The 55,264-nt window shown below is 55.3% G+C and carries 62 protein-coding genes, 1 tRNA gene and 1 other RNA gene (2 of these 64 only partly in view); 43 read left to right on the top strand and 21 right to left on the bottom strand.

Going from position 1 to position 55,264, the window contains the following annotated elements:
- On the top strand, positions 1-712 hold the 3' portion of the coding sequence (locus AVO44_RS00265; RefSeq protein ID WP_068331109.1) for an Rne/Rng family ribonuclease. 2,099 nt of this gene lie to the left of the window's left edge; 712 of the gene's 2,811 nt are visible here — the last part of the coding sequence; the start codon falls outside the window, past its left edge; its stop codon occupies positions 710-712.
- 54 nt (positions 713-766) lie between these two features.
- Here the strand turns inward: AVO44_RS00265 and AVO44_RS00270 are convergent, their stop codons facing one another.
- Positions 767-1,000 carry a sulfurtransferase TusA family protein gene (locus AVO44_RS00270; protein ID WP_068331112.1) on the bottom strand — a complete coding sequence of 78 codons (234 nt, stop codon included), beginning with the start codon at positions 998-1,000 and terminating at the stop codon, positions 767-769.
- Positions 1,001-1,105: 105 nt separating this feature from the next.
- Between AVO44_RS00270 and AVO44_RS00275 the strand changes: the two genes are divergently transcribed.
- The 4 genes from AVO44_RS00275 to AVO44_RS00290 all read left to right on the top strand — a co-directional run bounded on the left by AVO44_RS00275 (position 1,106) and on the right by AVO44_RS00290 (position 5,440).
- The gene (locus AVO44_RS00275) at positions 1,106-1,858 is read left to right on the top strand and encodes a cytochrome c biogenesis CcdA family protein (RefSeq protein WP_068331114.1); all 753 of its coding nucleotides are present in this window, start codon (positions 1,106-1,108) and stop codon (positions 1,856-1,858) included.
- 63 nt (positions 1,859-1,921) lie between these two features.
- Positions 1,922-3,136 carry an alpha/beta hydrolase family protein gene (locus AVO44_RS00280; RefSeq protein ID WP_068331116.1) on the top strand — a complete coding sequence of 405 codons (1,215 nt, stop codon included), beginning with the start codon at positions 1,922-1,924 and terminating at the stop codon, positions 3,134-3,136.
- A complete protein-coding gene (locus tag AVO44_RS00285; protein ID WP_068331118.1) occupies positions 3,133-4,482 on the top strand; it encodes a cytochrome P450 in 1,350 nt (449 codons plus the stop codon). Before AVO44_RS00280 ends, AVO44_RS00285 begins: the two co-directional genes overlap by 4 nt.
- Positions 4,483-4,555: 73 nt before the next feature.
- On the top strand, positions 4,556-5,440 hold the full coding sequence (locus AVO44_RS00290; RefSeq protein WP_068332541.1) for a fructose bisphosphate aldolase: 885 nt from the start codon (positions 4,556-4,558) through the stop codon (positions 5,438-5,440).
- Between the two features lie 172 nt (positions 5,441-5,612).
- Here AVO44_RS00290 and AVO44_RS00295 read toward each other — a convergent pair whose 3' ends face one another.
- From AVO44_RS00295 to fumC, 3 genes are read right to left on the bottom strand one after another with little or no spacing between them, the layout of a single operon-like run.
- Positions 5,613-5,828, bottom strand: coding sequence for a ribbon-helix-helix domain-containing protein (locus tag AVO44_RS00295; protein WP_068331121.1), 216 nt, complete (start codon positions 5,826-5,828; stop codon positions 5,613-5,615).
- Complete coding sequence (locus tag AVO44_RS00300; protein WP_068331123.1) at positions 5,825-6,001, bottom strand: DUF4169 family protein; 177 nt, start codon at positions 5,999-6,001, stop codon at positions 5,825-5,827. Before AVO44_RS00300 ends, AVO44_RS00295 begins: the two co-directional genes overlap by 4 nt.
- Complete coding sequence (gene fumC / locus AVO44_RS00305; RefSeq protein WP_068331125.1) at positions 6,001-7,395, bottom strand: class II fumarate hydratase; 1,395 nt, start codon at positions 7,393-7,395, stop codon at positions 6,001-6,003. Before fumC ends, AVO44_RS00300 begins: the two co-directional genes overlap by 1 nt.
- Before the next feature lie 197 nt (positions 7,396-7,592).
- Between fumC and AVO44_RS00310 the strand changes: the two genes are divergently transcribed.
- Entirely contained in the window at positions 7,593-8,156 is a 564-nt protein-coding gene (locus AVO44_RS00310; protein WP_319003896.1) for a hypothetical protein, read from the top strand.
- Between the two features lie 13 nt (positions 8,157-8,169).
- Here the strand turns inward: AVO44_RS00310 and AVO44_RS00315 are convergent, their stop codons facing one another.
- From AVO44_RS00315 to AVO44_RS00340, 6 genes are all read right to left on the bottom strand, one after another.
- Entirely contained in the window at positions 8,170-8,631 is a 462-nt protein-coding gene (locus AVO44_RS00315) for an SspB family protein (RefSeq protein ID WP_068331130.1), read from the bottom strand.
- A 76-nt stretch (positions 8,632-8,707) separates the two neighbouring features.
- Positions 8,708-9,961, bottom strand: coding sequence for a chromate efflux transporter (gene chrA / locus AVO44_RS00320; RefSeq protein ID WP_068331132.1), 1,254 nt, complete (start codon positions 9,959-9,961; stop codon positions 8,708-8,710).
- A gap of 452 nt (positions 9,962-10,413) precedes the next feature.
- Positions 10,414-10,845, bottom strand: a complete 432-nt coding sequence (locus tag AVO44_RS00325) for an ester cyclase (protein ID WP_068331134.1) — start codon at positions 10,843-10,845, stop codon at positions 10,414-10,416.
- Positions 10,846-10,945: 100 nt separating this feature from the next.
- Positions 10,946-11,293, bottom strand: a transfer-messenger RNA (tmRNA) gene (gene ssrA, locus AVO44_RS00330).
- Between the two features lie 36 nt (positions 11,294-11,329).
- Complete coding sequence (locus tag AVO44_RS00335) at positions 11,330-11,692, bottom strand: DUF4345 family protein (RefSeq protein ID WP_068331136.1); 363 nt, start codon at positions 11,690-11,692, stop codon at positions 11,330-11,332.
- A 13-nt stretch (positions 11,693-11,705) separates the two neighbouring features.
- Entirely contained in the window at positions 11,706-12,434 is a 729-nt protein-coding gene (locus AVO44_RS00340; protein ID WP_068331138.1) for a FadR/GntR family transcriptional regulator, read from the bottom strand.
- 86 nt (positions 12,435-12,520) lie between these two features.
- Between AVO44_RS00340 and AVO44_RS00345 the strand changes: the two genes are divergently transcribed.
- From AVO44_RS00345 to AVO44_RS00420, 17 genes are all read left to right on the top strand, one after another.
- On the top strand, positions 12,521-13,312 hold the full coding sequence (locus tag AVO44_RS00345) for a DUF2182 domain-containing protein (RefSeq protein WP_068331139.1): 792 nt from the start codon (positions 12,521-12,523) through the stop codon (positions 13,310-13,312).
- Positions 13,313-13,316: 4 nt separating this feature from the next.
- The gene (locus AVO44_RS00350) at positions 13,317-14,021 is read left to right on the top strand and encodes a DUF1326 domain-containing protein (RefSeq protein ID WP_068331141.1); all 705 of its coding nucleotides are present in this window, start codon (positions 13,317-13,319) and stop codon (positions 14,019-14,021) included.
- 221 nt (positions 14,022-14,242) lie between these two features.
- Positions 14,243-15,346, top strand: coding sequence for a dimethylsulfoniopropionate demethylase (locus AVO44_RS00355; RefSeq protein WP_068331143.1), 1,104 nt, complete (start codon positions 14,243-14,245; stop codon positions 15,344-15,346).
- Positions 15,347-15,447: 101 nt separating this feature from the next.
- Positions 15,448-16,443 carry an acryloyl-CoA reductase gene (gene acuI / locus AVO44_RS00360; protein ID WP_068331146.1) on the top strand — a complete coding sequence of 332 codons (996 nt, stop codon included), beginning with the start codon at positions 15,448-15,450 and terminating at the stop codon, positions 16,441-16,443.
- Positions 16,444-16,628: 185 nt separating this feature from the next.
- A complete protein-coding gene (gene frr, locus AVO44_RS00365; RefSeq protein ID WP_068331148.1) occupies positions 16,629-17,192 on the top strand; it encodes a ribosome recycling factor in 564 nt (187 codons plus the stop codon).
- A gap of 9 nt (positions 17,193-17,201) precedes the next feature.
- On the top strand, positions 17,202-17,927 hold the full coding sequence (gene uppS / locus AVO44_RS00370) for a polyprenyl diphosphate synthase (RefSeq protein WP_068331151.1): 726 nt from the start codon (positions 17,202-17,204) through the stop codon (positions 17,925-17,927).
- Positions 17,924-18,706: a phosphatidate cytidylyltransferase gene (locus tag AVO44_RS00375; protein WP_068331153.1), complete on the top strand. Its 783-nt coding sequence runs from the start codon at positions 17,924-17,926 to the stop codon at positions 18,704-18,706. Before uppS ends, AVO44_RS00375 begins: the two co-directional genes overlap by 4 nt.
- A complete protein-coding gene (gene dxr / locus AVO44_RS00380) occupies positions 18,706-19,878 on the top strand; it encodes a 1-deoxy-D-xylulose-5-phosphate reductoisomerase (RefSeq protein WP_068331155.1) in 1,173 nt (390 codons plus the stop codon). Before AVO44_RS00375 ends, dxr begins: the two co-directional genes overlap by 1 nt.
- 4 nt (positions 19,879-19,882) lie before the next feature.
- Positions 19,883-21,235 (top strand): RIP metalloprotease RseP, encoded by a 1,353-nt coding sequence (rseP, locus tag AVO44_RS00385; protein ID WP_068331157.1) that lies wholly within the window; start codon positions 19,883-19,885, stop codon positions 21,233-21,235.
- A gap of 89 nt (positions 21,236-21,324) precedes the next feature.
- Entirely contained in the window at positions 21,325-21,453 is a 129-nt protein-coding gene (locus AVO44_RS21670; RefSeq protein WP_263618870.1) for a hypothetical protein, read from the top strand.
- A 127-nt stretch (positions 21,454-21,580) separates the two neighbouring features.
- Entirely contained in the window at positions 21,581-23,941 is a 2,361-nt protein-coding gene (bamA, locus tag AVO44_RS00390; RefSeq protein WP_068331158.1) for an outer membrane protein assembly factor BamA, read from the top strand.
- Between the two features lie 30 nt (positions 23,942-23,971).
- Positions 23,972-24,532, top strand: a complete 561-nt coding sequence (locus AVO44_RS00395; protein WP_068332543.1) for an OmpH/Skp family outer membrane protein — start codon at positions 23,972-23,974, stop codon at positions 24,530-24,532.
- Positions 24,533-24,604: 72 nt separating this feature from the next.
- Complete coding sequence (gene fabZ / locus AVO44_RS00400; RefSeq protein ID WP_068331160.1) at positions 24,605-25,078, top strand: 3-hydroxyacyl-ACP dehydratase FabZ; 474 nt, start codon at positions 24,605-24,607, stop codon at positions 25,076-25,078.
- Entirely contained in the window at positions 25,075-25,860 is a 786-nt protein-coding gene (gene lpxA, locus AVO44_RS00405) for an acyl-ACP--UDP-N-acetylglucosamine O-acyltransferase (RefSeq protein WP_068331162.1), read from the top strand. Before fabZ ends, lpxA begins: the two co-directional genes overlap by 4 nt.
- Positions 25,861-25,864: 4 nt before the next feature.
- On the top strand, positions 25,865-26,659 hold the full coding sequence (locus tag AVO44_RS00410; protein WP_068331165.1) for an LpxI family protein: 795 nt from the start codon (positions 25,865-25,867) through the stop codon (positions 26,657-26,659).
- On the top strand, positions 26,659-27,816 hold the full coding sequence (gene lpxB, locus AVO44_RS00415) for a lipid-A-disaccharide synthase (RefSeq protein WP_068331167.1): 1,158 nt from the start codon (positions 26,659-26,661) through the stop codon (positions 27,814-27,816). The genes AVO44_RS00410 and lpxB overlap by 1 nt, the downstream gene beginning before the upstream one ends.
- Positions 27,816-28,397: a cadmium resistance transporter gene (locus AVO44_RS00420; protein ID WP_068331169.1), complete on the top strand. Its 582-nt coding sequence runs from the start codon at positions 27,816-27,818 to the stop codon at positions 28,395-28,397. The genes lpxB and AVO44_RS00420 overlap by 1 nt, the downstream gene beginning before the upstream one ends.
- On the opposite strand, the gene mnmA is transcribed toward AVO44_RS00420, so the two are convergent.
- A complete protein-coding gene (gene mnmA, locus AVO44_RS00425; RefSeq protein ID WP_068331171.1) occupies positions 28,394-29,539 on the bottom strand; it encodes a tRNA 2-thiouridine(34) synthase MnmA in 1,146 nt (381 codons plus the stop codon). The genes AVO44_RS00420 and mnmA overlap by 4 nt on opposite strands.
- Before the next feature lie 129 nt (positions 29,540-29,668).
- Between mnmA and sciP the strand changes: the two genes are divergently transcribed.
- The 4 genes from sciP to recG all read left to right on the top strand — a co-directional run bounded on the left by sciP (position 29,669) and on the right by recG (position 35,095).
- The gene (sciP, locus tag AVO44_RS00430; RefSeq protein ID WP_068332545.1) at positions 29,669-29,962 is read left to right on the top strand and encodes a CtrA inhibitor SciP; all 294 of its coding nucleotides are present in this window, start codon (positions 29,669-29,671) and stop codon (positions 29,960-29,962) included.
- Positions 29,963-30,045: 83 nt separating this feature from the next.
- Positions 30,046-30,762, top strand: coding sequence for a response regulator transcription factor CtrA (gene ctrA / locus AVO44_RS00435; protein ID WP_068331173.1), 717 nt, complete (start codon positions 30,046-30,048; stop codon positions 30,760-30,762).
- Between the two features lie 119 nt (positions 30,763-30,881).
- On the top strand, positions 30,882-33,008 hold the full coding sequence (gene ligA, locus AVO44_RS00440; protein WP_068331175.1) for an NAD-dependent DNA ligase LigA: 2,127 nt from the start codon (positions 30,882-30,884) through the stop codon (positions 33,006-33,008).
- Entirely contained in the window at positions 33,005-35,095 is a 2,091-nt protein-coding gene (gene recG, locus AVO44_RS00445) for an ATP-dependent DNA helicase RecG (protein WP_068331176.1), read from the top strand. Before ligA ends, recG begins: the two co-directional genes overlap by 4 nt.
- A gap of 738 nt (positions 35,096-35,833) precedes the next feature.
- Here the strand turns inward: recG and AVO44_RS00450 are convergent.
- On the bottom strand, positions 35,834-36,286 hold the full coding sequence (locus AVO44_RS00450; protein ID WP_068331178.1) for an iron-sulfur cluster assembly scaffold protein: 453 nt from the start codon (positions 36,284-36,286) through the stop codon (positions 35,834-35,836).
- Between the two features lie 48 nt (positions 36,287-36,334).
- On the opposite strand from AVO44_RS00450, the gene hisI reads away from it, so the two are divergent.
- Positions 36,335-36,724 (top strand): phosphoribosyl-AMP cyclohydrolase, encoded by a 390-nt coding sequence (hisI, locus tag AVO44_RS00455; protein ID WP_068331180.1) that lies wholly within the window; start codon positions 36,335-36,337, stop codon positions 36,722-36,724.
- A gap of 5 nt (positions 36,725-36,729) precedes the next feature.
- Here hisI and gluQRS read toward each other — a convergent pair whose 3' ends face one another.
- The 4 genes from gluQRS to AVO44_RS00475 form a co-directional block, all read right to left on the bottom strand.
- Positions 36,730-37,623, bottom strand: coding sequence for a tRNA glutamyl-Q(34) synthetase GluQRS (gene gluQRS, locus AVO44_RS00460; RefSeq protein ID WP_068331183.1), 894 nt, complete (start codon positions 37,621-37,623; stop codon positions 36,730-36,732).
- The gene (locus tag AVO44_RS00465; protein WP_068331185.1) at positions 37,620-38,234 is read right to left on the bottom strand and encodes a class I SAM-dependent DNA methyltransferase; all 615 of its coding nucleotides are present in this window, start codon (positions 38,232-38,234) and stop codon (positions 37,620-37,622) included. Before AVO44_RS00465 ends, gluQRS begins: the two co-directional genes overlap by 4 nt.
- A gap of 37 nt (positions 38,235-38,271) precedes the next feature.
- Positions 38,272-39,612, bottom strand: a complete 1,341-nt coding sequence (gene trmFO, locus AVO44_RS00470; protein WP_068332547.1) for a methylenetetrahydrofolate--tRNA-(uracil(54)-C(5))-methyltransferase (FADH(2)-oxidizing) TrmFO — start codon at positions 39,610-39,612, stop codon at positions 38,272-38,274.
- Positions 39,613-39,864: 252 nt separating this feature from the next.
- Positions 39,865-40,650, bottom strand: a complete 786-nt coding sequence (locus tag AVO44_RS00475) for an enoyl-CoA hydratase (protein ID WP_068331187.1) — start codon at positions 40,648-40,650, stop codon at positions 39,865-39,867.
- 58 nt (positions 40,651-40,708) lie between these two features.
- Here AVO44_RS00475 and AVO44_RS00480 point away from each other — a divergent pair, with 58 nt between their 5' ends.
- Positions 40,709-41,152 carry a PaaI family thioesterase gene (locus tag AVO44_RS00480; protein WP_068331190.1) on the top strand — a complete coding sequence of 148 codons (444 nt, stop codon included), beginning with the start codon at positions 40,709-40,711 and terminating at the stop codon, positions 41,150-41,152.
- A 56-nt stretch (positions 41,153-41,208) separates the two neighbouring features.
- Here AVO44_RS00480 and AVO44_RS00485 read toward each other — a convergent pair whose 3' ends face one another.
- Positions 41,209-41,436, bottom strand: coding sequence for a DUF1127 domain-containing protein (locus AVO44_RS00485; RefSeq protein ID WP_068331192.1), 228 nt, complete (start codon positions 41,434-41,436; stop codon positions 41,209-41,211).
- A 100-nt stretch (positions 41,437-41,536) separates the two neighbouring features.
- On the opposite strand from AVO44_RS00485, the gene AVO44_RS00490 reads away from it, so the two are divergent.
- The 3 genes from AVO44_RS00490 to rpsI all read left to right on the top strand — a co-directional run bounded on the left by AVO44_RS00490 (position 41,537) and on the right by rpsI (position 44,054).
- Positions 41,537-42,940 carry an aminotransferase-like domain-containing protein gene (locus tag AVO44_RS00490; protein WP_068331194.1) on the top strand — a complete coding sequence of 468 codons (1,404 nt, stop codon included), beginning with the start codon at positions 41,537-41,539 and terminating at the stop codon, positions 42,938-42,940.
- Between the two features lie 163 nt (positions 42,941-43,103).
- Positions 43,104-43,562: a 50S ribosomal protein L13 gene (gene rplM, locus AVO44_RS00495; RefSeq protein WP_039536983.1), complete on the top strand. Its 459-nt coding sequence runs from the start codon at positions 43,104-43,106 to the stop codon at positions 43,560-43,562.
- Positions 43,563-43,568: 6 nt separating this feature from the next.
- Positions 43,569-44,054, top strand: a complete 486-nt coding sequence (rpsI, locus tag AVO44_RS00500; RefSeq protein WP_068331197.1) for a 30S ribosomal protein S9 — start codon at positions 43,569-43,571, stop codon at positions 44,052-44,054.
- Positions 44,055-44,204: 150 nt separating this feature from the next.
- Here rpsI and AVO44_RS00505 read toward each other — a convergent pair whose 3' ends face one another.
- The 3 genes from AVO44_RS00505 to AVO44_RS00515 form a co-directional block, all read right to left on the bottom strand.
- A complete protein-coding gene (locus tag AVO44_RS00505; protein ID WP_068331199.1) occupies positions 44,205-45,236 on the bottom strand; it encodes an alcohol dehydrogenase catalytic domain-containing protein in 1,032 nt (343 codons plus the stop codon).
- Positions 45,237-45,459: 223 nt separating this feature from the next.
- Positions 45,460-45,972, bottom strand: a complete 513-nt coding sequence (locus tag AVO44_RS00510; protein WP_068331200.1) for a hypothetical protein — start codon at positions 45,970-45,972, stop codon at positions 45,460-45,462.
- A 208-nt stretch (positions 45,973-46,180) separates the two neighbouring features.
- Positions 46,181-46,270 (bottom strand) — tRNA-Ser (locus AVO44_RS00515).
- Positions 46,271-46,393: 123 nt separating this feature from the next.
- Here AVO44_RS00515 and AVO44_RS00520 point away from each other — a divergent pair.
- The 8 genes from AVO44_RS00520 (at position 46,394) to AVO44_RS00555 (ending at position 53,396) form a co-directional block, all read left to right on the top strand.
- Entirely contained in the window at positions 46,394-47,236 is an 843-nt protein-coding gene (locus AVO44_RS00520; protein ID WP_068331202.1) for a DUF2059 domain-containing protein, read from the top strand.
- A complete protein-coding gene (locus tag AVO44_RS00525) occupies positions 47,236-48,036 on the top strand; it encodes a DUF2059 domain-containing protein (RefSeq protein WP_068331204.1) in 801 nt (266 codons plus the stop codon). Before AVO44_RS00520 ends, AVO44_RS00525 begins: the two co-directional genes overlap by 1 nt.
- Positions 48,037-48,243: 207 nt before the next feature.
- Positions 48,244-48,855, top strand: a complete 612-nt coding sequence (locus AVO44_RS00530; RefSeq protein ID WP_068331206.1) for a 50S ribosomal protein L21 — start codon at positions 48,244-48,246, stop codon at positions 48,853-48,855.
- Positions 48,856-48,866: 11 nt separating this feature from the next.
- Entirely contained in the window at positions 48,867-49,136 is a 270-nt protein-coding gene (gene rpmA, locus AVO44_RS00535) for a 50S ribosomal protein L27 (protein ID WP_010440093.1), read from the top strand.
- A gap of 248 nt (positions 49,137-49,384) precedes the next feature.
- Positions 49,385-49,921, top strand: coding sequence for a GNAT family N-acetyltransferase (locus AVO44_RS00540; RefSeq protein WP_068331208.1), 537 nt, complete (start codon positions 49,385-49,387; stop codon positions 49,919-49,921).
- A gap of 37 nt (positions 49,922-49,958) precedes the next feature.
- A complete protein-coding gene (gene obgE / locus AVO44_RS00545; RefSeq protein WP_068331210.1) occupies positions 49,959-50,993 on the top strand; it encodes a GTPase ObgE in 1,035 nt (344 codons plus the stop codon).
- Entirely contained in the window at positions 50,981-52,087 is a 1,107-nt protein-coding gene (proB, locus tag AVO44_RS00550) for a glutamate 5-kinase (RefSeq protein WP_068331217.1), read from the top strand. Before obgE ends, proB begins: the two co-directional genes overlap by 13 nt.
- A gap of 46 nt (positions 52,088-52,133) precedes the next feature.
- Positions 52,134-53,396: a glutamate-5-semialdehyde dehydrogenase gene (locus AVO44_RS00555; protein WP_068331219.1), complete on the top strand. Its 1,263-nt coding sequence runs from the start codon at positions 52,134-52,136 to the stop codon at positions 53,394-53,396.
- On the opposite strand, the gene AVO44_RS00560 is transcribed toward AVO44_RS00555, so the two are convergent.
- The gene (locus AVO44_RS00560) at positions 53,393-53,989 is read right to left on the bottom strand and encodes a histidine phosphotransferase family protein (RefSeq protein ID WP_068331221.1); all 597 of its coding nucleotides are present in this window, start codon (positions 53,987-53,989) and stop codon (positions 53,393-53,395) included. The genes AVO44_RS00555 and AVO44_RS00560 overlap by 4 nt on opposite strands.
- 42 nt (positions 53,990-54,031) lie before the next feature.
- Here AVO44_RS00560 and AVO44_RS00565 point away from each other — a divergent pair, with 42 nt between their 5' ends.
- The 3 genes from AVO44_RS00565 to olsA form a co-directional block, all read left to right on the top strand.
- Positions 54,032-54,214: a DUF3553 domain-containing protein gene (locus tag AVO44_RS00565; protein WP_010440107.1), complete on the top strand. Its 183-nt coding sequence runs from the start codon at positions 54,032-54,034 to the stop codon at positions 54,212-54,214.
- 98 nt (positions 54,215-54,312) lie between these two features.
- Positions 54,313-55,080, top strand: coding sequence for an L-ornithine N(alpha)-acyltransferase (olsB, locus tag AVO44_RS00570; protein WP_068331223.1), 768 nt, complete (start codon positions 54,313-54,315; stop codon positions 55,078-55,080).
- Positions 55,055-55,264: the beginning of a lyso-ornithine lipid O-acyltransferase gene (olsA, locus tag AVO44_RS00575; protein ID WP_068331225.1), read on the top strand. The gene runs 645 nt beyond the window's last position; 210 of the gene's 855 nt are visible here — the first part of the coding sequence; the start codon lies at positions 55,055-55,057; the stop codon falls past the right edge of the window. The genes olsB and olsA overlap by 26 nt, the downstream gene beginning before the upstream one ends.

Consider the following 55,264-nt stretch of genomic DNA (forward strand, 5'->3'; position numbering starts at 1 on the left):
TGTGTCCGTAGATGCATCGTTGATGGATGTGGTTGACTCGGAGGATGACGTAACCGCCGAGGAAGACGCGGTTCAGACCGAAGAGGACACCAAGCCCAAGCGCAAGCGCCGTCGGCGCCGCCGGAAGAAAAACAATGGTTCATCAGATACGCCTGACACCAGCGTAGAGGACGGAGAGACCGCTACAGAAGCTGCAGATGATGCAGTATCTGATGCCAAGGCAGAACAAGCCCCGTCAGATACCAAGGTTGAAGAAACGGACTCGGATAAGAAAGCGGAAAAGCCGAAGCGTCGCCGCGCTCCTCGCAGCCGCAAAAAAACTTCCGAGCAGGTGGACGTTTCTGAGGAAACCCCGGCTACGGATTCGCCTGAGCCTCAGGCTGATGAAGTCGCAGCGGAACCACTTGCAGAAGTCGGTGCTGAAGGTAGCACCGAGGAAGGCGAACAAGTCGCGGTAAGCGAACAGCCTGAACCAGCACAAGTTGTTGAGGACACTGTCGTGCAGTCAATCAGCACCGAGGTTGAAGAGGTGACACAAACCGCAGTCACCGAAGGTGTAGAACCGATCACCGACGATGTAGAAGTAGCGGAGGCCAACACGAAGCCGGAAGACTCGTCTGCTCCGGTGCTCGAAGTTGTTGCGGACGAGCCCGAACAGCCCGACGAACCCGCCAAACCGAAACGGCGCGGATGGTGGTCCTTGGGACAGTGACTAACAAAGGCGGGCTTTAGGGTCCGCCTTTTTTGATCAGATCGCTTCTGCGACCTAACCTGCTTTCTGTATTAGATAGACTTGGTGTCCATCGGCATCTTCTTGTGAAAGCAGTTGATGCCCGCTTTCTGCACAAAAATGCGGAACGTCCACAATAGCGGCCGGATCATCCGCAAGCACGCGTAAAACGGCCCCCGCAGGCAAGGATTTAAGGCGTTTTCTGGCTTTCAGGACGGGCAAAGGACACAAAAGGCCCAACGCGTCGAGTGTTTCGTTAGGATTAGACATATCACTCAGATATTTTCACTTTTACTTTGTGTCCAGCACGCAACCACGAGGATGTGACCGAATGGCCCGGTGACGCAGCGAATTTGATATCCTATGTGCTGAAACATGTTCGGAATAGATATCATAGACGCAGGCTTGCTTCCTGCCATGTTCATCGCGCTGCTTGGCGGCCTGATCAGCTTTTTGTCGCCCTGCGTTCTGCCCATTGTACCGCCGTACCTTGCGTATATGAGCGGCGTTTCAATCAACGAGATGAAGGACGAGGCGCAAGCGAGGCGCAAAGCAACTTTGACGGCATTGTTCTTTGTGCTTGGATTGTCGACCGTATTTCTGCTGCTTGGCTTTACCGCATCCGCCTTTGGGGCGTTTGTGTTGCAGAACCAGGTGCTGTTCGCCAAGCTTTCAGGCGCTGTGGTCATTGTCTTTGGTTTGCACTTCCTGAACGTCTTCCGCATCCCCTTCCTTGATCGCGAAGCGCGGATCGAGACCGGAGACTCGGGTGGTTCGGTGTTCGGTGCGTACATTCTCGGTCTGGCTTTTGCCTTTGGCTGGACGCCGTGCATTGGCCCTCAACTCGGTGCAATCCTATCTTTGGCGGCGTCCGAAGCATCGGTTGCGCGCGGTACATTGCTGTTGGGCGTATATGCTGCCGGTCTTGGTATTCCGTTTTTGCTGGCCGCAATGTTCCTGAACCGGTCGATGTCGGTGATGAACCGTATCAAGCCACACATGGCGACGATCGAAAAAGTCATGGGCGGGCTACTGCTGTTCGTTGGTATCATGCTGATTACGGGTCTGTTTACCGAGTTCAGCTGGTGGCTGCTTGAGACCTTCCCGGCATTGGCCAATTTCGGGTGATCTGCTGATCTGACTTACCTTGTCGGCAACGCTGCGCTAATCTGCGCAGCAGAAGGTAAGGCCATGAGCAGTCAAAACAATCAGCCGCAGGTGCGCAGGCGTCGGGTGTTCTACATTCCCGGCTACGATCCCATTCACCCGCGGCGATACCGAGAGTTGTACCGCAAAGAAAGTCAGATGCAGGCGAAGATCTCGAGGTACGAGATTTCGATTTCACCGAAGCCGAGCGACACGACTTACGGCTGGCATGTTCAATCGTCTCAGGACGGTTTTGAAGTTGAGGCGGACGTTCAGGTTTTGGTCTGGTCCGATATCGTGCGCGACAGCATGGCAACCTCGATCCCTGCAACATATATGCAGCTTTTTCGGACGGCATGGATTTATGTTGCCTCTGGTGCCCTAAAATCTCTGATGAGCCTTCGTAAGGGGCCGGTGATTGCAGCACTTTATCCCGTTGTCATGCTGATCGTGCAACTCGGGTTAGCACTCGCTTTGGCCTTTGGTGTCACGATGCTGCTCTGGCCCGTCATGGGCTCGCCAGGAATTGCTGTAGCGATCATCGCAGCATGGGCGCTGCTGTATTGGTTTCGCAAGAAGGACAACCGCCTTTTCGCCTACTACCTTATGCATGACTACGCCTATTCTGCGGCCTTGCGAGGTGCTGTTCCTGCCGAGCTAAAGCAGCGTCTTGTCGAATTCAAGGATCATATCAGAGCGGCGCTTGAGACCGATGTGGACGAAGTTCTGGTGGTTGGGCATTCTTCAGGGGCGCATCTTGGAGTGATCGCATTGGCAGAATTGATCCGCGACCGAGGTTTGCCGCCTGATGGGCCAAAGCTGTCGTTCCTGACGCTGGGACAGGTTGTTCCGATGGTCTCATTCCTTCCTGACGCTCAGGATCTGCGGACCGACTTGCAATTTCTTTCAATCCAACGCGCCCTGACATGGGTCGATATCTCAGCGCCCGGTGATGGATGCGCCTTTGCGTTGTGCGATCCGGTCAGTGTCAGTGGTGTGGCAACCGAACAGAAACGTTGGCCGTTGGTTCTATCCGCGGCTTTTACTCAGACGCTGTCGCCTGAACGTTGGCAGGAGCTGCGCTGGAGGTTTTTTCAGCTGCATTTCCAGTATCTTTGCGCGTTCGACCGACCGGGCGTTTATGACTATTTCCGCATCACCGCCGGGCCGCTCACTTTGGGCCAGCGATTCAGCGGGCGAAACCCGTCGAAGTCACGCATTGATCATGCCGTTTCGAAATACCGGTCGGTGCGCGGATGAGGCCACCAAAGCCGACATCGCGATCAGACAACGTCTCGCTCTGGCGCTATCTGAAGCTATTTCGCAAAGACTTGCTGTCGGCTCAACCTCAGCGCCTCTATCGCGCATGGATGGCCGAGTTTCGCACACCCTTCTTTCGGTCCTATCTGATTAACCAGCCCGAGCTTGTGGATACGGTCCTCAGACAGCGCCCAGACGATTTTCCCAAATCTGGGCGCATAAGCGAAGGGTTGCGCCCATTGCTTGGGGAGTCGGTCTTTTTAACCAACGGCGAGACATGGAAACGCCAGCGCCGGATTATCGATCCTGCGTTTGAAGGTGGGCGGTTGAAGGACACCTTTCCGGCCATGCTACAAGCGGCACAAGCTTGCGTCGCGCGCCTGAGAGGGCAGGGCGGCAAAGTGGTAGAATGCGAAGAAATCACTAGCCACGCTGCGGCGGACGTAATCTTCCGAACGCTTTTTTCCGTGCCTATCCAGCATCAAGTGGCTGCACAAGTCTTTGAAAAGTTCAGGGCGTATCAGCGGCAACAACCTTTGCTGAACCTGGCGGCCTTCATTCCCGTGCCGCGATGGATGCCAAGATTACACGCGCGCAATACCCGCCGAAACGCGCGTGAGATTAGGGCATTGATCAGCCGAATGACGTCCGAACGCGCAAAGCAAATCGCCGCAGGACAAGCACCGGATGATCTGGCCACAAAGATCATGACTACACCGGACCCGGAAACCGGGCGTTGCTTTGATACGAATGAGATGGTGGATCAGGTGGCCATCTTCTTTCTCGCCGGTCATGAGACAAGCGCATCCGCGCTGGCTTGGACACTGTACTTGATGGCGCTTTACCCTGAATGGCAGGAGCGTCTGTTTTCTGAGGCCGCCGTTTTGGACGATCCCAGCTTTGGCAGTCTGCCGAAACTTAAACTCAGCCGGGATGTTTTCCGTGAAGCTCTGCGGCTTTATCCACCGGTTCCGATGATGGTGCGAGAGGCGTCGTGCCCGGAACAGTTCCGGGGTCGGGAGGTCGCCAAAGGCTCGCAAATCATAATCAGCCCATGGCACCTGCACCGGCATGAGCGTTTGTGGGACCGACCTGATGACTTTGATCCCATCAGATGGGACACCGAAAACGGAAAAACCTGCCAGCGCAACGCTTACATCCCGTTTTCTACCGGCCCGCGTGTCTGCACTGGCGCTGGGTTTGCGATGGTCGAAGGGCCCTTGCTGCTTTCGATGCTCCTACGGAACTTTAGGTTCGAACTGGTTGAGGGGCGCACGCCGGTTCCGGTGGCGCATCTGACCGTGCGCTCGAAGGACGGAATTTGGTTGCGCTTGGTTGAGCGCTAACATCCTACCATCGCCCGTCACCTTGCTGTATGCGAATAAAAAACGCGGAATCATTGTTGAACAGGAAATGGTTATGTCCAAAGCAGAACAGCGCAAGCAGATGTCCAATGGCGCGGGTTTCATTGCAGCCCTGGATCAAAGCGGTGGATCGACACCCAAGGCGCTGGCTCTCTACGGGGTTGCGGCGTCTGATTACAACTCTGACGAAGAGATGTTTGATGAAATCCAGAAGATGCGTGCGCGTATCATTCTAGCTGACGACTTTACAAAGGACAAAGTCATCGGTGCCATCCTGTTCGAACGTACACTCGGAGAAGAGATTGAGGGCCGCAAGGTCGCCGACTACCTTTGGACGCAGAAGGGTATCGTTCCATTCCTCAAGATCGACAAAGGCTTGGAAGAACAAGCTAACGGTGTTCAGTTGATGAAACCGATACCGGGCCTGGCAGATACCCTTGCAAAGGCAAAGAATGTGTTCGGCACCAAGGAACGCTCGGTCATTCACGAAGCTAACGCTGAAGGTATCGCAGCAGTGGTTGCCCAGCAGTTCGACGTGGCCCGCGAGGTCGTTGCAGCCGGCATGGTTCCGATTATCGAGCCCGAAGTGAATATCAATTCTGCCACCAAGGCCGAAGCGGAAGACATCCTGAAAGCCGAAATTTTGAAGAATCTCGACCAACTGGAAGAAGGCCAAGAGGTCATGCTGAAGTTGACGCTCCCAAGCAAAGCCAACCTTTTTGATGAGGTGGCTGATCACCCGCGTGTGTTACGTGTCGTGGCACTTTCCGGCGGTTACTCAACGCAGCAAGCCTGTGACCTGCTGGGACAGAACAGCAAAATGATTGCCTCATTTTCACGTGCTTTGACCGAAGGTCTGTCGAAACAGCAATCGGATAGCGAATTCAACGCTGCGTTGGGGGGCAATATCGACAAGATATTCCGCGCTTCGGTCCAGTAGATTATGGGCATTTTTCGGTCTTTGTCTTTGCAACTTCGTTTGTTTACAGCATGTTACTGGCGAGTTTTCATCTCGAAATGAGCTGAGGATAAGCAAAGACCGTCAAACATCTAGCTGCGGCAGTTTGCGCCATCCTAAGGTTTTGAAAGATGCGGAATGTGAAGGACGCTGGCTAGGCGCGATACCAATTCAGGACAAACACGCGGATCGCGGATGCCAAGCCAATATTTGGATCACGCTTCACATCAATTTCAGCGGCCAAGGCATTGATTGCCATATTTTTTTGATCGGCGATTTCGCGGAATGCCTGCCAAAACTCGTCCTCAAGGGAAACAGAGGTGCGATGCCCTTTCAGGGTCAGTGAACGTTTGACCGGCCGACCGCTCATTCGTCCAGCTCATGATTGTCCAGATCGCGGCGCTGCTTGTTTTGATCGAATTCTTCCTCGACCCTTTGAACCTTGCTTCGCCCGAACTTGACAGCGTTTTGATCTGCGCGGGCTTTTTTCTGAGCCCGCGCTTTTTGTTTTCTGTACCGGTTCAGGTTGACCGGCTTTCCCATCAGTCTTTGGGACCGATCATATGTTCGGGGCGGACAACAGCGTCAAAAGTTGCTTCATCCACAAAACCCAGCGCGATGGCTTCTTCCTTGAGGGTCGTGCCGTTCTTATGCGCAGTTTTGGCGACCTTCGTAGCGTTGTCATAACCGATGGTCGGTGCCAGCGCAGTCACAAGCATCAGAGATTCTTTCATCAGCTTGTCGATGCGCGGTTCGTTGGCTTTGATGCCAATCAACATCCGCTCGGTAAAGCTGTCGGTGGCGTCGCCCAGCAATTGAATGGACTGCAACAGGTTGTAAGACATCATCGGGTTATAGACGTTCAACTGGAAGTGACCTTGCGAGCCGGCAAATTTTATCGCGGCGTCGTTGCCAATGACATGTGCGCCCACCTGCGTAAGCGCCTCAGCCTGCGTCGGATTTACCTTTCCGGGCATGATCGAAGAACCGGGCTCGTTTTCCGGCAAGATCAGCTCACCCAAACCCGAACGCGGACCCGAACCCAGCAACCGAATGTCGTTAGCGATCTTGTAGCAGGAACCAGCCACCGTCGCCAAAGCACCAGACAGGAACACCATGGCGTCATGCGCCGCAAGCGCCTCGAACTTGTTGGGGGCGGTGACGAAGGGCAGGTCGGTGATCTCAGCCATGTTATTGGCAACAGCTTCGTCCCAACCGTTGTGGGTATTAAGGCCAGTACCAACGGCTGTACCGCCTTGTGCCAATTCATAGATACCAGGCATACATGCCTTAACCCGGGCAATGCCTTGTCGGATTTGATGTGCATACCCGCCGAATTCCTGTTCAAGCGTCAGCGGCGTCGCATCCTGGGTGTGGGTCCGACCGATCTTGATGATGCCTGCAAACTCTTTTGCCTTGGCTTCCAGCGCCGAGGCGAATTTTTCGAGACCTGGCATCAGCACGTCGCGCACGCTCATCGCGGTGGCGATGTGCATCGCGGTCGGGAACGTGTCGTTCGACGATTGCCCCATATTACAGTGGTCGTTCGGATGAACAGGGTCCTTAGAGCCGATCACGCCACCCAGAATCTCAATCGCGCGGTTGGCGATCACCTCGTTGGAGTTCATGTTTGACTGCGTGCCCGAACCCGTTTGCCACACGACCAAAGGGAAGTTGTCGTCAAACTTGCCTTCGATCACCTCACCCGCTGCTTGGATGATTGCGTCGGCGATCTTTGCATCCAGCTTCCCGGTGGCCTTGTTTTCCATCGCGCACGCTTTTTTGATCACGCCCAGCGCGCGGACGATGGCTACAGGCTGTTTTTCCCAGCCAATCGGGAAATTCATGATCGAGCGCTGAGTTTGCGCACCCCAATACTTGTCTGAGGGGACTTCCAACGGGCCAAAGCTGTCGGATTCGGTGCGGGTTTGAGACATCTGTCACTCCGTCGTGTATGCAGTTGCATGCCGTTTATCTGCAACAGGGCTTAGGTGCAATCGGCCAGTTGCGCGCACCATAAACTTAAGGGCGCCAGAGGTATAGGTGGAAGAACCAGTGAATTTTTCGCGTGAATCGCATTGTGCGCGCTTGTGTGTAAGCTACAATAAAAATGATCACTTTAATGGAGGCTAAGGTGAGCAATTTGGTTCGGACTTACCCCCTGAAATGCTTCGTCTTTTGTATCGGCGCGCTTTTTCTTGCCGTTTTGATCGGACGTCCAAGCCATGCTGCTGACATTTCACCTTTCGTTGGTGATTACATTGGCTCGGCAAATGTCGTCGACAATGACGGAACCGAAACGCCGCGAGATATGAGCGTATCAATTCAAGAGCGGAAAAACGGCTTTAACGTTAGCTGGACGACGACCACATACAAAGCCGATGGCCGGATCAAAAATCAGAAATTTTCGATAGATTTCAAAGAATCCGACCGGGCAGATGTGTTTTCCGCCGCGATGAAGCTTAACGTCTTCGGGCATGAAGTTCCACTTGACCCAATGCAGGGCGAGCCCTTTGTGTGGGGCCGGATTGACGGTGGTACTCTGACGGTGTTTTCGCTTTTTATCGACGAGACCGGGGGTTACGAATTGCAGCAGTACGACCGCACTCTGGCTGAGGGCGGGCTAAATCTGTCGTTTTCGCGGTTCCGCAATGGAGTTAAATCGCGCTCAGTCGAAACGTTTTTGAAGAAACAGTAAACTGAATCGACTGCTACTTACGGAAGCTGTCTAGCGACACGACTTCAGCATCATGTTGTCCGGGTTCTTCTTCAACCTCGATCGAGTCCTCTTCGACAACAGCTTCGACTTCCTCTTCCTCTTCCGGGCTTTCAAAGCGCAAACCGAACTCGACCGACGGATCTACAAAGGTCTTAATCGATGCGTATGGGATATACAGCGGTTCCGGCGCGTCACCAAAGTTCAGTGTTATTGCAAACCCGTCGTCTCCGACCTCAAGGTTTTCGAACCAATGCTGCATAACGATCGTCATTTCTTCGGGGTAGCGATCACGCAACCAGTCAGCCAGCTGTACTCCGTCTTCGCGGGTGTCGAAGGTGATAAAGAAATGATGTGCGCCCGGCAGGCCGTTATCGGCAACGCTGGTCAAAACCGTCTTGATGAGCCCGCGCATCGCGGTGTGCATCAAGTTCCCATAGTCGATGTCTTGCGACATGTGTCATCCTCAAAAGTGGTTGCACTCAGCATAGGGGATTTCGACGGAAACGAAAGACCAGGAATGCGAGTATTGTTTAAAGAAAATGCAGTCCTAGACCGATCCCTGTCATGATTGCCAAGGCAGTAACCATCCCGAATTTAAACTTAAAAATCAGCACCCCAGCAAGAACCGTGAGAACCAGCGCGGTGGGGTTCAGGCTGGCGAGATCAGGCCATGGAATGGTAAATGGCCCCCAGACTAATTCGGGTATATCTTGGAAAAGAACGTTCAGACCGAACCACACGGACAGGTTGAGAATCACACCCACGACAGCTGCGGTGATACCGCGGAGCGCGGCAGACAAGCGAGGTCGGGCGGCCAATTGATCCAGATGTGGTGCCGCAAGGAAAATCCAAAGGAAGCACGGAACAAAGGTCGCCCACAGCGCGACCAAGCCTGCGGCTATGGCCAATGACGCACCGCCGCTGATCTGACCAGCCAACATGGCGACAAACTGTGTCACCAAAATCAGCGGTCCCGGCGTTGTTTCAGCCAAGCCCAGCGCGTCGATCATCTGGTCCGTAGTGATCCATTGATACTTGTCCACAACGGTCTGTGACAGATAAGCCAGTACTGCGTAAGCACCGCCAAACGTGACGACTGCAAGTCGGGCGAAAAACCAGCCTAAATCGCTGAGCAGCTTTTGGCCTGATAAAGTCAAAGCCATAAGCGGCCCCAACCAGAGAACCAGCCACAGCGCTGCGGTTTGGAATATGCCCGAAGCCTCAGGGGCAGGGGGGCGATAGACGATCTCCGCCTTGCCGTCAAATTTGACGTATCCCCAAATCGCGGCGACAAGAATGATCAGTGGGAAGGGCAGGTTCAACAAAAAGATAGCCATGAATGCCAGCGCCGCTACGGCCCAGTGCCATGCGTCTGTCAGTGCTTTGCCCCACAACGTTCTGACGGCTTGCAACACAATGACGATCACAGTCGCCTTTACGCCCAAAAAGCCCGCTTGGACCAAGGGAAGGTCTCCGTAAGCGGCGTAAAGAGCGACTAGGATCGCAATTACCATCGCCCCCGGCAACACGAACAAAGTGCCCGCGATCAACCCACCGCTGACGCCGCGCAGGCGCCATCCGGCATAGGTTGCCAGTTGCATAGCCTCGGGCCCAGGTAGGAGCATGCAAAGCGACAACGCCCGTAGATAGGTCTGTTCATCAAGCCACGGGCGCCGCTCAACCAATTCCTGATGCATCAGTGAAATCTGCGCTGCTGGTCCACCAAAAGACAGCAGGCCGATGCGGCTGAATACTCGAACAAGGTCGGCGATTGTTGGTGTCATGACAGGCGAACCGTCGGACAGTGATCGCTGTCTCTGATTTCACCTAACGTGCAGTAACCCATAGGGATACTGCTGCGCAGGTTCAGGCGCTCCTCGTTTCCTGGGAGTGGTAAACCTAAAGAACTCGCCAACGGCCTGTGATTTTCTGAAGCACCCGTGTTATCGGGGGTTACACTCGTCCAGGTAACCTCTGAATCTCTTCTACATGCGAAAACGAACTGCGGTTCAGAAACAGATTTCGCCCGCTGAGGAATAACAATCCCCGTCGGAATAGGCAGTACGCCGACCAAGTAAATCATTTGATTCTGAGCAATTAGGTCGGCCGCAGGCAAAGCATGTCTCGTGGTTTCAACGGATACATGCGAACCTTTTTCTCCAGCCGAACGGGGCGTTCGCAATCTAACCCCACAGGGTTTGCATAAGGTCAACCGCGGAACGGGTCAAGATTGCCCTCAGGCCCAATCCAGCCGTTGACCCGTCATGCAGACGGGCAGAGTATCCTTCGGGAATTGCCCAAGCTGTTCGAATAAGGAAATGAAATCGAACTGGTTATATACCTCAACCACGCGATTATCCCTGACGCGTGCGATAACGCTGCCTGTGGCTTGCAAAGGGGCACCATTGTCCGCGCGTGTCGTTTTAAGGTGGACAATTGCAGAAACCCAATCACCATCTTCCAGAATTTTAGGAAGCTCAACTTTGATATCCCCAAGAACGTGCCGGAAGGCCGTGACGAGATCCTCAAAGTCATCCGCCCCAACCTGCATTTCGGGGATCAACCCTTGGGCCATCGTCTCCGGAGCAAAGTATTGGTCGATGACGTCAGTGTTTCCGTTTTCCCAAACCTCAGCAAACCAGTTCCTAAGTAGATCTGCGTGTGACATCCCGGCTCTCCTTTACCTCTAGGCGTTAGGATGAAACGTGACAGTAAAAAAACGATAAACGTGAACACGAAAATCGTTAAACAGCAGACATTACAGGGAAAGTGCAGGTTTCTGTTGCCAGGTACCTGCGAACCCCGCCTTACGCGGCTAGGCGCAAGGGCTTAGATTTCGGTCTTGTTACTGCTTACGCAGCAACTGCAACCGGAGCACGATTGTCGTTTGCAATTGTACTAGTTTCGCCGATAACGGTGGCAGACAGCCGAGACAAAGCTAACCCCTTTAGACGTTCGTCGATCCTATTTCGGCCCCATGATCCCCAAACGAAGGATTTTTGGTGGAGCCGCCGGGTACCGCCCCCGGGTCCGATCCGCTTATTACGAGCGCGTTTATGTCCATAGTCCCGAAGGACCCTTTCTATATAGGTGAGCGGTCGCGTGGATGCAATTGTCGAATTTCAAACACCCAAAGCATTAAATACAGTAGGTTACACGTCTCGGCTAAAGTTGGCCAGAATCAGCCACAACGCCAGGACCAATTCTATTCCTCCGAACGTCAACGCTTTGACCAGCGGGGGATTGTCCAAGGCAACCGAAACAAACCGCCCCAACGCGGCGCCCGCATAGACAACGCCCAGCATGGCGTAGGCCATAGGATTATTCAGCCAGATAACGGCAAGGCCGGTGACGACAAACAATCCTCCGACCGAGGCACGCATCTCACTCAGCCCCATGGTGCTGTTCGTTGGAGCAAGATCCAAAGAGGTCGCCGTAAAGCTGGGCGCCAGAAAGCCGAACATGCCGAACCCAACTGTCAAGAGCGCCGCGATTACATTAATGACATTTGTCATCTCATTATTCCTATTAAGGTTTTCTGCGTTGTTTCGCGACATCCTGCGCCAGTTGTCGAGTATAGTTTTCAAGCGCAACCAACGCTGCATCCACGTTTTGCGCGTCTCCGTCCTCCAACGCATCCGCAATCTGATCGTGCAGGGCGATAATTGCTTCGCGCGAACGGGCAGAAAAAGTGATCATGTTCATCAAGGGTTGCATGGCCTCAACAGCCCCGGCCAGTTGATACGATAGCACTGGATTACCCGCTCCATCGACGAGCGCTCGATGAAACGCCACGTCAGAGGCGCAGAAAGCCTCATCAGTCAGGTCCGGTTGCGACTGGCGGTGAATCTCCTCTCGCATCGTCGCCAGATGACCTGCCGAGCGGCGCTGCGCGGATAGGGGCGCGCACGCGCGCTCCAACGCGAACCGAGCTTCACACGCGGTATCAAAACTCACCGCATTCATTGACAACAACAGGGTCGAGGTTGTGATTTGCTGAGAATACGCGCCCTCAAAACTCAGGCGATTTACAAACGCACCGCCACTTGCGCCGCGTTGCGTTCGGATCAGGGATTGAGCGGCCAGCCGTTTCAAAGCCTCACGCACAGTAGGGCGCGAAACCTGAAACTGCTCCGACAGCTCTGCCTCTGACGGCAAACGTTCATCCACGATCAACTTGCCCGAGACAATTGCATCGCGAATGGCCTGCGCAATCTGTGCGGACAAATCCGCAGGTCTCTGAGAGTTAGTTTTCATAATATGACGACCACACGTGACTTTTTATTTGTCTGACATTTAAAAGTCTGACATTTCAAAAGCAAGAACTGAGTCGGGAGGAAGACGTGAGTCGCGCGGTTCTACGCAGTGGATTGTGGCTGGGATTTTATGTCCTGATTCTATGGGCGTGGTGGATGATGTTCACCATGAGCCGCAAAATGGATCTGGACTGGATCGGACGTCCAGGACCAATGGGACAGGCTATGGCGGCGATGGACCCGCGCATGGACATGTACATGCCCATGGCAGAATTTGGTCCATTGTTTTGGATGTGGGCCATCATGATGGCAGCGATGATGCTTCCCACCCTGGTGCCAACATTGCGCAGCTATGAGGACCTGATCCGAAGCGCAAACGGCTCGCGCGCAGGCTGGCTTGGCGTTCTGGGAGGGTATCTGGCGGTTTGGGTCGGTTTCGCGGCGCTGATTGCCAGTGTTCAACTGGTTCTGCTGTTTGGTGGTGTCGTCGATATGCTGGGGATAGCAAAATCCAGTCTTGTGGCGGGTGGCCTGATGATCGCTGTTGGTGCATTCCAGTTCACCCGCGCGAAAGAGGTCTGCCACGGTGTCTGCCATGCACCTATGACATATTTCCTGGGGCACTGGCGAACCGGGTTCGTCGGCGGTCTTCGCATGGGGCTCGGGTTGGGGGCGTTCTGTGTCGGCTGTTGCTGGGGCTTTATGGCGCTTGGCTTTGTCGGTGGCGTCATGAGCCTGCTATGGATGGGGCTGGCGACGTTTTTTATGGTTTTGGAAAAGTTGCCCCAGATCGGGCACGTGATCACGCGACCGTTGGGGTTCGCTCTTATCGCAGGCGGGCTCGTCCTGCTCATCTATCCCATTACTTTCGGAGGATAAGCCAATGGCAAAAAACAGGAAACCGGATGCTGATAGATTACCAATCAGTCAGCGCATCGACAGCCGTATGCCGAATCCCAAGCGCAGAGAGATGAGCCCGACTGAGTGGGCTATCAAGGGCGAGTTGATCCTGAACTGCTCCTGCGATGTATTTTGCCCATGTGTTGTATCACTTGGCGCGCACCCTCCGACCGAAGGGCATTGCCACGCATGGATGGGAGTGATCATCGATGAAGGCCACTATGAAGGTGAAGACCTGTCTGGGCTGAATGTCGGGCTCCTGGTCGATATTCCCGGTCGGATGGGTGAAGGACAGTGGAAAGTGGCCGCATATGTGGACGAGCGCGCCAGCGGCAAGGCCTATAACGGGCTGTTGCAGATTTTCAGCGGTCAAGCTGGCGGTACAACGGGCCTCTTTACCATGCTTGTCAGTGAGATCATAGGCGCCGAGCGTGCGCCCGTTCAGATTGAGCGGGATGGAACCAAGCGCCGCATTGTGATCGGGCGCAAGATTCAGGGTGAGATCGAGATGCTGGCGGGTAAAGATGCCGATCACCCCGTGATGGTTTCAAACTCGAAATACTGGATGGGTCCGGACATCATCGTTGCGCGGGGAACCAAGTCCAAGGTACGAGATTATGGCCGTGTGTGGGATTTCGGTGGTAAATCGGCCGAGATTTGTCCAATTGACTGGCATGGTCCCAAGTAATGATCTCGGGGATTTGCAAGCCAGACGTTCTGCAATATAATCTGTTTGTAAACAGTAGGTTGTACCAATACCTTACAGTATTCAATGTGCGTCTACCGTTAAACAACAGCGACGTGTTTGTCCGACAATGCCGTTGGTGGGACCGACAGCATCAGAGACTGAGCGGAACAAGACGTACAACACCTGTTCGCAATTCGGTATTTTTGCCTCTGGAGGTTTGAATGGCACAGATTTCCCTGTCCCGTCGATTGCGCCGCACTCCGTTCTCAGATGGGGTCGAGGCCGCGGGCGTAAAAGGATATACGGTATATAATCGTATGTTGCTGCCCACCGTTTTCGAAAGCATTGAGGCGGACTATCGCCACCTCAAAAGCCACGTTCAAGTGTGGGATGTGTCCTGCGAAAGGCAGGTCGAACTGCGTGGTCCGGACGCCGCTCGTTTGATGCAAATGCTAACCCCGCGCGATCTGCGGGGGATGCTACCGGGGCAGTGCTTCTATGTTCCGATTGTTGATGAAACGGGTGGTATGCTGAATGACCCTGTGGCCGTCAAACTTTCGGATGATCGTTGGTGGATTTCCATTGCAGACAGTGACTTGCTGCTCTGGGTTAAAGGAATTGCCAACGGATATCGCTTGGATGTTCTGGTGGATGAACCGGACGTATCACCACTCGCTGTCCAAGGACCAAAAGCGGATGAATTGATGTCGCGGGTTTTCGGAGACAGGGTGCGCGATATCAGGTTTTTCAAGTTTGATATGTTCCAGTTTGAAGGCCGGGATCTGGCGGTGGCGAGATCGGGGTACTCCAAGCAAGGCGGGTTCGAGATTTACGTCGAAGGCTCGGATATTGGTATGCCGTTGTGGAACGCGCTCTTTGCGGCAGGTGAAGACCTGCAGGTGCGTGCGGGCTGCCCCAATCTGATTGAAAGGATTGAGGGTGGGCTGCTGTCTTATGGAAACGATATGACGGACAATAACACTCCGCATGAATGTGGACTGGGTAAGTTCTGCAATACGCACACAGCCATTGGCTGCATCGGGCGGGATGCGTTGTTGCGCGTGGCTAAAGAAGGCCCGGTGCAACAGATTCGTCCCATTGCAATCGCCGGCGATGCCGTACCACCCTGTGATCGGCCGTGGCCCGTGCTCGCGAATGGAAAACGTGTTGGGCAGGTGACATCTGCCGCTTGGTCCCCGGACTTCGAAACAAATGTTTCGATTGGCATGTTGCGGCTCAGCCATTGGGACGCCGGGACAGTGGTTGAGGTTGAAACACCGGACGGCATGCGTAGTGCCACTGTACAGGAACGGTTCTGGATCTGATGGCAAGACGAAACTGTATCTGTGTCGCTTCGCAGATCATGCAAGAAGTTAACGCTGGATGAGCTATAAGGCCTAAGAGCACGGAAACGAGAGGAAAAGCGATGTTTAACGCATTGGTTATGGAGAAAGACGAAGAGAGTGGACTCGCCAGCCCGGCGATAAAGCAGTTGTCTTCGGATGATCTGCCCCATGGTGAAGTCACCATCGCGGTCGAGTATTCGACAGTGAATTACAAGGACGGCCTTTGTTTGTCGCCGAAAGGCGGTGGACTGGTGCGGAAATACCCGCATGTGCCCGGAATTGACTACGCTGGAACGGTCGAGGCGTCGTCGGATGATCGCTACAAGGCGGGTGACAAGGTGGTCTTGACGGGCTGGCGTGTAGGCGAGGCTCATTGGGGTGGCTATTCGCAAAAAGCCAATGCCCTGGCTGAATGGTTGGTGCCTTTGCCAGATGGTCTTGATACGCGACAGGCGATGGCTGTGGGTACAGCCGGATTCACCGCGATGTTGGCGGTTATGGCGCTTGAGGATCACGGAATGAAAACCGACCACGGACCGGTTCTGGTGACTGGCGCTGCGGGTGGTGTCGGCTCGGTCGCGACGGCTATTCTGGCCAATCTGGGGTATGAGGTTGCAGCAGTGACCGGACGGCCGGAAACCGGGGAGTATCTGAAATCTCTGGGCGCCACGACCATTGTCCACCGCGAGGAGTTGAACGAGACAACCAAGCGCCCTCTGGAAAGCGAAACCTGGGCCGGATGTGTCGACGCCGTTGGTGGTGAGATGCTGGCGCGCGTTCTGGGACAGATGAAGTATGGGGCGTCTGTCGCGGCGGTTGGTCTGGCGGGTGGTGCGGCACTGCCTGCAACCGTTATCCCATTCTTGCTGCGCGGGGTAAATTTGCTGGGCATCGACAGCGTGATGCAGCCTTACGAAAACCGTCTGCGGGCGTGGCAACGTATTGCAACTGACCTGCCGATGGACAAGTTGGACGCGATGGTGCACCCAGCAACCCTTAAGGACCTGCCACAATTGGGCGCGGATATTCTCAAGGGTAAGGTAAAGGGGCGCGTTGTTGTCGACGTAAACGCCTGATCAAAAACTGTTCTATCAGACCGGTTGGCCCGCGTGCTGACCGGTCTTTTCTTGTTAGAAACGTCCTGAAAAAGCCGGAAACTCCTCTGGTCATTGGCGCATTTCCACATCATCATTGCTATACATCCCAACTGCGATGGCTTATGAGCCATGCAAACAGGACCTGAAGACGGGGAGTGAGCAGCATGTCTGACGATTTTGAACTGGACACCGACGATCTTAAACGGCGCATGGAAGGCGCCATGGCAAACCTCAGAACCGAATTCGCCTCGCTTCGGACCGGGCGGGCATCAGCCTCGATGCTTGAACCGGTTATGGTAGACGCCTACGGCGCGATGACCCCGATCAATCAGGTTGGAACGGTCAATGTCCCCGAACCTCGTATGGTCACGGTGAATGTTTGGGACAAGGGTCTTGTCGGCAAGGTTGAGAAGGCAATTCGTGAAAGTGGTTTGGGAATTAACCCGCAGTTGAACGGCACGATCATCATGCTCCCGATCCCGGAACTGAACGAAGAGCGTCGCCGCGAACTGGGCAAGGTTGCAGGGCAATATGCCGAGCACGCCCGTGTTTCCATCCGCAATGTGCGTCGCGACGGAATGGATCAGATCAAAAAGGCCAAAGCCGACGGAATGTCCGAGGACGACCAGAAATTCTGGGAAACCGAAGTTCAGGATCTGACCGATGAGATGATCAAAACCGTTGATGCCGCGCTTGAGACCAAGCAGGCCGAGATCATGCAGGTCTGACGCCGCGCTATGTTCAACCCTCCACATACCCTGGCTGGGCCGCGCCACGTCGCCATCATTATGGACGGAAACGGCCGATGGGCGCAGGCGCGCGGCCGGCCAAGGTTGTTTGGACACCACGCGGGCGCACGGCGCGTGCGCGAAGTGGTTGAAGCCTGCCCAGGTCTTGGGGTCAAATACCTGACGGTTTTCGCCTTTTCGACTGAGAATTGGAAACGGACTCAGGCCGAGGTTGCCGGACTCATGAGCCTGTTTCGGCGCTATATCATTAAAGAAACCCAGACCCTTAAGGAAAACGGAATTCGCGTTCGGTTTATCGGAGATCGGGTCCGGCTGGATGCCAAGTTGACCGCCCTGATGGATACGCTGGAAGAAGAAACAAAGGACAATGATTTGGTCCACTTGACGGTTGCGCTAAACTATGGCGGCCGGGACGAAGTGGCCAGAGCAACGAAGCGGTTGGCGCGCGACGTAGCAGAAGGCCGTTTGCACCCCGACGATGTGGATGAAGAAACTCTGCCTAAGTATCTGGATACACGTGTTCTTCCGGATCCGGATCTGGTTATCCGTACAAGTGGTGAGGCGCGAATTTCGAATTTTCTGCTGTGGCAATCGGCATATTCCGAATACGAATTTGTCGACACACTGTGGCCGGATTTCACTGCCGCCGAGTTTGAAGGTTTGTGCCGAAACTTCGGCGGTCGCGAACGCCGGTTTGGGGCGGTTCCGGCATGAGTGACGGCCGATGGTCTGATCTTACCACCCGCATCGTCTCAGCTGCCGTGCTTGTCGCCATCGGCTCGGTCGAGGTTTGGTTGGGCGGGTTTTGGTTTGAAACCTTCATCGCAATCGCCTGCGGCCTGATGACCTGGGAATTGGTGCGAATGGTTGATCCTGACAAATCAGCTGCTCGGGTTCAGTTAGGGATACTAACCGGAGTCGCGGTTCTGCTCAGCTACCATGTGCCTCCGATTTACAAAATACCGATCCTGCTGGCCCCTGCCTTGGTCGGCGCGGGACAGGTCGGTCACTCGAAACTGACCTACGCTCTGTTTGCCATGTGGATTGCCGCGTCTGGTCTGGGCTTTATCTCAATCCGCGAGACGATGGGTTTTGGCTGGATGATCTGGTTAATCTCAGTTGTGGTTGCGACGGACGTCGCGGGCTATTTCGTGGGCAAGACGTTTGGTGGACCGAAATTCTGGCCGAGAGTCAGCCCAAAGAAAACGTGGTCTGGCACCGCAGGTGGATGGGCCGCAGCAGCGGTGGTAGGGTTCGTGTTCGCTCTTCATGCCGGTTTTGGGTTCATGTTCATCGTCATCACGGTTCTGGCATCCATGGCCAGCCAGGCGGGGGACATCGTCGAAAGTGCGACAAAGCGCAAATTCGGCGTGAAGGACAGCTCGAACCTGATCCCAGGACATGGCGGGTTTCTGGATCGGTTCGATGGTATGATGGGGGCCGCTCTGTTTGTTCTGATTGCGGGTATGATCTATTCCCCCGGGGGTATGTGATGCGCAAAATCTCTATTTTTGGCGCGACCGGCTCGATCGGGCAGAACACCATTGACCTGATAGACAGGCAACCGTCAGCCTATAACGTCGTTGCGCTGACAGGTGGGGCGAATATTGAGAAACTGGCCAAAGACGCGCGTCGTCTGAATGCGGATGTGGCCGTAACCGCCTATGAAGATAAGTTGGAAGACCTGCGTGCAGCGCTGTCCGGGAGCGGTGTTGAGGCTGCGGCGGGGCAGGCGGCGCTAACCGAAGCCGCTACGCGATCTGCGGATTGGGTCATGTCCGCCATCGTCGGAGCAGCCGGGTTGCAACCGGGGCTAGAGGCATTGAAGCAAGGTGCGACGCTGGCCCTGGCGAACAAGGAAACATTGGTCTGCGCCGGGGCTTTGGTGTTGGAAACAGCCAAGAGGCACAACGCCCGCCTTTTGCCAGTAGACAGCGAACATTCCGCCGTATTTCAGGCTCTGGTTGGCGAGGATATCGAGACCGTTGAGCGGATCATTATCACAGCTAGCGGGGGCGCCTTCCGCGACTGGCCGCTGCGTGATCTGGCCAACGCCACTGTTGAACAAGCCTCAAGTCATCCGAATTGGGACATGGGGCAACGCATTACAATCGACAGCGCATCGATGTTCAACAAGGCGTTAGAGCTTATTGAAACTAAAGAATTCTTCGGGGCTTCTCCGGATCAAATCGAAGTGTTGATTCATCCTGAGTCCATCGTGCATTCACTCGTCGGGTTCAAAGACGGGGCCGTCATGGCGCATATGGGCGCGCCGGATATGCGTCATGCCATCGGCTATGCGTTACATTGGCCGGAACGGCAAGAATTGCCCGTTGAGCGGTTGAACCTCGCCAAGCTGGGACAGCTGAGCTTTCAGGAACCGGACGAAGATCGTTACCCGGCGCTGCGCCTTGCCCGCAATGTCATGGAACGCGGTGGCCTTTCCGGTACGGTGTTCAACGCCGCCAAGGAACGCGCACTGGACCTTTTTATCGCCCGGCAGGTTGGTTTTCTTGAGATGGCAGAGATTGTTGAATCTGTTTTGAACAGGTTTGAAACGTCAAATGGCCTTCTTGATGCCGAATTAAACCTTGATAACGTACTGCAAGCGGACCATCTGGCACGTAAGTGGGCCAGCGAAGCCGCAATTCAGAAAGCAGGATAGAAACTTGGACGTACTCTCTCTGATTCCTCAATTTGGCAACTTACTTTATACCATCGTTGCCTTTGTGGTGGCCCTGTCTGTCATCGTGGCAGTGCATGAATATGGTCACTACATAGTGGGGCGCTGGTCTGGCATACATGCCGAGGTATTCTCGGTCGGGTTCGGCCCAGTGCTCTGGAGTCGTGTCGATAAGCGCGGAACTCGCTGGCAAGTCGCTGCACTACCGTTTGGCGGCTATGTCAAGTTTCTGGGAGATTCCAACGCTGCGTCGGGCAAAGACTCAGCAGCGATGCAAACGATCACGGAACGAAGCCCCGAAGAATTGCGCCGCACCATGCACGGTGCACCTTTATGGGCAAGAGCGGCTACAGTCGCCGCAGGTCCGGTTTTCAATTTTGCAATGTCCATAATCGTTTTCGGTCTGATCTTCATGTACCAAGGTGTGACGCGTGAACCTTTGACAGTAGGTGAGTTGCACCCGATGCCGGGCGCGGTTCAGGAGTTGCAAGACGGTGACGAGATCGTAGCCATCGCAGGGCTTCCAGTGCCAGAGTTCGGTCAGGAAGGGGCATGGTCTGACTTTACCGATGCTTTGCCTGTAGAACCTGAGCTGGATTACACAGTGGTCCGCAACGGGCAGACGCTGGACGTCTCAGGCCCTTGGCTGTTTCCTGCGCTGATCCAACAGGTTATTCCACGCAGTGCAGCGATGGACATCGATCTTAAACCCGGAGATGTGATTACAGCCGTCAACGGTGAACCAATTTACGCGTTTGAACAGTTGAAAGAGCATGTTGAGGGTTCTGACGGAAAAGTTCTGTTGCTTGACGTTTGGCGCGATGGTGCGGAGTTGGAATTCGCACTCGCGCCGCGTCGCACGGACGAACCACAACCTGAGGGTGGGTTTGTAACCCATTGGCGTATCGGAATTGTCGGTGGTATGGTTATTGACCCGGCGACCGAACCGGCAGGCGTTCTGGCTTCGCTTTCAGGTGGTGTCCAGCAGACCTTGCGCATAGTTGACGGGTCGCTTTCCGGTATCTGGCACATGGTGACTGGGGCGATCAGCACCTGCAACATATCGGGTCCTATTGGCATCGCGGAAACTTCGGGCGCAATGGCGAGCCAAGGTGCGCAAAACTTTATCTTCTTCATTGCGGTGCTCTCGACCGCAGTCGGGCTGTTGAACCTGTTTCCGATTCCAGCCCTGGATGGCGGACATCTGGTGTTCTATGCGTATGAGGCCGTGGCTGGCAAACCGCCCAGTGATGGGGCGCTTCGCGTTCTGATGGGGGTAGGGGTATCGCTGATCCTTGGTCTTATGATCTTCTCGGTGTCCAACGATCTGTTCTGCTGATTGTGGAGATTGCGGCACTTTAATGCCGCAATTTCGCCCCAATACTTGCATAGGCTTTTGCCCGGAATTGATCCGTTTCTGAGGTTGTGATGACAAAGGCCCTGCGCAAATCTGCCAACAGCTTTTGGTGCCTGTTCGTTTTGAACTGGGATACACTGCTGTTCTTCGGTGCGACCGCAATTGCGATGTTCGGCTGGGCCTATCTGATCACAATGTGATTCTTTTTACGTTTCGTAAAAGCAACTTACGTCTCCCCTTGCGCCTGCTTTCTGTTTTGGTCTTTTGACAAGTATAAATATTCTCGCTACTCAGCATTAAAGTCCAAAAATATTGGGTAGTGAAAAAATGACTGATAGGCGAGGCGCGGGCACATCCTGCGGGGGACAAAAGCCCGAAAACAAGATTTTGTGGCGGTCACTAACATTAATATTTCTTCTGACATTGTTGGGTTTTGTACCGGTTCCACAGGTCGCGTGGGCGCAAAACTTCGTCATCAATTCGTTTGATGTCGAGGGAAATCAGCGCATCGAAAGCTCTACTATTATCGCGCGTACAGGGATCGAACCGGGCCAGTCAGTTACTGCCGGTGAATTGAACGATGCCTATCAGCGTTTGCTTGACAGTGGTGTTTTTGAAACAGTCGAATTAACACCACGCGGCAATACTCTGGTAATTGCGGTTGAAGAGTATCCGACGATCAACCAGATCAGCGTCGAGGGAAATCGCCGTGTGAAAGACGATGTATTGCTTGAGGCAATCTCATCGGAACCGCGCCGAGTATTCACTCCGCAAGTGGCCGAGGCTGACGCCGACCTGATTGCCGAAATCTACTCGTCCCAGGGGCGGGTGTCGGCGACGGTCATTCCTCGCATCATTCGCCGGAGCGATAACCGGGTCGATCTGGTTTTTGAGGTTGCGGAAGGCACAACGATTGAGGTCGAGCGAGTCAGCTTTGTAGGCAACCGTGCATATTCTGATCGCCGCTTGCGCCGCGTTCTGGAGACCAAACAAGCTAACTTTTTGCGGACGTTTATCAGCAGTGACACCTTCATTGCTGACCGGATCGAATTCGATAAACAGGTTATTCGCGATTTCTATCTTTCGCGTGGCTACGTCGATTTCCGCGTAAACAGCGCGAATGTTGAATTCACCCAAGAGCGTGACGCTTTCTTCCTGGTGATGAACATCACCGAGGGTCAAAAGTTTTCGTTCGGCCAGATCAGCACGGTTAGTGAAATCCCCGGTGTAGATCCAGCGGCGTATCAAGATGCGTTGAAAATCCGCCCGGGTGTAACTTATACGCCGTCGCTGGTTGAGAACTCGATCGCCCGCATGGAGCGTCTTGGAATCAAGCAGGGCGTTGACTTTCTGCGGGTCGAACCGCGCGTGACGCGCAATGCACGCGATCTGACGCTGGATGTTCAGTTTGTTCTGACAAAGGGTCCACGAATCTTTGTTGAGAGGATCGACATTGAAGGCAACACAACCACGCTTGACCGTGTGATCCGTCGTCAGTTTGATACGGTTGAAGGAGACCCGTTCAACCCGCGTGAAATTCGCCAGGCTGCTGAGCGTATTCGCGCCTTAGGCTTCTTCGCGGTCGCCGATGTTGAACCGCGCGAGGGGTCGTCGCCCAGTCAAGTTATCGTTGACGTCGACGTGGAAGAGCAACCCACCGGTTCGTTGAGCCTTGGTGGTAGTTACTCGGTCTCGGACGGTTTTGGTGTTGCCATTGGGCTGAGCGAATCCAACTTCCTGGGACGTGGGCAAACTGTGGGCGTCAGTCTTTCGACGGCACAGGACGCCGAGCAATATACGCTGAACTTTTCCGAACCCTATCTGTTGGGTCGCAAGCTGCGGTTCGATCTGGGCTTGGGTCTGTCGACAACAAATTCAAGCTTTGCCAGCTACGACACCGAGACACTGTTTTTCCGTCCTCAGCTAAGCTATGCCATCGGTGAGTTGTCAGCACTGCGACTGCGCTACAACTGGGACCGTAGCGAGATGACGCAACAGGATGACGAGATCAACGGTGCGGTCATTGCTTCGGACATTGCGCAGGGCGAACGTACGACCAGCTCATTGGGTATCTCATACATCTATGACAGCCGGCTTGGCGGTCTGAACCCCAACGCAGGTGTTCTGTTCGAGGCCGGTATTGATGCAGCCGGACTTGGCGGCGACAACGAGTTCTACAAGACGACTGCGCGCGGTATTGCGCAAACCCGAGTTTGGAACGAAGAGGTTGTGCTGCGCGCGACACTCGAAGTTGGCGCCTTGCACTGGAGAGGCGATGACTTCAGCCGAACCATCGACCGCTTTGTTCTGGGGCCGAGTGTCTTCCGTGGCTTCGAGCCCGCGGGTATCGGTCCGCGTGACCTGTCGAATGGTCAGGATGATGCGATCGGGGGCAACTATTACTGGGTTGCACGCCTTGAATCAGACTTTCCGCTGGGCCTGCCCGAGGAATTGGGCCTGCGCGGCGGGGTGTTCTATGACTTCGGCAACCTCTACAACCTCAACGACGTCAACACGGCCGGTGGCGATATCGTCGGTGAGGATGGTTCGATCCGTCACGTGATCGGCGTCTCTGTTCTTTGGGAAACCCCCTTTGGTCCGCTGCGCTTTAACTTCTCGCATGCGCTCAAGAAAGAGGACTTCGACAAAGAGCAGAACTTTGACCTGACGGTTCAGGCCCGGTTCTAATCCTGCATGTTGAAGGATGTTGTCATCAAAATGCAGGGCCCGTTGCGGGCCCTGTGTGTTTTTTTAGCCCTGTTTGCCGCCGATACTGCGGTATCTCAGCAGCTGGGGGTGCCTGAAAGCAGTGTCGTAACACTGTCAAGCGAACGCTTGTTCGCCGAGTCTGCCTTTGGCAAGCGGGTCCTGCGTGAGATCGAAGTTGAAGGCATACTGCTAGGGGAAGAGAACGAACGCATCGTGGCGGAACTCAGCCACGAGGAAAAGGTTCTGACGGAGCAGCGCGCGACAATGACGGCTGAGGAGTTTCGTCCTCTGGCTGATGCTTTTGACGAAAAGGTCCAGTCGCATCGAGAGGGCCAGAGGGCAAAACTAGACGCGTTAGCCCGCCGTGGCGAGGACGCCCGGCAAAGGTTCCTCGTACTGGTGCGGCCTGTTTTGATCGATCTGTTGCGCGAATCCGGGGCCGCGATCATCATTGAACGTTCAAGCGTCTTCCTGAGTTCGGACCGTACTGACATCACGGATGCGGCAATTGCCCGGATAGATGCGGTAATTGGCGACGGTCGCGCCGTTGAATCCGGGGCTAGTGAATAGGTTTGCTTGCCCTTGGGGCGCGGTATTGCTAACCACGCGGCAAACAGAAAACCAGTACGGGACAACACCACTATGAGCACGGAAACCAAGAGCGCCGATATTCAGCTGATACAGCGGATCTTGCCGCACCGCTATCCGTTTCTGCTGGTCGACAAGGTTGTTGATATCTCGGGCTATCAGTCGGCCGTTGGCATCAAGAACGTCACGATGAACGAGCCGCATTTCCAAGGCCACTTTCCGGGCACTCCGATCATGCCGGGCGTCACCATTGTCGAGGCGATGGCACAGACCGCAGGCGTGATGCTGGGCGTAGGCATGGATGTCATCGATAGCGAGTTGTTGATTTATTTCATGAACATCGACAAGTGCAAATTCCGCAGAAAAGTAATCCCAGGTGACGTGCTTGAGATGCACGTTGAGACCGTGCGGGGCAAGAAGGGTGGCAAAATCTTCAAGTTCAGCGGTCGTGCGACGGTGGATGGTGAAGTCGCGACCGAGGCTGAATTCTCGGCCTATGTCGACTGGGACATGGAAAAAACAACATGAGCGGCATTCACCCCAGCGCAATCATTGAAGACGGTGCGCAAATCGGTGAGGGCTGCATCGTCGGACCTTTCTGCCATATCGGCGCGCAGGTTAAGCTGGGCGACCGTGTCGAGCTGAAATCTCATGTCGTGGTGACGGGCGACACATCCATCGGTGACGAAACCGTTATCTTCAATTTCTCGGTGATCGGAGAAGTTCCGCAGGATCTGAAGTTCGGCGGTGAGGATACGCGTCTGCGAATTGGCAAGCGCAACCGCATTCGTGAGCATGTCACGGTAAACACCGGTACAGAAGGCGGCGGCGGTGTAACCCGGATTGGTGATGATTGCCTGTTGATGGCGGGTGTGCATGTGGCGCACGACGTTCAGATTGGAAACCGGGTGATCATGGTCAATCACGCTGGTGCCGCAGGGCACTGCATTATCGAAGATGACGTTATTGTCGGCGGCATTTCAGGCTTGCATCAGTGGGTGCGCGTGGGCCGTGGCGCGATTATTGGTGCGCTCACCATGGTGGCCAATGATGTTATCCCATACGGTCTGGTACAGGCACCACGGGGTGAACTGGACGGGCTGAACCTTGTCGGTTTGAAACGAAAAGGGGTGTCGCGCGAGGATATCGCGGCATTGCGCGCGGCCTTCCGGGAATTGTCTGACGGAGAAGGTACGTTCATGGAGCGGGCCCATCGACTCGGCCAAGACAACCAGAGCGAATATGTCCAGCGCATCGTGGATTTTGTGACTGGTGAGTCGGATCGCTCATTTCTGACACCAAGGAAGTAGGCCGATGCTGGCGCTGATTGCCGGAACTGGTGCATTGCCGGGTGAGGTGGTTGATTGCCTCTCCGAGCGTCCCTTGATCTGCGCGATGGAGGGGTTCGCACCTGACAGCTTAAGCACGGATATCGTCTTTCCGTTGGAGCATTTGGGGAGTTTTATCGCGGACCTCAAAGCCCGGAGTGTCACTGAGATTTGCATGGCTGGCGCCGTCCGTCGTCCGGCCATTGATCCAGCGCGGATTGACGCGGCCACGATGCCTTTGGTCCCTGTGCTTCAACAGGCGATGATGTCTGGGGATGACGGCGCATTGCGCGCGGTAATCGGACTTTTCGAAGACTCCGGTCTAACCGTACGCGCCGCGCATCAGATCGCGCCAGCTTTGCTGCCCCCGCTGGGGTGCCTGACCGAGGCTCAGCCGTCCGAGGTTGATCTGTCCGATGCGGACAGGGCGGCAAGTATTCTGCGCGCCATGGGAGCGGCGGATATCGGACAGGCCTGCGCGGTGTTAAAGGGGCAGGCACTAGCTGTTGAGAGCATCTTTGGGACCGATTGGATGTTGCAATCCTTGACGCAACGACCCGACGCAGGCGGGGGTATTTTGTTCAAAGCCCCAAAGCCCGATCAGGATCGCCGTGCTGATTTGCCGACCATCGGACCAGGTACTGTTTCGAGTGCCGTGGCTGCCGGTTTGGCTGGCATCATCGTTGAAAAAGGCGGCGTAATCGTATTGCAGCGGGATCGGGTCATTGATGAGTGCAACCGCCTTGGCCTTTTCCTCCACGTGCGCGAGCGGGCCAGTTGATGCGGGTGTTTCTGGTCGCCGGCGAACCTTCGGGCGATCGGTTGGGCGGTGCATTGATGGAAGGGCTACACAGTCTGGTCCCCGATATTCAGTTTGACGGGGTAGGCGGCCCATTGATGCAGGCACAGGGTTTGGACAGCCGCTTTCCGATGGCCGAACTCTCGGTGATGGGTCTGGTCGAGGTTCTGCCGAAATATTTCCACCTGAAACGTCGCATTGCCGAGACGGCCCAAGCCGTTCTGGACACGCGGCCCGACGTGTTGATCACAATCGACAGTCCTGATTTCTCGCTGCGCGTCGCGAAGATCGTCAAGGCGCAAAGCAAGATCAGAACGGTGCACTACGTTGCCCCCAGTGTGTGGGCCTGGCGACCCGGACGCGCCGACAAGATGGCGAAAGTGATTGATCATGTTTTGGCGCTCTTGCCGTTCGAGCCACCCTATATGGAACGCGCGGGCATGGAGTGTGATTTTGTCGGCCATCCAGTCGCCAGCGAGCCGGTAGCCTCAGAAGCGAATATTCAGGAGTTTCGAGACGCCTATAGCCTTGGGGCTGCCCCTCTTATCCTCGCCCTGCCGGGTTCGCGCGGCGGAGAGATTGATCGCCTTGCACCGGTCTTTGGCGACGCATTGCGGCTGTACCTGAAAAACAGGCCCGACGCTCGGGTCGTAGTACCCGCCGTTGCGCATATGGTCGATGCCGTGGCTGAGCATGTGCGCGCCTGGCCCGGGAATCCAGTCGTTCTTGACCCGCGCGGAATGGCTTCGGATCAGGCGGTGAAAGAAAAGCGGGCTGCTTTTGCAGCGGCTGAACTGGCGTTGGCGGCCTCGGGAACCGTTTCGTTGGAACTGGCCGCACAAGCCACGCCGATGGTGATCGCTTACAGGCTTAGTTGGCTGACCCAGAAGATAGCCGAACGAATGGTCAAGCTGGATACGGTGACTCTGGTCAATCTTGTTTCAGAAACCCGGACCGTGCCTGAATGTCTGCTGGATGACTGCCAGCCGGAAACAATTGCTGCGGCACTGGAGCAGGTCTCGGCCTCTCCGGATGCTCAACGTAAGGCGATGGCGACAACGATGGAACGGTTGGGACACGGGGGTGAGGCCCCCGGCCTGCGCGCAGCGCGCGCGGTTTTGGCAAGGATGAAGTCTTAGTGCTGGATTTCGTGGCGTTTGGCCTGTCGGTCTTTATGGCTCAGATTCTGACCAATCTGGACAACCTTGCAGCACTGCTTGCGCTTTCATTGGTGGCCGGAGCGAAGCGGTCAGTCTTTGGCTTCCTATTGGCACAGGTGATCATAATCTGCTCAGCGCTCTTGCTAGCCTTTGGGGTCGCTGATGTGGTGCCGCGAGGGGCGGGATATTTGGGTCTGATCCCACTGGGTTTGGGTGTTTTAACCTTGATCCGAAAAAGGCGTGAAACCGATGACGATGCCAATCCCAAGCTTCAAAACGGAGCATCCATCCTCGTGACCACACTGCTGTTTCTCAGCCTTTCGGTGGACACGTTTGCAATTCTGGCACCCCTGCTGGCGGATTCGGCACCGAATTACCGCACCGCAGGCGTTGCTGGCGCAGGGCTGGCCGCATGCTGTCTTGCGTTGATCGCTCTGCTTGGATCAAAAGTCCCATTTATGAGCGGCTCTTTCGCCAATCGACTGGAAAACCTTGTGCCGTATGTGATGATTTGCGCTGGCCTGTATATCCTCAGCAACTCATGGACGGACGCGGTCTAGTATCCGCGCCAGATCCAACCGCCGCCAAAAATGCGGCTGCCTTCAGAGGCATAGAATACACAGGCTTGACCCGGTGAAACACCTTCCTCGGGCGTTAGCAATTCGATCTCAGCCGTTGTATCGCTCAGTGGACGAATGATTGCCTCTTGCGGTGGACGCGTTGATCGCACCTTGACCGAAACATGCCATTCCTCTTGCGAGGTAAAGGGCGCATCCCCCAACCAATTGATTTCGCGGACCGGGACGGTTCGGGTGGAAAGCATCTCTTTAGGTCCGACAACCACCTGTTTCTTGTCGACGTCCAACTTGACGACGTACAGGGGCTCACAGAGGCCACCAATACCCAGTCCGCGTCGCTGTCCAATGGTGTAATGGATCACACCATCATGTTGCGCCAAGACGCGTCCATCTGCGTGGACAATCTCACCCGGTTCGGCCGCGCCGGGGCGCAGCTTTTCGATTACGCTGGCGTAATTCCCGTTAGGCACAAAACAAATGTCCTGACTGTCGGGTTTGTCGGCCACCGCCAACCCGTATTGCGCGGCCATCTCGCGCGTCGCATCCTTCGAGGGCAGGTGGCCCAGCGGGAACCGAAGAAAATCCAACTGATCGGGCGTGGTTGAGAACAGAAAATACGACTGATCGCGATTTGCGTCCTCGGCCCTGTGCAATTCTGGCCCGTTTGGCCCCATCTTTCGTTGAATATAGTGACCAGTGGCCATGCAGTCGGCCTCAAGATCCTTCGCGGTCTCCAACAGATCCTTGAACTTCACCCGTTCGTTGCAGCGGATACAGGGCACAGGAGTTGCGCCCGCCAGATAGCTGTCGGCAAACTCATCTATCACAGCGTCCTTGAAGATGTTCTCGTAATCCAACACGTAGTGAGGGAACCCGCGCTCTTCAGCCACGCGACGTGCATCGTGAATATCGATGCCCGCGCAACAGGCACCTTTCTTGGCCAATGCTGCACCGTGATCGTAAAGTTGCAGCGTCACGCCCACCACATCATAGCCCTGATCCGCGAGATAAGCGGCTACGACAGAACTGTCCACGCCACCGGACATAGCCACAACCACACGCGTTTCCGACGGGGGTTTGGCAAAGCCAAGCGAGTTCAGCGGTGTCTCGGTATCCAGGGCCATGACGATTCCAATACGGGTTAAGAAAGACCGGCAGAATATAGGAAAATTCTACACACTCTCAAGGGGCGGTTTCACTCGTCATTAAGTACGCTGGTGTCAGCCTTGCTGCAGCACGAAGAGGGTCGAAAAATGCTATTACAGAAAGTCGAGGGTCCCAGATCTGTAACCCTTCCGGATGGTTCAATTTTATCGCGTGCAGATTTACCACCAGAAAACACGACGCGCTGGGTTGCGTCGCGGAAAGTGATCGTGGTGCGCGGCGTATTGTACGGGCTGATAACACTCTCCGACGCTAAAAAGCGATATGGATTAAGTGATGAAGAATTCAATTCATGGGTAAAAGCGGTCGCCGAACACGGAACTGACGCTTTGAAGGTCACCGCACTAAAAAAATATCGACAACTTAAAGGCGAAAGTGAATAAGGGTTTCAACGGTAACGTCAGATTAACCATTTTTGAGCAGGGTGAATTTGAAATTGGTAAATTGACCCGAATTGGAGCGGTGAATGCGAATTCTTCTTGTCGAGGATGATCCAACCACGTCAAAAAGCATTGAATTGATGCTGACGCATGCAAACCTAAATGTCTACGCAACGGACCTGGGTGAGGAAGGCATCGATCTTGCGAAACTCTATGACTATGATCTGATCCTGCTGGATTTGAACCTTCCGGACATGAACGGTCACGAAGTGCTGCGTCAGCTGCGCATCGCCCGTGTCGAGACGCCAATTCTGATTTTGTCCGGCGCGGATGATACTGAGAACAAGATCAAAGGGTTTGGCTTTGGTGCGGATGACTACATGACCAAACCATTCCATCGTGAGGAATTGGTGGCCCGGATTCACGCCATTATTCGGCGATCAAAGGGGCATTCGCAATCCATCATCCACACTGGCCGGGTCGCTGTGAACCTGGACGCCAAGACAGTTGAAGTGGAAGGAAAAACGGTTCGTCTGACAGGTAAAGAATACCAGATGCTCGAGCTGCTAAGCCTGCGGAAAGGCACTACGCTGACTAAAGAGATGTTCCTGAACCACCTGTATGGCGGCATGGATGAGCCCGAGTTGAAGATCATCGACGTTTTCATTTGCAAGCTGCGCAAGAAGCTTAGCAACGCGACAGGCGGTGATAACTATATCGAGACTGTTTGGGGCCGCGGATATGTCCTGCGTGATCCGCAAAGCAAAACCGTTGATGAAACGCGGATGGCTGTAGGGGCGTGAACAGAACACAGTCGCCCAAAGTCCGGGGTGATCCTGCGCGCTGACTATACAGCGCATCTGGACCTGGCCATGACCTCGCCCTATCACTGAGGCCCAAGATGACGTGACAGGGCGAGGCCATGAGTAAATTGATTCCGGTAGCTGACCTGACTGAGGAGGCCGCCCGCGAAGAGTTAGCGCAATTGGCAGCGCAATTGTTGCGAGCAGACAAACTCTATCACGGCGAAGACGCGCCAGAGATATCTGATGCAGCCTACGACGCGCTCAAGCGTCGAAATGCTGAGATTGAGGCAAGGTTTCCGAATCTGAAACGCACCGACAGTCCCTCGGACCAGATCGGAGCGCGACCCGCTGGAGGGTTTTCGAAAGTAACCCATGCGGTTCGAATGATGTCGCTGGGTAATGCGTTCGACGATGAAGACATTCAGGATTTTGACCGATCTGTCCGAAAGTACCTTGGGCTGGATGCTGCAACACCGCTGTCGTTTACTGCAGAACCCAAAATCGACGGCCTGTCCCTTTCATTGCGATATGAAAATGGCAAGCTAGTGCAGGCTGCCACACGCGGCGACGGAGAGGTAGGGGAAAACGTCACAGCAAACGCCCGGACGATTTCAGATATTCCGCAGCTTCTGGAAAACGCGCCGAAAGTGCTGGAAGTCCGGGGTGAGGTCTACATGTCGCATGAAGACTTCGAAAGACTGAATGCATCGCAGGAAGACGCCGGTGAAAAGACCTTTGCCAATCCAAGAAACGCGGCCGCGGGTTCATTGCGCCAACTGGATGCGTCCGTCACACGCGCGCGCCCTCTGAAATTCTTTGCCTATGCTTGGGGGGAATTGTCGGAACCGTTGGCAACCACGCAGATGTCTGCAATTGAGCGGCTGCACGATCTGGGGTTTGCTACGAATCCGTTGACAAGGCTCTGCGAAACAACAGCTCAGATGCTAGAGCACTACCGCGATATCGAGATCCAGCGATCCACGCTCGGCTATGACATTGACGGAGTTGTTTATAAGGTAAACGACCTGTCCTTGCAGGGTCGGCTCGGGTTCCGCTCCACGACCCCCCGTTGGGCGATTGCGCATAAATTTCCGGCTCAGCTTGCCTGGACCCGTCTGGAAGCGATCGACATTCAGGTGGGGCGCACAGGTGCGCTTAGCCCAGTTGCCCGGTTGCACCCGGTCACGGTGGGCGGAGTGGTTGTTTCAAATGCCACATTGCACAACGAAGACTACATCGCGGGTCGGGACGCCAAGGGCGGCATCATCCGAGACGGCAAGGATATTCGGGTAGGTGATTGGGTTCAGGTTTACCGCGCGGGCGATGTAATTCCTAAAATCTCGGATGTGGACATTTCAAAACGGCCAGAGGGTGCCACTTCTTTCGAATTTCCCACGACCTGCCCTGAATGCGGCAGCGATGCCATCCGCGAAGAAGGTGACGCCGTGCGCCGCTGTACGGGCGGTGTGATTTGTCCTGCACAAGCAATTGAAAAATTGAAACATTTCGTTTCTCGCAAGGCGTTTGATATCGAAGGTCTGGGTGCCAAGCAGATCGAAATGTTCTACAGCGACCCTGATCTTCCGATTAAAACTCCGGTAGATATATTTACCCTTCATGACCGAGACAGTGCAAATTTGACAAAACTGGCCAATCGAAAAGGCTGGGGTGCGCAGAGCGCCAGGAACCTCTGGGAGGCGATTGACGAAAAACGCCAAATTCCGTTTGGTCGGCTGCTGTTTGCGTTGGGTATTCGGCATATGGGCGAGGCGGCGTCAAACCTAATCGCGACCCATTATGGCAGCTGGTCCGAATTCAAACGTGCGATTACCGCGGCGGCAGATTTCAATGGGCCAGAGTGGGATGACCTGCTCAGCGTAGATGGAGTTGGTGAAGTCATGGCCCGGGCGCTTGTGTCGGCATTTGCGCAAGACGCAGAGCGGGCCAGCATAGATGCTCTGGTCGCTCAGTTGGACGTGCAAGCCGCCAAACGGCCAGATACTGCTGGCAGCCCAGTCGCTGGGAAGACTGTCGTTTTCACCGGGACATTGGAAAAGATGACCCGCGCCGAAGCCAAGGCCAGGGCCGAGGCACTTGGCGCCAAGGTGTCGGGGTCTGTCAGCAAAAAGACCGATCTTCTGGTGGCGGGCCCTGGTGCAGGCTCAAAGGCGAAAAAAGCCGCTGATCTTGGTATTGAAACACTGGACGAGGATGGTTGGCTGCAGCTGATCGGTTCTGCATGAGTGGTCGCCCGGAAAGCTTGTTCCCGCTGTTTGCCAGCTTGGAAACTCTGGATGGGGTCGGGCCAAAGACAGCTCAAATCTTGATACAAGCGGGGACGGAGTCCCCGCGTGACATTCTATTCAACCTGCCATACGCCGTGATCGACCGCCGCCGTCGCGACACGATCCGGGATGTTGATCTTCCTGCCACGCTGACGGTCGAGGTGACTGTCGGCGTCCATCGGCCACCCCGCAACAAGGGTGGAGCCTACAGGGTTCACGTCGAGGATAGCCAGGCAGATTTCCAATTGGTCTTTTTCCATGCACGCGGAGAGTACCTGAAAAAGGTTCTTCCGCAGGGGGCGCGTCGTGTCATCTCGGGCAAGCTTGAACTGTTCGACGGGATGGCGCAGATGGTCCATCCTGATTACATGCTGCCGTTAGAAGACGCCAAGGACATCCCAGAGTTTGAACCCGTATACCATCTGACCCAGGGGATCACGCAAAAGACGGCTTACAAAGCCGCCCGTAGCGCCTTGGCGCGCGCGCCTGTTCTAAATGAATGGATTGATACGGCTTTGATCGCAAAACAAGGGTGGCCCGATTGGGCAGCGGCCGTTGCTGCGGCCCACAATCCGCAAGGGGCCGATGATGTAGCAGCCCATGCCCCGGCGCGGGAACGTTTGGCGTATGACGAGCTTTTCGCACATCAATTGACGCTGGCGCTAGCTCGGCAGCGCGAGCGGAAAGCGCGTGGCATTGCGAGTGTTGGTACAGGTGTTTTGCAAAGCAAAGTTCTGGCCAGTCTGCCGTACAAACCAACCGGCGCTCAACTTCGGGCCATTGATGACATCGCAAGCGACATGGCGTCGGATGCTCGGATGAACCGTTTGTTGCAAGGTGATGTAGGCGCAGGAAAAACACTCGTGGCGTTCATGGCCTTGCTTATCGCCGTCGAAGCGGGCGGGCAGGGTGTCATGATGGCACCAACCGAGATTCTTGCACGCCAACACTTGGAAGGTCTGCGCCCCTTGGCCGAAGACGCAGGCATTGTTCTGGAAATCCTGACTGGACGCGACAAAAGCGCAGAACGTCGCGCCAAACTGGCGGCTTTGAAAAGCGGCGACATTCAAATTCTGGTCGGCACACATGCCGTATTTCAAAATGATGTGGAGTTCAAAGCGCTGCGTTTGGCAATTGTTGACGAGCAGCACAGGTTCGGCGTGCGTCAACGGATGGAACTGTCCGAGAAAGGGCAGGGCGCGGACGTATTGGTGATGACGGCCACTCCGATCCCGCGCAGCCTGGCATTGGCGCAATACGGCGATATGGACGTATCTGTGTTGGACGAAAAGCCGCCCGGACGGAAACCCGTCAAGACGGCAATCGTGAGCACCGAACGCATGGATGAGGTTGTTTCGCATCTGCGCCGCGCGATCGCTGAAGGACGCCAATGCTATTGGGTTTGCCCGCTGGTCGACGAGTCGGAAGTTTCAGATTTGACGGCGGCTGAGGAAAGGTTCAAGCGTTTACGGGCCATTCTTGGCGAAGGAACGGTTGGTTTGGTGCACGGCCAGATGCCGGCAGCTGAAAAAGACGCCGCCATGAAGGCCTTTCAAGAGGGGAAGACAAAGGTGTTGGTCGCCACGACCGTGATCGAGGTTGGGGTCAATGTTCCCAACGCATCCATCATGGTCATCGAGCGGGCCGAGATTTTCGGGTTGGCGCAACTGCACCAATTGCGCGGTCGCGTCGGACGTGGTCAGGCGGATTCGACCTGCCTTATGATGTATCAACCTCCGCTCAGCGAGGGTGGCCGAAAAAGGCTGGAAGTTTTACGCGAAACCGAGGACGGATTTCGGATTTCCGAGACCGACCTTCAGATGCGCGGCGCAGGCGATTTGATCGGAACGGCCCAATCCGGATTACCAAAATTTCGGATCGCTGACCTTGAACGTCAGGCCGGGCTTATGGCTACTGCCCAAACCGATGCCCGTGCATTGTTGACCGCTGACCCGTCGCTGCGGTCTGACCGGGCACAGGCCGCGCGCGTTCTTCTGTGGCTCATGAAGCAGGATCAGGCAATCCGTTTAATATCAGTAGGTTAAAGTTTTCGTTCTAATTTGTTCACATTTGTTCCTAAAAAGTTCTTTACCGACTCGCCAAAATATGAGAACAAAAGATCAACACAAGGATGCTATCCAGAGGTGAGACCATGCTGACCCAGATCAAGACAACTTTGAGCCGATCGCAGTCGACGATTTTGCAAGACGCTGCCGGGGCCTTGTCTTTGTTGGTTATGTTGATGGTTGCCCTACACCTGCCCGGAGTTTTCTGACCCTTTCTGCCTGCGATCTCGTGCCGGCGTTACCGTGCTGTTATCCCCATTTCAGTCAAGGGTGACCAACCTGTCCCAATCCTCTTGAGAGGCCTGCCTCGGCCTCGTACGGCTATCCGGACCCTACGCGAGACACGCACAACCTGCCGCCGCCCTTTCCGCCCGGAAGGCGCGGCGGTTTTTTCTTAAAACTTTCCGGTTTGTATGCATGCAGGCTTCGCTTCGACCTTGAAGCGCTTGAAGAGAGAACAACAGGCTGCCTTAACGGCACTACATTATCTTGATACGTAAACGACGTGCCTAAGTGATAGGTCATTGAAAATAAATCAATACCTTCAGATAATCGGCCTTGATTAACGCGGGAGAGCGAACAGCCTTCTGGCACACCGCTGCAAACACGCTATCAATACTTTAGGGTGATACCGACCCAGTACCTCAAACAGGAACCAGTCTAACTAGTCTGAACTGGTCTAAGTTTTGCGCGCAGAAGAATTACAAAAAACGTGTTTTAAGCACAATTAGCCTGTTCAGCCTGCTCCAAGGCTTCGGCTGTGGCTTCTAAAGCCAGCATAATCGACGCATGGCGGTTCTTGTAGTCCCGCGCCGGAATCAGAACTTCCAAACCGTTAAAAGGGGCATCCGGGGCGGGGCCACCCTTTTTCAACATGGCTGCCAGTTGATCGCGCGCTGTTTCCACTTGCGCGCGTGTTGCGCCGATGATCGCGCTGCCAACAACCGAAGCAGAGGCCTGACCCAAAGCACAAGCTTTGACGTCCTGCCCAAAGTCCGAGACTTTGCCGTCCTGAACATTCAAATCAACGGTTATGGTTGATCCACAAAGAGGTGACCGCTTTTTTACCGTGGCATCAGGATGATCAAGCCGGTCCAGATGCGGAATGTCTGCTGCCAGCGACAAGATGCGGCCAGAATAGAGTTTGATAAGGTCATTTTCACCGGACATGGCTTTACCTCGTTGCCTGTCCCCCATACATAGTCAGCCTCTACCGGGATGCAAAAGGTTTTTCTCATGTCCGCGACTGTCGCGTTTGATCCATCGTCTTTGAAGTACAACGAAGCTGGTCTGATCCCTGCCATAGCCCAAGACGAAAGCTCGGGCGAGGTGTTGATGATGGCCTGGATGAACGCGCAAGCCGTAGAAAAAACGTTGGAAACCGGTCGCGTCACGTATTGGTCGCGGTCCCGCCAGTCATTCTGGATCAAGGGTGAAACGTCAGGTCACGTGCAGGAACTGGTAGATTTTCGGCACGATTGCGACCGCGACTGCTTGCTGGTTCTGGTCCGTCAAACCGGCCCCGCCTGCCACACGAACCGCAGGACCTGCTTCTACACTGCCGTGCGGGACGGGAAAGAGGTTGAGCTGATGCCACCAATGGTGTGACCCTGTCACAAACCGACCAAGGCCCGAATATCCTCTGCGGTGGCACCTTCCGCACGGTATTTTGAAAGCGCGCGCGCGTCATCGCGTTTAGCCAACCGTTTACCTGCCTCGTCGCGGATCAACCTGTGATGACGGTACGTTGGTGTTGGCAATCCCAGCAGGCGCTGCAAAACGACATGAATTCTCGTGGCCTCGAACAGGTCCTGTCCGCGCACGACATGGGTAATCTGTTGCGCGGCGTCATCCAGAACTACTGACAAGTGGTAGGATGTTCCCATGTCACGACGCGACAGAACCACGTCACCGATCGTGTTCGTCAACTCTTTCATCGTAAACGCAATCGATCCTGTCTCACCATTTGGTCCGGCACTGGTTTCCAGAAAGGATCCGATCTGAGCGCAAGGATCGTCTGATCCGGAAAGCACCCGGCAGGCAGCCGCCATATTCAACCGAAGCGGAATGTCCTTCGGGCGCGGTTCATCTGCCGCGGAAGGTCGGAACTTTTCCCGGCACGTACCCGGATAAATGATCCCATCCGGTCCATGAAGCGGACGGCCTTCTTGCGGCGCACTGGCCGCTGAAGCAATATCTTTGCGGTTGCACGTACACGGGTAAAGCAGACCGCGGGCCCACAACCCGTCCAGCGCCGTAGTATAGACGTCCAATCGCTCGGATTGCCGCATCACGGGTTCAGGCCACTTGAGACCAATCCAGCGCAAATCCCTGTAGATTTGATCTTCCCAGCTTGAACGAGAACGCGCGCGGTCAATATCTTCAATCCTCAGAAGGAATTGACCGTTCTCCGCCACTGCCAGATCATGGGCCAAAAGCGCCGAGTAAGCATGCCCCAAATGCAAAGGACCACTGGGTGAAGGCGCAAATCGAGTTCTAAATATCACGCTTTTTGAACAACATATACGTCAGATTTAAGGTCCATCCCCGGAAGGTGCGGGCCATACTCACGAAATAGCAAACGAGCTGCACCAGTGTCCAGCCAGTCATTCAGGCGTGCGGTATAAGAGATGTCGTCAAGCGTATGATCATTAAAGGAAAACGCCAACAGTCCATCTTTGGGCAGGGCACGCATCAATACGTCGAATACCGCAGGCGGAGCTGCGCCAGTGCCAATAACGCCGATTGCAGCAATTGCCTTGTAAGCATCTTGATCCAGAGGGTTCGGATCCGTGATCTCGAAAGAAGAGAGCTTGCGATAAACGCCTTTAGCTGCCGCACCCTCCAACATCTTGGGGGATGGATCAACGCCGTCAATGACCTCAAAACCTACTGCGTTTAAGGCTACACCTGACAAGCCAGTTCCGCATCCGTAGTCCAGAATGGGCGTCTGCGGATGGGGCAGTTTCGACCACAATGCCTCGGCCACGCGACCGGGGGTTGCATATCCTTGCGCGGCCACCTCGGAATCATAGGAGGATGCCCATTTCTGATAATGTGCGTGCGTGGCTTGCGGAGTGTCCAGGCCGTAGGTGTCCTTGAGATACTTATCGCTCATAGACTGATGTTAAGCGCGATAGCCCCGGTGCGTCCAGTCAGCTTTGCTCCAACCAGCACGTCCACTCGGCTTTGGCCCGATCTGTATAGGCCTTGTAGCGGTCCTTGCGACCGCGACGTCCACCTTTCAAGCCGTCCACGGGGCGGAATAGACCGAAATTGACGTTCATAGGTTGAAAAGTCTTGGCCTCAGCTCCGCCGGTAATATGGTGGATCAGGGCACCCATCGCGCTGTCTTTCGGTATCTCGGGCAGGTCCAGACCCAGAATTTCGGCCGCGGCCAGCCGGCCAGCCAAAAGACCCATCGCCGCGCTTTCGACATAGCCCTCAACCCCGGTGATCTGCCCGGCAAACCGAATGTTCGGTTTGGATTTCAAACGCATCTGCACATCCAGAAGCGTGGGTGAGTTGATAAACGTATTGCGATGAATCCCGCCAAGCCGCGCAAAACTGGCGTTTTCCAAACCGGGGATCATTCGGAAAACCTCAGTCTGCGCACCGTATTTCATCTTGGTTTGAAAACCCACGATATTGAACAACGTCCCAAGAGCGTTGTCGCGGCGCAACTGCACCACGGCGTGTGGTTTAACATCCGGTTGGTGCGGATTGGTAAGACCAACCGGTTTCATCGGGCCATGGCGCAGCGTTTCGCGGCCTCGCTCAGACATCACCTCGATCGGTAGACAACCGTCAAAGTAACCCGCGGTTTCGCCCTCATGGAATTCGGTCTTATCGGCGGCCAGCAACGCATCGATGAATGCCTCATACTGATCCTTGTCCATCGGACAGTTCAAATAGGCGGTCCGTTCTTCCTCGGTTTCGCCTTTATCATAACGCGATTGCATCCAGGCTTTGCTCATGTCGATGCTGTCGGCATAAACGATGGGGGCGATTGCGTCGAAGAAGGCCAGGGATTCGGCGCCGGTCTCGGCACGAATAGCTTCGCCCAACGTAGCCGAGGTCAAAGGACCCGTTGCGAAAATCCAATGGCCATCGTCGGGTAGGGTGGTCACCTCGTCGCCAGTGATCTCAATTCTTGGATGGCTGCGCAGTTTCGCGGTGACGGCTTCGGCGAAGGGATCACGATCGACGGCCAGCGCGCCACCGGCGGGAAGGCGGTGCGCATCGGCTGTCTTCATGATCAACCCATTTGCCGCCCGCATTTCCCAATGCAGCAAGCCAACTGCATTCTGTTCGTCATCATCGGATCGGAAAGAGTTTGAGCATACCATCTCGGCCAGATTGCCAGTTTGGTGTGCAAAAGTGCCCACTTTGGGCCGCATTTCGTGGATCACTACGTCCACGCCCATTTCCGCCGCCTGCCAAGCGGCCTCGGACCCGGCCATGCCGCCGCCCACGATATGCAATTTCTGTGTCATGCGCTGCCACATAGGGCAGTGCAAAGCACAACGCAACACAGACTGAATAGCGTTAGTGTTTTAGGGGATTTTGGGGTCGCCGCTGCGGGAATGTCTACGCCGGTGAGAGAAACCAGCTTGGAGGGACCTTCCGCCCACGGCGACCCAAAAGTGTCTCCAGAGCCTAAGCTCTGTCCCAGCATTGCCACAGTGTCGCCCTTTTGAAAAGTGCTAAATTGCGAACAATGCTAAAAATTGTTGACAATAATCGCCTTATTGATGCCAGTTTGGCGGCCTTTTTTCGATAAATGCAGATATGCCTTCTTCGGTATCACGGTGCAGCATATTCTGCGCCATTACGTCTCCGGTGTAATCGTAGGCTTGTTCAATCGGCATTTCCAGCTGCTGATAAAAGGCCTGCTTCCCGATCTTGACGGCAGAGCCCAGCTTGTCCGCAAGCTGATTTGCAAGTGTAGCAGTTTCATGCTCCAGCAGCATTTCCGGCACGACACGATTGATCAAACCCAATTCTGCGGCAGTTTCGGCTGAAATGAACTCACCAGTTGTCAACATCTCGAACGCTCGTTTGCGCGGGATGTTACGACTGAGCGCAACCATCGGGGTCGAACAGAACAGGCCGATATTCACGCCATTCACACCAAACCGCGTCCCTTCAGCCGCTACTGCCAGATCACAAGTGGCGACCAATTGGCATCCCGCAGCCGTCGCGATGCCATGGACCTGCGCGATGACCGGCTGGGGCAGCGATCGAATCGACAGCATCATACGTGCGCATCTGCCGAACAGATCCTGAAAATAGGCCTTGCCACCGTCCTCGGCCTGACGACCTGCCGTCATTTGTTTTAGGTCATGGCCTGCGCAGAACGCCTTGCCCTCCCCCTTTATGATCACTGCCCGTACAGAGGAATCACCGCTGAGAGCGTCAAACTCGGCCTGAAGGGCGGCGAGCATTTCGTCGCTCAGCGCGTTCAGCCGGTCAGGTGCGTTCAGCTTTAGAGTGGCGACCGCGCCAGTGTCGTTACGTTCCAGAATTGCCATCTTGCTCTCCGTTGCGATGTTGGGCCAACTCTAGGTCGGCAAGTCGAGGAGGGAAAGCATGTCATTGGCAATGAGTCGGAACGATCTGGCGGAATATATGGCGCAGATATTTCCGCAGGTGCATCGGGATTTTGTCATTGAAGAGCTCCATGAAGACTCGATCGTGATGCGGCTGGTTGTCGAAGACAGACATCTGAGGCCAGGGGGGACAGTGTCCGGCCCGTCCATGTTCGGTTTGGCTGATGTGAGCGTGTATGCGTTGATCCTTGCGCGCAAAGGACGGCTTTCTCTGGCTGTAACGACCAACAGTTCTTTAGACTTTCTGCGTAAACCCTTGGGTGGCAAGGACATGATCGCCCATTGCCGCATGCTGAAACTTGGTCGCAGTCTTGCCGTTGGGGACGTGCTTATGTTTTCCGAAGGGTCCGACAAGCCTGTCGCGCGGGCCACTATGACGTATTCGCTTCCACCTGAAGGATCAGCCGCGGCTGCGTTTGGATAAAAAAAGGCCGGGCAGTGCCCGGCCAGGAAGAGGTCCCATCGTGGGACTGGGGAAACTCAGCCCTGCCAGAATGGCCGGGTGTATTCCTTGCGTGCTTCATGCCGTGTCAGGCCAACATCCTTCAAAAGTCTGTCATCCAGCTTGGACAAATTAATCCGAGTGCGGCGTTGGCGTTCCCATCTTGTGACAATCGCAGCAAACCGCACAGCCAGCGCGGCGATCAGCGGCAGCCGGGGACTGTCGTTAAGCAGCATGAGGGCGGGGTTGTGCATTGCGCGTGCCATCTTGGGTATCCTTTCAAAATTGTATTGACACAAAGCTAATGTGCTAAGTACATTGTGGTGATACATTCAGGATTGTGTCAAAAGCAAAGGAAGAATTGTAATGGATACAATTTGGCCCGAAGCACTGCCGACATCTAAGGGACCGAAATACACACTAGTCGCTGACACCATCCGAAAGGCCATCGATAACAACATGCTGGAGGTCGGAGCAAAACTTCCTCCGGTGCGAGAACTGGCGTATCGATTGCAGATCACTCCGGGAACTGTCGCGCGGGCTTATACCATTCTGACGGATGAAGGGTTGCTACAAGCCGAGGTTGGACGTGGTACATTCGTGGCCCCGCCAAAATCTCCGATCTTGGATGATGTCTGGGCCCGTCAGCTTCACCTGCGCGATGACAAGTACAACGCAAATGTCAGCCTGTTCAGTCCGCGTCTGGCAGATATGGGGCAGGTGGCTTTGATCCGCGAATGCTTGCAAAAGGTTTCCAAAGCTGATCCTGGCCTATTCCTGAACTATCCAACCCGCGACGCATATCAACCGATGCGACAGACCGTGGTTGACTGGCTGTCAGACCTTCCTTTGGGTGCGCTCTCGCATGACGACATCGTTCTGACCCATGGTGGTCAGAACGGGTTGTGCCTTGTTTTTCAGACCATCTTGCGCGGCACCAAGCCCCTGATTCTGATCGAAGATCTGTCCTATGCCGGATTCCGCCGGGCCGGTGAGTTGATGCGCGCTGATGTTGTCGGTGTAAAAATGGATAAATGGGGCATTGATCCGACCGATATGGAGCGCGTTCTTCGCCAAACACAGGCACAAGCTGTCTGCGTTTCTCCAGAGGTGCAGAACCCCACAGGGGTGCACACGCCGCTTGAACGTCGACAAGAAATTGTGGAGGTGGCCCGCCGCTTTGATCTGCAGATCGTTGAGGACGATTGTTATCGCATGGGCGCTGCGCGCGAGCCGAGCTATCGCGCCCTTGCGCCCGAACGGGGTTGGCACGTGACATCAATCTCAAAAACACTGACACCAGCGTTGCGCGTCGGGTTCGCCATCGCGCCACGGGAAAGAAGCGGAGATTTGCGGCGCTCCGCCGAATACGGATATTTCGGGCTGGCGCAGCCGCTGGCTGAGCTGACCCGCCTGTTGCTGTCCGACCCCAGAACGCGCCAGATAGCAAAGGACGTTCGTGCAAAGATGGGGGAATACGTCCGTGTCGCGGTCAATGCTTTGGGTGGATTTGAACTCAACTGGGCGCCGGACGTTCCTTTTGTTTGGCTTCATTTACCATCCGGTTGGCGCGCGGCCGCCTTCAGCCGTGCAGCCGAGCGTGAGGGGATTCAACTACGTTCAGCCGATGAGTTCGCCCTTCGCGACGGGCGCGCGCCAAATGCAGTACGCATTGCGATGAACGGGCATGTATCAATGGACAGGTTCGAAGACGCAATGCAGCGACTGCGTAAGCTGCTGGATAATCCGCCAGAGCAAATCAGTGTCTGACGTTGGGGTAAAATAATACCTATTTTACAAGCCATTGAAATAGAACACTTTTAAAGCGTCAAACGTTATTGACCTGCATCGCGCGCGCCTCTAAATACGCTTCATCGAATTCGGGCCGCTCTGTCGTGGGGCGGTCTTTCACATCAAACAGGACTATCCTGCCATGAAAACCTTTTCTGCAACTCCTGCAGACATCGACAAGAAATGGATCCTGATCGACGCCGAGGGCGTTGTTCTGGGCCGTCTTGCCTCGATCGTCGCCATGCGCCTGCGTGGCAAGCACAAAGCGTCGTTCACCCCGAACATGGACATGGGCGACAACGTCATCGTGATCAACGCTGACAAAATCCAGATGACCGGCAAGAAGCGCGAAGAAAACTTCTACTGGCACACTGGCCACCCGGGCGGCATCAAGTCACGCACCAAACAGCAAATCCTCGAGGGTGCACACCCCGAGCGCGTCGTGACCCAAGCGGTCAAGCGCATGCTGCCGGGCAACCGTCTGGCACGTCAGCAAATGACCAACCTGCGCGTTTACGCCGGTGCCGAGCACCCGCACGAAGCCCAGGCCCCCGAAGTTCTGGACGTTAAGTCCATGAACAAGAAAAACACCCGGAGCTAATGACCGATGGCTGATCAGATCAATACTCTCGAAGAGCTGAGCGCCGTCGCAGGCGTTGAAACCGTGGCCGAAGAAGTTGTTGCACGTGAGCCCGTGCGTGACGAACTGGGCCGTTCCTACGCCACCGGCAAGCGTAAAGACGCTGTTGCCCGCGTTTGGATCAAGCCGGGTTCCGGCAAGGTCACCGTGAACGGCAAAGATCAGGACAAGTACTTTGCTCGTCCCGTTCTGCAGCTGATCCTGCGCCAGCCTTTCCAGGTTGCTGGTGTTGAAGGTGAGTTCGACGTTGTTGCAACCGTCAAAGGTGGTGGCCTGACCGGTCAGGCCGGTGCGGTCAAGCACGGCATCTCAAAAGCGCTGCAGCTGTATGATCCCAACCTGCGCGGCGCTCTGAAAGCCGCTGGCTTCCTGACCCGCGATAGCCGCGTCGTGGAACGCAAGAAATACGGTAAGCGCAAAGCCCGTCGTTCGTTCCAGTTCTCGAAGCGTTAATCTCTACGGGTTTCGAATTTCAAACGGTTGCAAGAAATTGCGGCCGTTTTTTTTGATTTGTGTGCAACCAGCAAACCCTGGGATGCTTAAGCCAACTGACGGTTGTCACCACGTGTGGGTCATTGCCTTTCTACCGGCGTTACGATTTTTTTATTGGGGTGTAATAATCACCTTCCCACCGCTCTTTTTCAGCGCAGACGCCAGATTTGGCACCAAAGCCTTTAGTGAAAGCCGTTCAGAGATATCGGTTTTCCATCGACCATCAGCAAAGCGCGCTTGCACCTCGGCTACCACGCGCGCCTGAACTTCTGGTGGCGTGGATGTCACCCAGTTTGTCAGCCAAAACCCTTCGATCTGCTTTCCCATAAAGATCAATTGTCCACTCTGGGTCAGGGTCGGCGCTTCAGCGCTGAGTTTTCCGTAGCAGATCCAGCGCGCCTGATTGGGCATGGCGCAGAACACCTGTTCAGACAGTTGATCAACAACCGCATCCAGAAAAACACGGGGCTTCAGATCTTTGCAAATCTGGCTGAAGTCCTGCACAACGTTGGGGTGCGTTGTCACTAGCACTTCTGCCGCCCCAAGCTCTTTCAACGCCTCCACCGTTTCAGGTCGCCGGACCAGCGCAATTGGCTTCAGCCCAAGATCGCGGCCAAGACTGCACATCAGTTTCCCCAACTGACTGGTGGCCGCCGAAAGAACGAACGCATCCCCAGACGCGCGCGCAATATCGACCATCGCCATTGCCGTCAGCGGGTTCACGATCTGTGCGGCGCCGTCTTCATCGGAAATCTCAGGTCGTAGTGGGATGCACATAATTGCCGGTGCCAGCACGTATTCTGCCCACGCACCGGAACCCCCGGTAACAAAGGCGACGCGTTGATCCTGCAGCGCCTCGGCCCCTTTTCCGGTGGCCACAACATCGCCGCAGCCTTCAAACCCGGCAGCAGCGCCTTTGACGCGTGGTTGTCCATACTCACCCTTGATGAAATGAATATCGGACGGGTTGACCGAAGCCGCGCGCAGTTTGATCAGAACCTGCCCGGGGCCGGGTTCAGGTACCGGCAGCTCGGCCTCAGCCAGCCAGTCTCCAGCATCGTCGATATATGGACCGGTGGGCGACCCTGTGAAACCGTCATGTAGCAGCACGGTTGCGAACATGCTTTGGGGCAGGGTGGTCATGTTTGTTCCTTGTTATTGAAAAGGTCAACTCGGCCAGTGAAATCCGGCCAGAGCAAACCATTGCGTCAGCGATACAGCCTTTGACGGTATGTATTTACCCTCAACTGGATCGCAACCAATCAAACGCGGTGTGGCACGTCAATCGATCCGCAGCTTGACGTTAATGGAGCTTGCAGGGCGTCACAAACACGGGGCCGAGCCAAAGAGGTCGGCCCTGTTTGCTCTATTGTCCCCCCAAAAGGTCGCGAAGCTCTTGGATCTTGGCCGCTATCAATTCAGGCGACGCCTGTATGTCATCCAGAATCTGAATGGCTTGTGTTTTCAGGTCCTGCGCCAAATTGCTTTCCTGAACCGACGCTACGATTGCGTCATAGTCAAAGTTTTCAAGGGTTAGCGCGCCTTCCTCAATCCACGAATTCAAGAGGTCTTGACCCTGGTTAGCCAGTGCAGCGACATCCTCACCGGCCTGATTGACCAAATCACTGGCCGCTTGCCCGGCCTGTTCCGCCGCTTCAGTCGCCTGTTCTGTAATGGAAGAAGCGGCTTCATTTGTTTCCTCGGCCACGGCGTCTGCGGTTTCGCTAGCAGCGTCGGCCGTTTCGCTGACTGCCTCTCCTGCATCCTCAGCCGCGGCCTGAACTTGCTCAGCTGGGGTGGGTTCAGGTTGTGCGGCGAAGTAGTAAAATCCGACACCGATTGCAGCAATAATGATGACAACTATAAGGGTACGCGACATAACTCTCTCCTTTGAAAAATGTGTCTCAAAGCTGATCCAAATTTAGCGATTGCCTATTCAGAAATCCCGAAAACTCTGTTCAAAACTTGGATTGGGCCATGCTGCGCCGATCCGTCATCGACTGACGGCGATTTCATGCCGCCAGCGCTTTGGCTGCTATGCGGAGAACATTCTTGGATTGTCAGGTCACCTTGCGTTACTTGGCAAGTGGCGGAGAGACAGGGATTCGAACCCTGGGTGGGCTTGCACCCACAACGGTTTTCGAGACCGCCCCGTTCGACCACTCCGGCACCTCTCCGCGGGGGTCTGTGAGGGGGGGATTTAGTGAGGAACGCGCAGGGGTGCAAGCAGAAAATTCCCGAATCTCATCATCACGGGATTTTCCATTGCCACAGAGATTAAATCACCTAGGCTCTTTGGTATGACCTATCTTCTTCGCCGCACCGCCCTGATTACTTCGTTCATACTTATGACGTCCGTCTTGTTGCCGGCGCAGACCTTCGCAGCCGGACGCGACAGGATAGAAGCGTTTCTGACCACAACGGGGTTTGATGTGGCTTTGGAGAGCATTGCTTTGTCGTCCGCATCGGCGCCACAGATGCTGGGAATCGACCCCGACGGCTTCGGTTCCGATTGGAAGCGGCTTACCGAAGACGTGTTCAACATCGAAGATATGCATGAAACTGCCGTATCGATTTTGGAACAAACGCTGAGAGATGAGGCGCTGAACCACGCGGTTGAGTTTTATGCTTCGGATTTGGGTCAGAGGTTGGTCGAGGCGGAAAACGCATCCCACTTGCGCGAGGACGAAGACGCCAAGCAACAAGAGGGGCAGGAAATCGTAGCTGACCTTATCAAAGAGGGGTCAAGCCGGGTTGAAAACCTCAAACGCATGAACTCGGCAATTGATTCCAGCGGGACAGCCCTGCGCGCACTGCAGGAAATCCAATTGCGGTTTCTATTGGCCGCAAGTGCCTCGGGCGTAATCGACCTGCAATTGAGCGCAGATGAACTACGCGAAATGATGCGACAGAACGAAACCGGCATGCGCCAAGCGTTGCAGCTGTCTGCGCTTGCAGGTGCGGCCTACACCTATCAGGATTTTTCTGACGCGGATGTTGTCGCATATGCAGACGCCCTGGAGCAGCCATTGATGCAAGAAGTCTATGAGCTGCTCAACGCCGTTCAGTATGAGATTATGGCGATGAAATTCGAAGATCTCGCTGCGAGGATGGCGGACTTACACCCCGCTCAGGATATCTGATGCGCCTGATTGCGGTTGTACTGACATTTTTTGTATCAGCCTTTCCGCTGCAGGCGGAGGAAAGAGTTGACCGGTTGTTGCACGCTTTGCAACTGGACGAAGTCATCGATATCCTGCGCGACGAAGGTGAAATACTGGGGCAAAACCTGCAAGAGACCTTTCTGGACAATAAAGGCGGTCCGGTCTTTCTTGATCAGGTTGCCCGGATTTATGACGCCGACAAAATGCGCCTGTATGTCGAAGAGGTGTTTGATGACACGCTTTCTGACAAACAGCTGGACCAAGCAATCCTGTTCTTCGAAAGCGAGCTTGGTCAGACCCTTGTGTCACTCGAACTATCGGCCCGTGTGGCGTTGTCGGACGAAACGATCGAGGAGATGGCGCAGGATAACTACAAAAACGCGGACCGCGACGCGGATTTGTATCGGCTGGTGGATGAGTACATTCAAGTCAACAATCTGATCGAAGAGAACGTTCAGAATTCGATCAGTGCAGACTACAATTTTTTCCGCGGACTGAACATTGGTGCAGGCCAGAACGAAGCGGAACTGCTTACGCAGTTACTTGAACAAAAAGACGGCACCACCGAAGAAACCCGCACCTGGCTGTATTCCTTTTTCCTGTTGGCCTACAAACCGCTGAGCGACGCCCAGATGCGCGAGAATATCGCGTTTTCGCGGACCGAGACGGGCAAGGCCGTCAATACAGCTCTTTTTGAGAGCTTTGATCAGATGTTCGATGCGATCTATTTTCAGTTGGGTGAGGCGGTCGCACAGGTACTCAAAGGGTCAGACCTGTAAGTCTGCATTTGTTGTTGACTTTCTTCCTTACAATATGGATAAGCGCGCATCCCGGCCGGTTTCTCCGCGCCGGGTATCGTTATTATTGACCTAACGGGCTTTCCCCAGGGTCTTCACACAGCCCGAAAAGGGCGCGCTGTTCGAGGTGGCGAAAGCCAAAACACCCAGCCGGGGACCACAGAACGCGGTTTGAAAAAGGAAAGACGCATGTTTGCGGTCCTCAAGACTGGCGGCAAGCAGTACAAGGTTCAGGCGGGCGATATCCTCCGCGTTGAAAAACTGGCTGCCGACGCAGGTGAAAAAGTTCAATTCAATGATGTTCTGATGCTGGGCGGCGATGCCCCGGTTGTTGGTGCACCTTTCGTTGAAGGCGCAGGCGTACAGGCCGAAGTGATCGAACAGATCAAAGGTGACAAGGTCATCAAGTTCGTCAAGCGTCGTCGTAAGCACAGCTCGAAGCGTACTGTTGGCCACCGTCAGAAGCTGACTCTGGTCAAAATCACCGACATCCTGTCGTCGGGCGCTGACAAGTCGGGCATCAAAGCTGCAACCGGGTCTGCTCCGGCTGGCGAAGCGGCACCTGCTGCAAAGCCTGCCAAGAAAGCAGAAGCCAAAGCAGAGGCACCCGCCGCTGCTGCCGCTGACGATCTGACTCAGTTGAACGGTGTCGGTCCCGCCGCTGCCAAAAAGCTGAATGAGGCCGGTATCGAGAGCTTTGCCGCTCTGGCCGCCTTGTCGGATGAGCAGATTGCTGCTATCGACACCATCAAAGTGAAACCCGAATGGGTTGAGCAGGCCAAAGAACTGGCCAAAGGCTAAGGAGAGAGAGAATGGCACATAAAAAAGCTGGCGGTTCCTCCCGTAACGGTCGCGACTCAGCAGGTCGTCGCCTTGGCGTGAAACTGTATGGTGGTCAGGCGGCTATCGCAGGCAACATCATCGTACGTCAGCGCGGCACCAAGTTCTGGCCGGGTGAAGGCGTAGGCATGGGCAAAGATCACACCATCTTTGCTACTGTTGATGGCGCCGTGAAGTTCCACAAGGGACTAAAGAACCGCACCTTTATTTCGGTCCTGCCAGTGGCGGAGGCCGCAGAGTAAGCCGAAACCCAGAAGGTTTTTGAAAATTCATGGGGGACCGGCAGAAAATGCCGGTCCCTTTTCTCGTTTTAACGCAGTTTTGATGAATCGCCCCGATGACCTGTTCAGCAAGCTACATACCTGTCCGTTTAAACGGCCCGGTTACACGCGCTGCTAATGATCGCCGGGGAACGGATATCCAATGTTGGCGCATATAAGATTTAGAGTCGCGTCAGAATTTACGTTGTGTTCGGAGGAGGAACGCACAGATGAAGCTGGAGACAATCATTAACCAACCGGTCATAGAAACCGAACGGTTCGACCTTCGCCCGTTGCGTCGGTCGGATATGGGTCTCATCGAACATTACGCCGGTGATGAGCGCGTTGCGCGCATGACAACGTCGATCCCGCATCCTTTACCGCCGGGGTCGAGCGAGGCCCTTGTGGCCCGCGCGATGGCCGAAGATCGGGAAGAAGATGTTTGGGCCATGGACGCGACCAAGGATGATGGGCCTGAGCTGATCGGCCTGATTTCGTTGACGCGGTTGGATCGCAATCAGACCGAAGTGGGGTATTGGGTGGCCCCGCTTTATTGGAACACAGGCATTGCGTCGCTCGCAGTGGAGACGTTGGTCAACGCAAATCCTTTGGGGAATGCGACCATGTTCGCTAGCGTGTTTCAAGATAATCCGGCCTCGGCTCGTGTGCTGACCCATTGCGGGTTCCAGTATCTTGGCGATGCCGAAAGCTATTCCGTGGCGCGCGATGCAAATGTGCCCACTTGGACGTACAGTAAAAAACTCTGACTTGTGGCCGATGGGGCCTTTGCAGTAGGGGACAGTCATGAAATTTCTCGATCTTGCAAAGGTCTACATCCGGTCCGGGGCCGGTGGTAGCGGCTGCGTCAGCTTCCGGCGCGAAAAATACATCGAATACGGCGGACCCGATGGCGGGGACGGCGGCAAAGGTGGCTCGGTCTGGGTTGAGGTCGTGGATGGGCTGAATACCCTGATCGACTTTCGCTATCAGCAGCATTTCTTCGCCAAAAACGGCCAGCCGGGGCGCGGGCAACAGCGCACGGGCAAAGATGGTGATGACATCGTTCTGCGCGTGCCTGTCGGCACCGAAATCCTGGACGAGGACGAAGAAACGGTCATCTGCGATTTGACAGAAGTGGGCCAGAGGTTTCTGCTGGCCCAAGGTGGAAATGGCGGCTTTGGCAACCTGCACTTTAAGTCCTCTACCAACCAAGCGCCGCGTAGGGCCAATCCGGGGCAGGCTGGGGTCGAGCGCACGATCTGGCTGCGGCTGAAACTGATTGCCGATGTGGGACTGCTTGGAATGCCCAACGCGGGCAAGTCGACCTTTCTGGCCGCCACATCGAACGCGCGCCCTAAAATTGCCGATTATCCGTTCACCACATTGCACCCCAACCTCGGCGTCGTCGGTGTCGACAATGTCGAATTCGTGGTGGCCGACATCCCCGGCCTGATCGAAGGCGCGCATGAGGGCAGGGGGATCGGCGATCGGTTTCTAGGCCACGTCGAACGTTGCGCCGTTCTGCTGCATCTCGTTGACGGAACTTCCGAAACGGTTGCCGAAGACTACCGAACAATCATTAACGAGCTTGAGGCCTATGGCGGTGAATTGGCCGAAAAGCCCCGGATTACGGTGCTGAACAAGGTCGACGCGCTGGACGACGAAGAACGCGATCTTGCCAAAACTGAATTGGAAGAGGCGGTGGGCGGCCCGGTGATGACCATGTCAGGTGTGGCCCATCTGGGCGTAACCGACGTGCTGCGAGCCTTGCGTGCGCAGATTGACGAGAACCGCTTACGGCAAAAGCCCGCTGAGGAGGCGAGGACGTGGCAACCCTGACCTCTGCCAAACGACTGGTGGTCAAAATCGGGTCTGCTTTGCTAGTGGATCGGAGCTCGGGTTTGTTGCGGTCGGAGTGGCTGCATTCCTTGGCGCAAGACGTGGCTTGGCTAAAGGGGCAGGGCACGGATGTCATTCTGGTTTCATCCGGCTCAATCGCCCTTGGTCGCGGGGTGCTGGGTTTGCCGATGGAGACATTGGCGCTTGAAAAATCTCAGGCTGCGGCGGCTGTTGGACAAATCCGATTGGCGCGTGCTTATGAAGAGGCGCTGACGCCACATAAGATCAAGACTGGGCAAGTTCTGGTCACGCTCGAAGACAGCACCGACCGTCGCAGATACCTGAACTCTCGCGCGACGCTGGAAACACTGCTCAGCTTGGGCGTCGTTCCGATTGTTAACGAAAACGACACGGTAGCGACCGATGAGATTCGCTATGGTGACAATGACCGGTTGGCGGCACAGATCGCAGTCACTGTGGGCGCGGATCAGCTTATCCTGCTATCGGACGTGGACGGGTTCTATACCGGGAACCCGAATGATGACGCCATGGCCACGCGTTTCGATGTAATCGAAGAGATCACCCCGGAAATTGAAAACATGGCGGGGGACGCCGGATCGGGCTTGTCCAAAGGCGGGATGAAGACCAAGCTGTTGGCGGCCAAGATGGCGACGGCTGCGGGATGTGATATGGCAATTACTGAAGGATCGCCTTTGAACCCTTTGAAGACGCTTGAGAATGGGGCAAATTGCACGTGGTTCACGGCGACCTTGGACCCGCATGCGGCGCGGAAACGCTGGATTTCTGCAATGAAGCCACGCGGTGAAATCGTGGTTGACGCCGGTGCCGCCCGCGCGCTTGGCAATGGGAAAAGTCTGCTTCCCGCTGGCATCGTTGAAGTGACCGGAGATTTTGGCCGCGGTGATCCGGTGGCTATTCTGGATCCGGTAGCCCGCCGTTTGGCGCAAGGTCTCAGCCGATATACCGCGCAAGAGGCCGATGCAATTAAGGGGCGCAAGTCTTCCGAAATTGAGGCCATTCTTGGATATCCGGGAAGGGCGGTCCTGATCCACCGAGACGATTTGGCGCTGTAGAAGCACGATGAAAGTACACCACGCACCTGATCGAAAGGCACATGAGATGAAGGACTTCGACAGTATTCCCACACTGATGGCCGATCTCGGAAAGCGCGCAAAGGCGGCCTCGGCCGAATTGGCCTTTGCCAGCGCCGAACGTAAGCACGCAGCGCTGACCGCTGCTGCAGATGCAGTTTGGGCCAACCGGGCCGACATCATCGCGGCAAACAAGAAGGACCTTGAGTTCGGGCGCGAAAAGGGGCTGAGCCCGGCGATGATGGATCGCTTGATGTTGGACGAGGCCCGCATTCAGGGCATGGTTGACGGGCTGCGCACTGTCGCTGAGCAGGCTGACCCTGTGGGCGAAGTGCTTACGGAATGGGATATGCCGTCGGGCCTGAACATCCAGCGCGTGCGCACTCCTTTAGGCGTGATTGGTGTCATCTATGAAAGCCGTCCAAATGTCACTGCGGACGCAGGTGCGCTGTGCCTGAAATCCGGCAACGCGGTGATCCTGCGCGGCGGGTCGGAAAGCTTTCATTCCTCAGGTGCTATTCACGCTTGTCTTGTTGAGGGGCTAAAGGCCGCCAATCTGCCCGAGGACGCCATCCAGTTGGTCCCAACCCGGGACCGTGCCGCCGTTCAGGAGCTTTTGACCTTAACGGATTACGTTGACGTCATCGTGCCGCGCGGGGGCAAGGGACTGGTTGGCCTGGTTCAGCGAGAAGCCCGCGTGCCCGTCTTTGCCCACCTTGAGGGCATTGTGCATATCTACATCGACAAAGCTGCTGACCCTAAGAAAACACTGGATGTCGTTCTCAACGCCAAAACCCGGCGTACGGGTATCTGCGGTGCAGCGGAGTGTCTGTTGATCCACGAAGACGTAGCAAAAACGCTGGGCAGGGACGTCATTGCCGCGTTGCAAGCCGCAGGTGTAGAAGTGCATGCCAAGGGCGATCTGACCATCGATGGGACGGTTGCTGCCGCCGATGAGGATTGGGGCAAAGAATACCTCGACAGTATCATCGCTGCTAAACCCGTGGCCGATATCGACGCAGCCATTGCCCATATCCGTCAATATGGCTCAAACCACACAGACTGTATCATGACGGAAGACGCAGACGCCGCCGCGCGGTTCTTTGAGCGACTGGACAGCGCGATCCTGATGCACAACGCATCGACGCAGTTCGCCGATGGTGGCGAATTTGGTATGGGCGCCGAGATCGGGATCGCAACAGGAAAGATGCATGCGCGCGGTCCGGTGGGTGCTGCGCAGTTGACCAGCTTCAAATATCTTGTTCGCGGAGACGGAACGACACGGTCCTAAAACCGGATTTCCAAACGGGTTGAGGTGGTTTCGGCCACCACCCGCCGCCCCATTGACGCGGCAGTCTCAGGCAGAAGAAGAAATTGCACCTGCGCTGGCGTAAGCTTGTTTGCGAACTGCCCCGTCGTCAGGTTTTTCCACAGATCCGCCTCTACATTTAGTTTTTCAGCAGAACCGGTTATCGCCCAATCTTCACCCGCTTGTTCTACTGTGACCTCGCCGCCAAACGGCATTGCGCTTTCGCAGCACATCAAAGCGAGGAAGACCAGTTTGACCTGGTTGCGCGGGATCGCTTCGGTCAGGTGCCAATTCACGCGCAAGCGCCCTGCGCGTTCGATATCCCTCAGCAACTCTGAAACTTCGGCGCGCCCCAGCGGATGAGCGCTGGCCGAACCAAACGCGACCCGAAAAAACCGTATGCGCGCACCTGCGCTGCCGACACTGCCCGAGATCAACTCCATCTCAGGGCCATGGATTGAGCCAACCATCTCAAGCAGTTCCAGCCCATTTGTGATCGCACCAATAGGGCTGATCAGATCGTGACAGATTCTGGAACCGATCAATTCTGCCAGGTTGACTGTGGTGTCGCTCATGCGTACCTCCTGATGCATCTGCCGCCGGACCCGGAGCCCATGATGACAGACCTGAATGCCATTCTTGCACCGGGCATGTATGTCCGCCACCCCGATTTCCCCGATTGGGGCGTTGGACAGGTACAGTCCAACATCGGCGGAAAAATCACCGTGAACTTCCGCGAACAAGGGAAAGTGGTGATTGACGGAACGCGTATCGCTCTGATGCCTGTCTTTGATCCGTGAAACTGGTTTAGGAAAGGTTAACTTTCTCGCATATCTGCTTATGTTGCCATACCCCCGAGAGTTGAGGTATCAGCGCGCAAACAAAAACGGAACCACCAATGCCGGATGCGGGCTCTTCCTTTACGATCAGACTAGCGGAAACCAAGGCCGAGTTACGTGCGGCTCAGCGGCTGCGATATGACGTTTTTGTTCGTGAACTGGGTGGTGGCGGAGAGATGGTCGATCACGAGGCCGGATTAGAGCAGGACAAGTTCGATCCTTACTTTGACCACATGCTGGCGATTGATAACCTGACGGGCGAAGTTATCGGCGTTTATAGGCTGTTGTCCGGCGATTGCGCGGCAAAGCTTGGGCAGTTTTACTCGGAAGACGAATACGATCTGAGCGTCCTCAAACAAAGCGGGCGGAAGCTGTTGGAGTTGGGACGGTCTTGTCTGCACCCCGACTATCGCGGCGGCACGGCAATGTACCATCTTTGGAACGGGCTTGCGGCTTATGTCAACGAACGCAAGATCGAGGTTTTGTTCGGTGTCGCCAGCTTTCATGGAACCGACGTTCAGAAATTGGCTCAGCCCTTATCAATGTTGCATCACAACCACCTGGCGCCCCCGGAACTTCGGGTAAGGGCGCAACCGGGGCAGTTTGAATCCATGGATCTTGTTGCGCCGCAAGATCTGGATCGTCGGGCCGCGATGGTGCAGGTGCCGGCTCTTATCAAGGCCTATCTGCGGCTTGGGGGGTTCGTTGGTGAGGGTGCATTTATCGACCAGGCGTTCAATACAACGGATATTTGTCTGATCCTCGACACTGCCCGCATGAACTCACGTCAAAGGCGCATCTATGGCGGGGTCCAACGCAGTGAGTGAGCCGATCTGGAACAGCGAGGATGCGCCAGATTCGGTTGTCCTTGGCCCGGTGGGCTGGGTTTTGGTTGCCTTGCGTGGCGTGCCGTTGGCTTTGCTGGTGTTCGGTGGGCTGGCCGTTCTCGTCCTCATTCGCCTATTCGAGTACCCCCTGTTTGGCGTGCGCCGTCCGATCACTCCGTTCATT

Origin of the sequence: Ruegeria profundi (genome assembly GCF_001507545.1) — a bacterium.
Taxonomy (GTDB): Bacteria; Pseudomonadota; Alphaproteobacteria; order Rhodobacterales; family Rhodobacteraceae; genus Ruegeria; species Ruegeria profundi.

Bases quoted from the DNA above. Each gene is read 5' to 3' on its own strand.
- AVO44_RS00375 (WP_068331153.1), top strand. From the start codon at position 17,924: ATGAGTGACGGCCGATGGTCTGATCTTACCACCCGCATCGTCTCAGCT.
- AVO44_RS00285 (WP_068331118.1), top strand. From the start codon at position 3,133: ATGAGGCCACCAAAGCCGACATCGCGATCAGACAACGTCTCGCTCTGG.
- AVO44_RS00350 (WP_068331141.1), top strand. From the start codon at position 13,317: ATGGCAAAAAACAGGAAACCGGATGCTGATAGATTACCAATCAGTCAG.
- AVO44_RS00290 (WP_068332541.1), top strand. From the start codon at position 4,556: ATGTCCAAAGCAGAACAGCGCAAGCAGATGTCCAATGGCGCGGGTTTC.
- AVO44_RS00480 (WP_068331190.1), top strand. From the start codon at position 40,709: ATGTCATTGGCAATGAGTCGGAACGATCTGGCGGAATATATGGCGCAG.
- AVO44_RS00355 (WP_068331143.1), top strand. From the start codon at position 14,243: ATGGCACAGATTTCCCTGTCCCGTCGATTGCGCCGCACTCCGTTCTCA.
- fumC (WP_068331125.1), bottom strand. From the start codon at position 7,395: ATGTCTCAAACCCGCACCGAATCCGACAGCTTTGGCCCGTTGGAAGTC.
- AVO44_RS00410 (WP_068331165.1), top strand. From the start codon at position 25,865: ATGCTGGCGCTGATTGCCGGAACTGGTGCATTGCCGGGTGAGGTGGTT.
- AVO44_RS00510 (WP_068331200.1), bottom strand. From the start codon at position 45,972: ATGTCGCGTACCCTTATAGTTGTCATCATTATTGCTGCAATCGGTGTC.
- AVO44_RS00335 (WP_068331136.1), bottom strand. From the start codon at position 11,692: ATGACAAATGTCATTAATGTAATCGCGGCGCTCTTGACAGTTGGGTTC.
- mnmA (WP_068331171.1), bottom strand. From the start codon at position 29,539: ATGGCCCTGGATACCGAGACACCGCTGAACTCGCTTGGCTTTGCCAAA.
- AVO44_RS00490 (WP_068331194.1), top strand. From the start codon at position 41,537: ATGGATACAATTTGGCCCGAAGCACTGCCGACATCTAAGGGACCGAAA.
- AVO44_RS00560 (WP_068331221.1), bottom strand. From the start codon at position 53,989: ATGAGCGACACCACAGTCAACCTGGCAGAATTGATCGGTTCCAGAATC.
- AVO44_RS00530 (WP_068331206.1), top strand. From the start codon at position 48,244: ATGTTTGCGGTCCTCAAGACTGGCGGCAAGCAGTACAAGGTTCAGGCG.
- lpxA (WP_068331162.1), top strand. From the start codon at position 25,075: ATGAGCGGCATTCACCCCAGCGCAATCATTGAAGACGGTGCGCAAATC.
- ctrA (WP_068331173.1), top strand. From the start codon at position 30,046: ATGCGAATTCTTCTTGTCGAGGATGATCCAACCACGTCAAAAAGCATT.
- AVO44_RS00505 (WP_068331199.1), bottom strand. From the start codon at position 45,236: ATGACCACCCTGCCCCAAAGCATGTTCGCAACCGTGCTGCTACATGAC.
- recG (WP_068331176.1), top strand. From the start codon at position 33,005: ATGAGTGGTCGCCCGGAAAGCTTGTTCCCGCTGTTTGCCAGCTTGGAA.
- AVO44_RS00270 (WP_068331112.1), bottom strand. From the start codon at position 1,000: ATGTCTAATCCTAACGAAACACTCGACGCGTTGGGCCTTTTGTGTCCT.
- obgE (WP_068331210.1), top strand. From the start codon at position 49,959: ATGAAATTTCTCGATCTTGCAAAGGTCTACATCCGGTCCGGGGCCGGT.
- rpmA (WP_010440093.1), top strand. From the start codon at position 48,867: ATGGCACATAAAAAAGCTGGCGGTTCCTCCCGTAACGGTCGCGACTCA.
- AVO44_RS00540 (WP_068331208.1), top strand. From the start codon at position 49,385: ATGAAGCTGGAGACAATCATTAACCAACCGGTCATAGAAACCGAACGG.
- AVO44_RS00465 (WP_068331185.1), bottom strand. From the start codon at position 38,234: ATGAGCGATAAGTATCTCAAGGACACCTACGGCCTGGACACTCCGCAA.
- lpxB (WP_068331167.1), top strand. From the start codon at position 26,659: ATGCGGGTGTTTCTGGTCGCCGGCGAACCTTCGGGCGATCGGTTGGGC.
- olsB (WP_068331223.1), top strand. From the start codon at position 54,313: ATGCCGGATGCGGGCTCTTCCTTTACGATCAGACTAGCGGAAACCAAG.
- AVO44_RS00295 (WP_068331121.1), bottom strand. From the start codon at position 5,828: ATGAGCGGTCGGCCGGTCAAACGTTCACTGACCCTGAAAGGGCATCGC.
- frr (WP_068331148.1), top strand. From the start codon at position 16,629: ATGTCTGACGATTTTGAACTGGACACCGACGATCTTAAACGGCGCATG.
- rpsI (WP_068331197.1), top strand. From the start codon at position 43,569: ATGGCTGATCAGATCAATACTCTCGAAGAGCTGAGCGCCGTCGCAGGC.
- bamA (WP_068331158.1), top strand. From the start codon at position 21,581: ATGACTGATAGGCGAGGCGCGGGCACATCCTGCGGGGGACAAAAGCCC.
- AVO44_RS00275 (WP_068331114.1), top strand. From the start codon at position 1,106: ATGTTCGGAATAGATATCATAGACGCAGGCTTGCTTCCTGCCATGTTC.
- hisI (WP_068331180.1), top strand. From the start codon at position 36,335: ATGCAAAAGGTTTTTCTCATGTCCGCGACTGTCGCGTTTGATCCATCG.
- uppS (WP_068331151.1), top strand. From the start codon at position 17,202: ATGTTCAACCCTCCACATACCCTGGCTGGGCCGCGCCACGTCGCCATC.
- AVO44_RS00520 (WP_068331202.1), top strand. From the start codon at position 46,394: ATGACCTATCTTCTTCGCCGCACCGCCCTGATTACTTCGTTCATACTT.
- AVO44_RS00395 (WP_068332543.1), top strand. From the start codon at position 23,972: ATGCAGGGCCCGTTGCGGGCCCTGTGTGTTTTTTTAGCCCTGTTTGCC.
- dxr (WP_068331155.1), top strand. From the start codon at position 18,706: ATGCGCAAAATCTCTATTTTTGGCGCGACCGGCTCGATCGGGCAGAAC.
- rplM (WP_039536983.1), top strand. From the start codon at position 43,104: ATGAAAACCTTTTCTGCAACTCCTGCAGACATCGACAAGAAATGGATC.
- AVO44_RS00485 (WP_068331192.1), bottom strand. From the start codon at position 41,436: ATGGCACGCGCAATGCACAACCCCGCCCTCATGCTGCTTAACGACAGT.
- AVO44_RS00565 (WP_010440107.1), top strand. From the start codon at position 54,032: ATGACAGACCTGAATGCCATTCTTGCACCGGGCATGTATGTCCGCCAC.
- fabZ (WP_068331160.1), top strand. From the start codon at position 24,605: ATGAGCACGGAAACCAAGAGCGCCGATATTCAGCTGATACAGCGGATC.
- AVO44_RS00280 (WP_068331116.1), top strand. From the start codon at position 1,922: ATGAGCAGTCAAAACAATCAGCCGCAGGTGCGCAGGCGTCGGGTGTTC.
- AVO44_RS00525 (WP_068331204.1), top strand. From the start codon at position 47,236: ATGCGCCTGATTGCGGTTGTACTGACATTTTTTGTATCAGCCTTTCCG.
- AVO44_RS00325 (WP_068331134.1), bottom strand. From the start codon at position 10,845: ATGTCACACGCAGATCTACTTAGGAACTGGTTTGCTGAGGTTTGGGAA.
- AVO44_RS00340 (WP_068331138.1), bottom strand. From the start codon at position 12,434: ATGAAAACTAACTCTCAGAGACCTGCGGATTTGTCCGCACAGATTGCG.
- AVO44_RS00555 (WP_068331219.1), top strand. From the start codon at position 52,134: ATGAAGGACTTCGACAGTATTCCCACACTGATGGCCGATCTCGGAAAG.
- acuI (WP_068331146.1), top strand. From the start codon at position 15,448: ATGTTTAACGCATTGGTTATGGAGAAAGACGAAGAGAGTGGACTCGCC.
- sciP (WP_068332545.1), top strand. From the start codon at position 29,669: ATGCTATTACAGAAAGTCGAGGGTCCCAGATCTGTAACCCTTCCGGAT.
- AVO44_RS00315 (WP_068331130.1), bottom strand. From the start codon at position 8,631: ATGTCGCAAGACATCGACTATGGGAACTTGATGCACACCGCGATGCGC.
- AVO44_RS21670 (WP_263618870.1), top strand. From the start codon at position 21,325: ATGACAAAGGCCCTGCGCAAATCTGCCAACAGCTTTTGGTGCCTGTTC.
- AVO44_RS00300 (WP_068331123.1), bottom strand. From the start codon at position 6,001: ATGGGAAAGCCGGTCAACCTGAACCGGTACAGAAAACAAAAAGCGCGG.
- trmFO (WP_068332547.1), bottom strand. From the start codon at position 39,612: ATGACACAGAAATTGCATATCGTGGGCGGCGGCATGGCCGGGTCCGAG.
- AVO44_RS00475 (WP_068331187.1), bottom strand. From the start codon at position 40,650: ATGGCAATTCTGGAACGTAACGACACTGGCGCGGTCGCCACTCTAAAG.
- ligA (WP_068331175.1), top strand. From the start codon at position 30,882: ATGAGTAAATTGATTCCGGTAGCTGACCTGACTGAGGAGGCCGCCCGC.
- chrA (WP_068331132.1), bottom strand. From the start codon at position 9,961: ATGACACCAACAATCGCCGACCTTGTTCGAGTATTCAGCCGCATCGGC.
- AVO44_RS00450 (WP_068331178.1), bottom strand. From the start codon at position 36,286: ATGTCCGGTGAAAATGACCTTATCAAACTCTATTCTGGCCGCATCTTG.